Annotated in this window: 57 protein-coding genes (2 of these 57 cut by a window edge); 20 read left to right on the top strand and 37 right to left on the bottom strand. The window is 38.9% G+C overall.

The features are described 5' to 3' along the window. Positions 1-270 carry the 3' portion of a hypothetical protein gene (locus J0A69_RS11480; RefSeq protein WP_206586690.1) on the top strand. 231 nt of this gene lie to the left of the window's left edge, so 270 of the gene's 501 nt are visible here — the last part of the coding sequence; its start codon lies off the left edge, out of view; it ends in the stop codon at positions 268-270. Between the two features lie 169 nt (positions 271-439). Next, complete coding sequence (locus J0A69_RS11485) at positions 440-775, top strand: hypothetical protein (protein WP_206586691.1); 336 nt, start codon at positions 440-442, stop codon at positions 773-775. Between the two features lie 60 nt (positions 776-835). Here the strand turns inward: J0A69_RS11485 and accC are convergent, their stop codons facing one another. The 7 genes from accC to pdxA form a co-directional block, all read right to left on the bottom strand. After that, the gene (gene accC / locus J0A69_RS11490; RefSeq protein ID WP_206586692.1) at positions 836-2,185 is read right to left on the bottom strand and encodes an acetyl-CoA carboxylase biotin carboxylase subunit; all 1,350 of its coding nucleotides are present in this window, start codon (positions 2,183-2,185) and stop codon (positions 836-838) included. 24 nt (positions 2,186-2,209) lie between these two features. Then, on the bottom strand, positions 2,210-2,689 hold the full coding sequence (gene accB / locus J0A69_RS11495; protein WP_206586945.1) for an acetyl-CoA carboxylase biotin carboxyl carrier protein: 480 nt from the start codon (positions 2,687-2,689) through the stop codon (positions 2,210-2,212). 92 nt (positions 2,690-2,781) lie between these two features. Further along, entirely contained in the window at positions 2,782-3,345 is a 564-nt protein-coding gene (gene efp, locus J0A69_RS11500) for an elongation factor P (RefSeq protein WP_206586693.1), read from the bottom strand. 21 nt (positions 3,346-3,366) lie between these two features. Continuing rightward, entirely contained in the window at positions 3,367-4,365 is a 999-nt protein-coding gene (locus tag J0A69_RS11505; RefSeq protein ID WP_206586694.1) for a beta-ketoacyl-ACP synthase III, read from the bottom strand. Between the two features lie 229 nt (positions 4,366-4,594). Next, positions 4,595-4,786 (bottom strand): 50S ribosomal protein L32, encoded by a 192-nt coding sequence (rpmF, locus tag J0A69_RS11510; RefSeq protein ID WP_206586695.1) that lies wholly within the window; start codon positions 4,784-4,786, stop codon positions 4,595-4,597. 18 nt (positions 4,787-4,804) lie between these two features. Further along, positions 4,805-5,374 carry a YceD family protein gene (locus J0A69_RS11515; protein ID WP_206586696.1) on the bottom strand — a complete coding sequence of 190 codons (570 nt, stop codon included), beginning with the start codon at positions 5,372-5,374 and terminating at the stop codon, positions 4,805-4,807. A gap of 115 nt (positions 5,375-5,489) precedes the next feature. Continuing rightward, on the bottom strand, positions 5,490-6,506 hold the full coding sequence (gene pdxA, locus J0A69_RS11520; protein ID WP_206586697.1) for a 4-hydroxythreonine-4-phosphate dehydrogenase PdxA: 1,017 nt from the start codon (positions 6,504-6,506) through the stop codon (positions 5,490-5,492). A 118-nt stretch (positions 6,507-6,624) separates the two neighbouring features. Here pdxA and rsmA point away from each other — a divergent pair, with 118 nt between their 5' ends. The 5 genes from rsmA (at position 6,625) to J0A69_RS11545 (ending at position 10,769) form a co-directional block, all read left to right on the top strand. Further along, a complete protein-coding gene (rsmA, locus tag J0A69_RS11525; protein WP_206586698.1) occupies positions 6,625-7,410 on the top strand; it encodes a 16S rRNA (adenine(1518)-N(6)/adenine(1519)-N(6))-dimethyltransferase RsmA in 786 nt (261 codons plus the stop codon). Then, the gene (gene mgtE / locus J0A69_RS11530; RefSeq protein ID WP_206586699.1) at positions 7,397-8,764 is read left to right on the top strand and encodes a magnesium transporter; all 1,368 of its coding nucleotides are present in this window, start codon (positions 7,397-7,399) and stop codon (positions 8,762-8,764) included. The genes rsmA and mgtE overlap by 14 nt, the downstream gene beginning before the upstream one ends. A 9-nt stretch (positions 8,765-8,773) precedes the next feature. Further along, a complete protein-coding gene (locus tag J0A69_RS11535; protein WP_206586700.1) occupies positions 8,774-9,703 on the top strand; it encodes an NAD(P)-dependent oxidoreductase in 930 nt (309 codons plus the stop codon). A 160-nt stretch (positions 9,704-9,863) separates the two neighbouring features. Continuing rightward, complete coding sequence (greA, locus tag J0A69_RS11540) at positions 9,864-10,337, top strand: transcription elongation factor GreA (RefSeq protein WP_206586701.1); 474 nt, start codon at positions 9,864-9,866, stop codon at positions 10,335-10,337. Positions 10,338-10,376: 39 nt separating this feature from the next. Further along, the gene (locus tag J0A69_RS11545) at positions 10,377-10,769 is read left to right on the top strand and encodes an HIT family protein (protein WP_206586702.1); all 393 of its coding nucleotides are present in this window, start codon (positions 10,377-10,379) and stop codon (positions 10,767-10,769) included. A 39-nt stretch (positions 10,770-10,808) separates the two neighbouring features. Here the strand turns inward: J0A69_RS11545 and J0A69_RS11550 are convergent, their stop codons facing one another. Both J0A69_RS11550 and J0A69_RS11555 read right to left on the bottom strand, forming a co-directional pair. Beyond that, positions 10,809-11,684, bottom strand: a complete 876-nt coding sequence (locus tag J0A69_RS11550) for a carbohydrate kinase family protein (protein WP_206586703.1) — start codon at positions 11,682-11,684, stop codon at positions 10,809-10,811. Positions 11,685-11,688: 4 nt separating this feature from the next. Next, positions 11,689-13,020: a sugar porter family MFS transporter gene (locus J0A69_RS11555; protein ID WP_206586704.1), complete on the bottom strand. Its 1,332-nt coding sequence runs from the start codon at positions 13,018-13,020 to the stop codon at positions 11,689-11,691. A 258-nt stretch (positions 13,021-13,278) separates the two neighbouring features. Here J0A69_RS11555 and J0A69_RS11560 point away from each other — a divergent pair, with 258 nt between their 5' ends. The 5 genes from J0A69_RS11560 (at position 13,279) to J0A69_RS11580 (ending at position 21,241) form a co-directional block, all read left to right on the top strand. Continuing rightward, the gene (locus J0A69_RS11560; protein ID WP_206586705.1) at positions 13,279-16,656 is read left to right on the top strand and encodes a methylmalonyl-CoA mutase family protein; all 3,378 of its coding nucleotides are present in this window, start codon (positions 13,279-13,281) and stop codon (positions 16,654-16,656) included. A 50-nt stretch (positions 16,657-16,706) separates the two neighbouring features. Further along, a complete protein-coding gene (locus J0A69_RS11565) occupies positions 16,707-17,123 on the top strand; it encodes an OsmC family protein (protein ID WP_206586706.1) in 417 nt (138 codons plus the stop codon). Further along, positions 17,120-17,359, top strand: a complete 240-nt coding sequence (locus J0A69_RS11570) for a hypothetical protein (protein WP_206586707.1) — start codon at positions 17,120-17,122, stop codon at positions 17,357-17,359. Before J0A69_RS11565 ends, J0A69_RS11570 begins: the two co-directional genes overlap by 4 nt. Before the next feature lie 92 nt (positions 17,360-17,451). Then, complete coding sequence (locus J0A69_RS11575) at positions 17,452-18,399, top strand: cache domain-containing protein (RefSeq protein WP_206586708.1); 948 nt, start codon at positions 17,452-17,454, stop codon at positions 18,397-18,399. Beyond that, positions 18,389-21,241: a PAS domain-containing hybrid sensor histidine kinase/response regulator gene (locus J0A69_RS11580; protein ID WP_206586709.1), complete on the top strand. Its 2,853-nt coding sequence runs from the start codon at positions 18,389-18,391 to the stop codon at positions 21,239-21,241. The genes J0A69_RS11575 and J0A69_RS11580 overlap by 11 nt, the downstream gene beginning before the upstream one ends. A gap of 31 nt (positions 21,242-21,272) precedes the next feature. Here J0A69_RS11580 and J0A69_RS11585 read toward each other — a convergent pair whose 3' ends face one another. From J0A69_RS11585 to J0A69_RS11615, 7 genes are all read right to left on the bottom strand, one after another. Beyond that, entirely contained in the window at positions 21,273-22,571 is a 1,299-nt protein-coding gene (locus J0A69_RS11585) for a dihydrolipoamide acetyltransferase family protein (RefSeq protein ID WP_206586710.1), read from the bottom strand. Between the two features lie 94 nt (positions 22,572-22,665). Further along, the gene (locus J0A69_RS11590) at positions 22,666-23,916 is read right to left on the bottom strand and encodes a competence/damage-inducible protein A (RefSeq protein ID WP_206586711.1); all 1,251 of its coding nucleotides are present in this window, start codon (positions 23,914-23,916) and stop codon (positions 22,666-22,668) included. Positions 23,917-23,936: 20 nt separating this feature from the next. Beyond that, positions 23,937-24,722, bottom strand: a complete 786-nt coding sequence (locus J0A69_RS11595; protein WP_206586712.1) for an SDR family oxidoreductase — start codon at positions 24,720-24,722, stop codon at positions 23,937-23,939. A 3-nt stretch (positions 24,723-24,725) separates the two neighbouring features. Continuing rightward, on the bottom strand, positions 24,726-25,226 hold the full coding sequence (locus tag J0A69_RS11600; RefSeq protein ID WP_206586713.1) for a dihydrofolate reductase: 501 nt from the start codon (positions 25,224-25,226) through the stop codon (positions 24,726-24,728). A 68-nt stretch (positions 25,227-25,294) separates the two neighbouring features. Then, positions 25,295-26,230: a DUF4412 domain-containing protein gene (locus J0A69_RS11605; protein ID WP_206586714.1), complete on the bottom strand. Its 936-nt coding sequence runs from the start codon at positions 26,228-26,230 to the stop codon at positions 25,295-25,297. 84 nt (positions 26,231-26,314) lie between these two features. Beyond that, positions 26,315-27,238, bottom strand: a complete 924-nt coding sequence (gene fmt, locus J0A69_RS11610; RefSeq protein ID WP_206586715.1) for a methionyl-tRNA formyltransferase — start codon at positions 27,236-27,238, stop codon at positions 26,315-26,317. 34 nt (positions 27,239-27,272) lie between these two features. Then, positions 27,273-28,463, bottom strand: coding sequence for an exo-beta-N-acetylmuramidase NamZ family protein (locus J0A69_RS11615; RefSeq protein WP_206586716.1), 1,191 nt, complete (start codon positions 28,461-28,463; stop codon positions 27,273-27,275). Between the two features lie 39 nt (positions 28,464-28,502). On the opposite strand from J0A69_RS11615, the gene J0A69_RS11620 reads away from it, so the two are divergent. After that, positions 28,503-29,720, top strand: a complete 1,218-nt coding sequence (locus J0A69_RS11620; RefSeq protein WP_206586717.1) for an ABC transporter permease — start codon at positions 28,503-28,505, stop codon at positions 29,718-29,720. Here the strand turns inward: J0A69_RS11620 and J0A69_RS11625 are convergent. Continuing rightward, complete coding sequence (locus J0A69_RS11625) at positions 29,698-30,450, bottom strand: polyprenol monophosphomannose synthase (protein ID WP_206586718.1); 753 nt, start codon at positions 30,448-30,450, stop codon at positions 29,698-29,700. The two genes, J0A69_RS11620 and J0A69_RS11625, sit on opposite strands and share 23 nt — an antisense overlap. 103 nt (positions 30,451-30,553) lie before the next feature. Between J0A69_RS11625 and J0A69_RS11630 the strand changes: the two genes are divergently transcribed. After that, complete coding sequence (locus tag J0A69_RS11630; protein WP_206586719.1) at positions 30,554-31,423, top strand: ATP-grasp domain-containing protein; 870 nt, start codon at positions 30,554-30,556, stop codon at positions 31,421-31,423. On the opposite strand, the gene J0A69_RS11635 is transcribed toward J0A69_RS11630, so the two are convergent. The 5 genes from J0A69_RS11635 to hisG form a co-directional block, all read right to left on the bottom strand. Then, on the bottom strand, positions 31,420-32,217 hold the full coding sequence (locus tag J0A69_RS11635; RefSeq protein ID WP_206586720.1) for a tetratricopeptide repeat protein: 798 nt from the start codon (positions 32,215-32,217) through the stop codon (positions 31,420-31,422). The two genes, J0A69_RS11630 and J0A69_RS11635, sit on opposite strands and share 4 nt — an antisense overlap. Before the next feature lie 93 nt (positions 32,218-32,310). Further along, positions 32,311-33,408 (bottom strand): bifunctional histidinol-phosphatase/imidazoleglycerol-phosphate dehydratase HisB, encoded by a 1,098-nt coding sequence (hisB, locus tag J0A69_RS11640; RefSeq protein ID WP_206586721.1) that lies wholly within the window; start codon positions 33,406-33,408, stop codon positions 32,311-32,313. A gap of 18 nt (positions 33,409-33,426) precedes the next feature. Continuing rightward, on the bottom strand, positions 33,427-34,488 hold the full coding sequence (gene hisC, locus J0A69_RS11645; protein WP_206586722.1) for a histidinol-phosphate transaminase: 1,062 nt from the start codon (positions 34,486-34,488) through the stop codon (positions 33,427-33,429). After that, positions 34,485-35,780 (bottom strand): histidinol dehydrogenase, encoded by a 1,296-nt coding sequence (gene hisD, locus J0A69_RS11650; protein WP_206586723.1) that lies wholly within the window; start codon positions 35,778-35,780, stop codon positions 34,485-34,487. The genes hisC and hisD overlap by 4 nt, the downstream gene beginning before the upstream one ends. Positions 35,781-35,819: 39 nt before the next feature. Beyond that, positions 35,820-36,680, bottom strand: coding sequence for an ATP phosphoribosyltransferase (hisG, locus tag J0A69_RS11655; RefSeq protein ID WP_206586724.1), 861 nt, complete (start codon positions 36,678-36,680; stop codon positions 35,820-35,822). Positions 36,681-37,059: 379 nt separating this feature from the next. On the opposite strand from hisG, the gene J0A69_RS11660 reads away from it, so the two are divergent. Next, complete coding sequence (locus J0A69_RS11660; protein ID WP_206586725.1) at positions 37,060-37,482, top strand: hypothetical protein; 423 nt, start codon at positions 37,060-37,062, stop codon at positions 37,480-37,482. Positions 37,483-37,516: 34 nt separating this feature from the next. On the opposite strand, the gene J0A69_RS11665 is transcribed toward J0A69_RS11660, so the two are convergent. The 7 genes from J0A69_RS11665 to J0A69_RS11695 form a co-directional block, all read right to left on the bottom strand. Continuing rightward, on the bottom strand, positions 37,517-37,870 hold the full coding sequence (locus tag J0A69_RS11665) for a translation initiation factor (protein WP_206586726.1): 354 nt from the start codon (positions 37,868-37,870) through the stop codon (positions 37,517-37,519). Positions 37,871-37,924: 54 nt separating this feature from the next. Then, a complete protein-coding gene (locus tag J0A69_RS11670; protein WP_206586727.1) occupies positions 37,925-38,776 on the bottom strand; it encodes a universal stress protein in 852 nt (283 codons plus the stop codon). A gap of 70 nt (positions 38,777-38,846) precedes the next feature. Then, entirely contained in the window at positions 38,847-39,758 is a 912-nt protein-coding gene (locus J0A69_RS11675; protein ID WP_206586728.1) for a 1,4-dihydroxy-2-naphthoate polyprenyltransferase, read from the bottom strand. A 15-nt stretch (positions 39,759-39,773) separates the two neighbouring features. Continuing rightward, positions 39,774-40,364: a glutathione peroxidase gene (locus tag J0A69_RS11680; protein ID WP_206586729.1), complete on the bottom strand. Its 591-nt coding sequence runs from the start codon at positions 40,362-40,364 to the stop codon at positions 39,774-39,776. A 2-nt stretch (positions 40,365-40,366) separates the two neighbouring features. Continuing rightward, positions 40,367-42,157: an arginine--tRNA ligase gene (gene argS / locus J0A69_RS11685; protein WP_206586730.1), complete on the bottom strand. Its 1,791-nt coding sequence runs from the start codon at positions 42,155-42,157 to the stop codon at positions 40,367-40,369. Positions 42,158-42,217: 60 nt separating this feature from the next. Continuing rightward, positions 42,218-42,616: a GxxExxY protein gene (locus J0A69_RS11690; protein ID WP_206586731.1), complete on the bottom strand. Its 399-nt coding sequence runs from the start codon at positions 42,614-42,616 to the stop codon at positions 42,218-42,220. A gap of 59 nt (positions 42,617-42,675) precedes the next feature. Beyond that, positions 42,676-43,626 carry an arginase gene (locus J0A69_RS11695; RefSeq protein WP_206586732.1) on the bottom strand — a complete coding sequence of 317 codons (951 nt, stop codon included), beginning with the start codon at positions 43,624-43,626 and terminating at the stop codon, positions 42,676-42,678. Positions 43,627-43,824: 198 nt separating this feature from the next. Between J0A69_RS11695 and J0A69_RS11700 the strand changes: the two genes are divergently transcribed. The 4 genes from J0A69_RS11700 to J0A69_RS11715 all read left to right on the top strand — a co-directional run bounded on the left by J0A69_RS11700 (position 43,825) and on the right by J0A69_RS11715 (position 49,918). Then, positions 43,825-44,973 (top strand): methionine aminotransferase, encoded by a 1,149-nt coding sequence (locus tag J0A69_RS11700; protein WP_206586733.1) that lies wholly within the window; start codon positions 43,825-43,827, stop codon positions 44,971-44,973. Between the two features lie 119 nt (positions 44,974-45,092). Then, complete coding sequence (locus tag J0A69_RS11705) at positions 45,093-45,527, top strand: hypothetical protein (RefSeq protein WP_206586734.1); 435 nt, start codon at positions 45,093-45,095, stop codon at positions 45,525-45,527. Positions 45,528-45,655: 128 nt separating this feature from the next. Then, positions 45,656-47,044, top strand: coding sequence for an arginine decarboxylase (locus tag J0A69_RS11710; protein WP_206586735.1), 1,389 nt, complete (start codon positions 45,656-45,658; stop codon positions 47,042-47,044). Between the two features lie 90 nt (positions 47,045-47,134). Further along, positions 47,135-49,918 (top strand): carboxypeptidase-like regulatory domain-containing protein, encoded by a 2,784-nt coding sequence (locus J0A69_RS11715; protein ID WP_206586736.1) that lies wholly within the window; start codon positions 47,135-47,137, stop codon positions 49,916-49,918. Between the two features lie 7 nt (positions 49,919-49,925). On the opposite strand, the gene J0A69_RS11720 is transcribed toward J0A69_RS11715, so the two are convergent. From J0A69_RS11720 to J0A69_RS11755, 8 genes are all read right to left on the bottom strand, one after another. After that, positions 49,926-50,696 (bottom strand): 3-ketoacyl-ACP reductase, encoded by a 771-nt coding sequence (locus tag J0A69_RS11720; RefSeq protein ID WP_206586737.1) that lies wholly within the window; start codon positions 50,694-50,696, stop codon positions 49,926-49,928. Then, positions 50,693-52,138 carry an oxidoreductase gene (locus J0A69_RS11725; protein WP_206586738.1) on the bottom strand — a complete coding sequence of 482 codons (1,446 nt, stop codon included), beginning with the start codon at positions 52,136-52,138 and terminating at the stop codon, positions 50,693-50,695. Before J0A69_RS11725 ends, J0A69_RS11720 begins: the two co-directional genes overlap by 4 nt. After that, positions 52,135-53,520 (bottom strand): glycoside hydrolase family 88 protein, encoded by a 1,386-nt coding sequence (locus J0A69_RS11730; protein ID WP_206586739.1) that lies wholly within the window; start codon positions 53,518-53,520, stop codon positions 52,135-52,137. Before J0A69_RS11730 ends, J0A69_RS11725 begins: the two co-directional genes overlap by 4 nt. Continuing rightward, a complete protein-coding gene (locus tag J0A69_RS11735; RefSeq protein WP_206586740.1) occupies positions 53,504-54,916 on the bottom strand; it encodes a sodium:solute symporter family protein in 1,413 nt (470 codons plus the stop codon). The genes J0A69_RS11730 and J0A69_RS11735 overlap by 17 nt, the downstream gene beginning before the upstream one ends. Then, entirely contained in the window at positions 54,913-55,125 is a 213-nt protein-coding gene (locus J0A69_RS11740) for a hypothetical protein (protein WP_206586741.1), read from the bottom strand. Before J0A69_RS11740 ends, J0A69_RS11735 begins: the two co-directional genes overlap by 4 nt. 175 nt (positions 55,126-55,300) lie before the next feature. Continuing rightward, a complete protein-coding gene (locus J0A69_RS11745; RefSeq protein WP_317194870.1) occupies positions 55,301-55,705 on the bottom strand; it encodes a DUF418 domain-containing protein in 405 nt (134 codons plus the stop codon). A gap of 3 nt (positions 55,706-55,708) precedes the next feature. Continuing rightward, on the bottom strand, positions 55,709-56,263 hold the full coding sequence (locus J0A69_RS11750) for a DUF418 domain-containing protein (RefSeq protein ID WP_206586743.1): 555 nt from the start codon (positions 56,261-56,263) through the stop codon (positions 55,709-55,711). A gap of 354 nt (positions 56,264-56,617) precedes the next feature. Next, positions 56,618-57,103 carry a hypothetical protein gene (locus tag J0A69_RS11755; protein WP_206586744.1) on the bottom strand — a complete coding sequence of 162 codons (486 nt, stop codon included), beginning with the start codon at positions 57,101-57,103 and terminating at the stop codon, positions 56,618-56,620. Between the two features lie 144 nt (positions 57,104-57,247). Here J0A69_RS11755 and J0A69_RS11760 point away from each other — a divergent pair, with 144 nt between their 5' ends. Beyond that, on the top strand, positions 57,248-57,671 hold the 5' portion of the coding sequence (locus J0A69_RS11760; RefSeq protein WP_206586745.1) for a S9 family peptidase. It continues 1,652 nt past the right edge of the window; 424 of the gene's 2,076 nt are visible here — the first part of the coding sequence; the start codon lies at positions 57,248-57,250; its stop codon lies off the right edge, out of view.

Below are 57,671 nucleotides of genomic sequence, written 5' to 3' on the forward strand. Positions count from 1 at the left end.
GGTCATCTTCCACTGGTTTTAGGTATTTCAGGTTTTGTTGCTGGGGCCACAATCGCAGGCATTAATTATAATGAAGATGCGATATTATTTGGAAGAGGCTTCGAAATGATTGGTACCGGATTTATTGGAGCATTAGGGACATCTTCTATAGGTGCGATAATTTCTGGTGCTAGGAAAGAGGAAGTTTTTATTGTCGATGGCGACATTGAAAAAGTGAATAAGATGATTTCTGAATTAGGAATAAATCAAAGTTCTAATCAGAAGGAGTAATTCAAGTTCGGACTTACGAATTATCATTTTCGCAATCCTAGATTTTGATTTTAATAAACAGAAAAATATGATGGCAACTCGTACCCAACTATTAATGACCTCCTTGATTTTTTGTTTGATTTTATCTTCCTGCAAAGTCTATCAAAAAGTGGATTGGGTTGAACCCAAAATGCCTGCTGAATCAAGGAATAAATATTTCGAACCAAGGCAACTTTCCAAAATATCAGAAGGAGATTACTTAGATGTATTGACAATAGATAGTATCAGTTATGAAATAACCTTTTCAATGGTTAGAAATGATTCTATTCAAGGTTTATTTACACAGAAAAACAATAGAAGAATAAAATTCCCTATTCAATCTGGTATTCCTATTTCTGAAATCAAAATGATAAAAGTAAAGAAGTTTAATTATGTGGCAACAATGCTAACTGTAGTCTCCATTCCAATTGGACTATGGCTTATGGTTAAGTCTATTACATTCAGTCCGGGTTTTTTTGGTATTTAATCCAAGAAATAAAAAAAAGCTGCCCTTTTGGAGCAGCTTTTAAATTGGTAAAAGGTTGGATTATTTTTTAATAACTGAGAAGTCAAATGTTTCAAGAAACTTCGTGGTGAAATTCCCTGCTTTGAATTCAGGATCATCCAGTAATGCAATATGGAAAGGAATGGTTGTTTTGATGCCATCAATTACAAACTCTTCCAAAGCTCTCTTCATTCTGACGATAACTTCTTCTCGAGACTGACCGCTTACAATCAGCTTTGCTATCATAGAATCATAGTTTGGCGGGATCACATAGCCTGCATAAACGTGTGAATCCACACGAACTCCTCGTCCACCTGGGATATGCAGATTGTTGATTTTTCCTGGGCTAGGTCTGAAACCATTAGCAGGATCTTCAGCATTGATTCTACACTCCATTGCATAAAGCTTAGGGAAGTAGTTTTTGCCGCTGATCACATCTCCTGCTGCAACTTTGATTTGCTCTTTGATCAGGTCAAAATCAGTTACCTCTTCAGTGATTGGATGCTCTACTTGGATACGGGTATTCATTTCCATGAAGTAGAAATTCCGGTTTTTGTCCACCAAAAATTCAATAGTACCAGCACCTTCATATCCAATCGCTTCAGCTCCTTTGATAGCAGCTGCTCCCATTGCTTCACGAAGTTCATCCGTAATAAATGGGGAAGGAGTTTCCTCTACCAGTTTTTGGTGACGTCTCTGGATTGAGCAGTCTCTTTCTGACAAATGGCAAGCTCTTCCGTTTTTATCACCGATTACTTGAATTTCAATATGTCTTGGCTCTTCTACAAATTTTTCAAGGTAAAGACCGTCGTTTCCAAAAGCTGCTCCGGATTCCATTCTGGCATCATCCCATGCTTTTTTGAATCCGCTTTCTTCTTTGACGATTCGCATACCACGACCACCACCACCGGCTGTAGCTTTCAAAATTACAGGATAACCCATTTCATTGGCTAGCTTGATTCCCTGCTCGATTGATTCCAATAATCCATCGGAACCAGGAACAGTAGGAACGCCAGCTTCACGCATGGTAGCTTTTGCGGTAGCTTTATCACCCATTTTGCCAATCATATCTGGACTGGCTCCAATGAATTTGATTCCGTATTCTTCGCAGATTCTTGAAAATTCAGCATTTTCAGAAAGGAAGCCATATCCAGGATGGATGGCATCTGCGTTGGTGATTTCTGCTGCCGCAATAATTCTAGGGATATTCAAATAGGACTCTCTACTAGGAGCTGGACCTATGCAAACAGCCTCATCGGCAAACCTTACATGAAGGCTGTCCTTGTCAGCTGTTGAATAAACGGCAACAGTTTTGATTCCCATCTCTTTGCATGTTCTGATGACACGCAAAGCGATTTCTCCTCTATTGGCAATAAGTATTTTTTTAAACACGGTCGTATCTTTTGGTGAAAAAAATTACCCTGCAGGATCTACAAGGAATAATGGCTGGTCGTATTCTACAGGAGTAGAATTAGAAACCAGGATTTTCACGATTTTTCCAGAGATTTCAGATTCGATCTCATTGAAAAGCTTCATAGCTTCAATGATACAAACAGTTTGTCCTGGCTTGATAGTATCTCCCTCGGTGACGAAAGCAGGAGAGTCCGGATTTGGAGTCATGTAGAAAGTACCAATCATTGGAGATTTGATCTCTACTAGATTGGAAGCTGCAGGAGCCGGAGCTGCTGGTTGAGCTGGGGCCGGAGCTGGAGCTGCTGGTTGAGCAGGTGCAGGAGCTGCCGGTGCTGGAGCAGGAGCTGCTTCGACCATTCTTACATTTGAAGAATCTGCATATTTTTTAATGGACAACTCAAATTCTTCAGTCTTGATTTTTACTTCAGCCAATCCTGAATTTGAGATATAATCGATTAACTCTTGAATCTCTTTAGGTTTCATAGTCATGTTTTTTATAAAATGTCCTCGGACAATTCAATTGGGTTTAAACAAAAAAAGCTGTTCCAATTATTTATTGAGGACAGCTAAGTTAATTATTTTACTCTTTCGGAATAAGAACCATCTCTGGTATCCACCTTAATCATAATATCCTGCTCAACGAAAAGAGGAACCATTACAGTGGCACCGGTTTCTACTGTTGCTGGCTTTAATGCATTTGTAGCAGTATCGCCTTTGATTCCCGGCTCTGTATAAGTAATCATCAATTCAACGAATGGTGGAAGTTCCACAGAAAGTGGTGTTTCAGTTTCGTCGTGGATCAGGATATCTACTAATTGACCATCTTTTAAAAGGTTAGATCTTTCGATCAGTTTTTCCTCCAAAGAAATCTGCTCAAAGGTATTGGTGTCCATAAAATGGTATCCCAAATCGTCTTTGTACAAAAATTGGTGAGGTCTCTTTTCAACTCTCGCGGTTTCTACTTTCTCGCCTGCGTTGAAAGTCTTTTCAAGTGTTTTACCACTTGTCAAACCCTTTAATTTTGTTCTTACAAAAGCTGCTCCTTTACCAGGTTTGACATGCTGGAATTCAACAATGCTGAAAATATCATTGTTCATTACCAGGCAAAGGCCATTTTTAAAATCTGCAGTACTTGCCATATGTTCAAATATATAATTTACTTATTTCGGATCGTATCCCCACTTCAAATAAATAGCACCCCAGGTAAATCCACCTCCAAATGCAGCCAATACTAGATTGTCGCCTTTTTTAAGTTGGTTTTCATAGTCCCAAAGACAAAGAGGCAAAGTGGCAGCAGTAGTGTTTCCGTAATTCTCAATGTTCATCATCACTTTATCAGATCCGATTCCCATTCTACTTGCTGTTGCATCGATGATACGCTTATTAGCCTGATGAGGAACTAGCCAAGCAACATCTTCACTGGTTAAATTATTTCTTTCCATGACAGCTGCACTTACATCCGCCATGTTGGTCACAGCAAATTTGAAAACGGTAGATCCTTCCTGAGCTGCAAAGTGCTCACGAGCATCAACTGTTTCATGCGTAGCAGGCTTCATGCTTCCCCCAGCTTTCATATTTAGATAGGGTGCTCCTGTTCCATCAGCATGTAACAATGCATCCATGATACCAAATTCCTCAGTAGTTGGCTCAAGCATAACTGCTCCAGCACCATCTCCAAATAAGATACAGGTGGTTCTATCTTCGTAATTGACGATGGAAGACATCTTGTCTGCCCCAACAACAATTACTTTCTTATGTAATCCTGTCTGAATAAACTGACTTCCAATTTGCAAGGCATATAAAAATCCAGAGCAAGCTGCAGCAATATCAAAGCTATAGCTTTTCTTGGCTCCAACTTTATCCGCTATAATATTGGCAGTTGCAGGAAATGGCATATCAGGAGTCACAGTGGCGCAAATGATCAAATCCACATCCATAGGATCTGTGTTGGTTTTGGCTAGCAATCCTTTGATTGCTTCTACGGCCATTACAGAAGTTCCTTGATTTTCTCCTTTAAGGATTCTTCTTTCCCTGATTCCTGTTCTTGTGTAAATCCACTCGTCGTTGGTATCTACCAGAGTTTCAAGTTCTTTGTTGGTTAATCGGTATTCAGGAACATATCCTTGAACCCCAGTTACCATAGCTCTGATTTTGTCCATTATAGTTTGGTTATAAAAAGGAGCCCCAAATAAAAAACTCCTTAAATATGGGTTGAAAGGTAGGTATGCTTTCTTTGGGTAGGGTCAAAAATATTACAATTGTACCTGACCACCAAAATAAAAACTACCAATAGAATTCAATGTACTGAAAGCCAGCCAATTGAATTCCGTTTAAAACAAAAAATCCATTCTTAGCTAAGAATGGATTTAATATGTTTCGGTTGACTGATTAAGCCAATACCTCTTTTTCGATAATAACTTGTCCTTTATAGTACAATTTACCGTCCAACCAGAATGCTCTGTGTGGCAAGTGCATTTCGCCAGTAGTTTGGCATTTCGCCAATCCAGGAGCTTCTAACTTGTAATGAGTTCTTCTTTTATCTCTTCTGGTTTTCGAAATTTTTCGTTTAGGATGTGCCATTTTATATGTGGTTTATGATTATTCCTTGTTTTTTAAATTTTTTAATGATGCCCAGCGGGGATCAATTTCTTTTGGTTCTTCTTTTGAGTTGTCCTCAAGTTCGTCATCTTCGAAGTTTTCATCATCTAGATAAACTATGCCTCCTTCTCCTTCAAAATCTTCATCATCCAGTTCATTACGGTAGTCTGGGTGAATCTTTTTTGCCGGAAGATTGAGCAATATGAATTCATAGATCAATTGAGCCACATTGACAGAAGGGGTGTCCCTAGTGATCATCATGACATCTTCGTTGATTTCTTTTTCCTCGGAGCCGAATTTGTAGATCATCTTTTCATGGATGTCCAAAGGCTGCTCAAACTCTTCCAGACTTCTGTCACAGATAAGATTTACAGTTCCTTGGATATGAAAATCCATTTCTATCAAATGTGCTCCTTTGTCCATGATGATCCGTACGATCATCTGACCTTTTTCGACAAGATTGTTGTCTTCGAAGTGTTGGAAGAAAGAATCTCCGATTTCGAATTCGATTTCGTGTCTTCCTTCAACGAACTTAATTACCTCAATATCAAAGGTTCTCCAGAATTTCACGATTCCTCCTCTCGATTTAAGACCGCAAATTTAGGGAATTATTTAAATAGGATAAAATAGATTGTAAAATATTCTTTGGTCAATTGCGGATTTCTTGACAAGAATTTGAATAAATCTATTCTTCCTCTGGTGTGTGCTGGGAAATAATGTCTGCTGCAAGGAAAATCGCAGCTCGCATGGATCCTTCATCTGCCAGGTTTTTGCCTGCAATGTTATAGGCTGTGCCATGATCAGGTGAAGTTCTGATTACTGGCAAACCAGCAGTATAATTCACACCAGAACTGAATGCGATTGACTTAAAGGGAATCAAGCCTTGGTCATGATACATCGCCAATATTCCATCAAACTTCGTCTGGTGCATCATTCCAAAGAAGCCATCAGAAGGGTAGGGACCAAAAACCATTTTATTTTGATCTTTTAATTCCCGAATTGCCGGTTTGATGATTTCCTCCTCTTCTTTACCCAGCAACCCATCTTCTCCAGCATGGGGATTCAGACCCAGAATAGCGATTTTTGGCTTGTTGATTCCAAAGTCCTTTTCCAAGCTATCCAATAACAACTTGGCTTTTTTAAGAATTCTTTCCTTTGTAACTGCTTCTGGGACTTTTGCCAAAGGGATATGCCCAGTTACCAAACCAACTCTCAATTGGTCTGAAACCATCAGCATCAAACTGTCTTTTGCTCCCACAGCTTCTGTGATGAATTCAGTATGTCCTACGAAATGAAGCTCCTCGGAATTTATATTGTTTTTGTTGACTGGAGCAGTAACCAGCGCTTGAATCTGACCTGATTTAAGGTCTTCTACAGCTTGAGATAATGCTGCCAAAGCCATTTTACCTGCTTCTTGAGTTTCTACCCCGGGAATCACATCAGGACATTCCTCCATAACATTGATGACATTCACACGCTTGTGTTGCACTTCATCCAGACTTTTGATCTGTACGAAATTAAAATCGTCGATAGACAAAGCTTTCTTATAAAATGAGATTGCTTTTCCATGCCCATAGATCAAAGGAGTGAATGATTTAAAGATCCTGTTGTCAGTTAAGGCTTTGATAACCACTTCTATGGCTACACCATTTATATCTCCAATACTGATCCCGATAATGGGCCTGCTCTTTCTTATGTTCATATTATTTTGGGCATTGCGAAAATTGAACCTTACTTGCCAAGCAATTCGCAGTGTTTCCTTTTAGAATATTCTCTTAATTTTAAGGCTGCAATTTATAAAAATTTATCAGAGCTTACCGATGGAAAAAGTCAGAGCCAAAAAACATCTTGGCCAACACTTTTTGACCGATTTGAGTATTGCGGAGCAAATTGCTCTAGCGGTCAAAGGGCATGGAGGTGTGAAGAAAGTCCTTGAAATAGGGCCTGGCATGGGTGTGCTCACAGATTATTTGCTGAAAAGCGACTTGGAGCTATATCTAATCGATATAGATTCCGAATCGATTACTTATTTAAATAAGAAATATCCTGCTTTGAAGGATAGAATTATTGAAGGAGATTACCTTAAATATAATTTCAAAGAGGTGATTCCTGATCAATATGCCATTGCAGGGAATTTCCCATACAATATATCATCCCAGATTTTCTTCAAAGTACTAGAGGTAAGAGATCAAGTCACAGAGGTGGTTTGCATGCTCCAAAAGGAGGTTGCTCAGCGAATTGCTTCTCCAAAAGGAAATAAAGATTATGGGATTTTGTCTGTTTTACTTCAGGCATTTTATGACATAGAATATTTGTTTTCTGTTCCTCCAGAGGTATTTGATCCACCGCCGAAAGTGAACTCAGGCGTGATCAGGCTGGTTAAGAATGAAGTAAAAAGTCTGGACTGTAACGAAAAATTGTTTTTTCAGGTAGTGAAAGGTGGATTTGGAAACCGAAGAAAAACACTGAGGAATTCATTGAAATCTTTTCAACTATCGGAAGACTTGAAAAATAATCCTTTATTGGATAAGCGTGCCGAGCAATTGGATGTCGCCGATTTTGTTTTTATCGCACAACAAATAGAAGCTTCTCGTGGAAATCATTAAGCAATTTGAACTTTCGAAGGAGTACCTTGAAAGCCTCAGACTGGGGATAGAAGAGGAGAATAATGACTTTATCCGGGAATCTCTCGATGGAGCCAATGTGGCTGACGTTGCTGCGATTCTCGATGAGCTTTCTATGGCTGAGTCGATTTATGTACTTCGACTTTTAGAAAATCAATTCTCTGCAGATATTCTTATCGAGCTCGACGAGGATACTTTGACGCGGGTGCTGAAGGAAATGGAAATTCCAGAAATCGCCGGTCTCATCGAATGTATGGACTCCGATGATGGAGCGGATATTTTGAACCTTCTTTCCCTTAGAGAGCGGGAAGAGGTAATCGGGTATTTTACGGATCGGCAGAAATCTGAGCAGATTCTTGAACTCTTACGCTACGAAGAAGACACTGCCGGTGGTATCATGGCCAAGGAATACATTCGAGCAAATAAAAACTGGAATGTTGTTCAGACCATCAACGAAATCAGAAGACAAGCGGAAAACGTAGACAAGATTTTTTCTATTTACGTGGTTGACAATAAACAGCAATTGCTGGGAAGGGTCTCATTGAAGAAAATCGTTTTGGCATCTGAGCACACCAAAATCGAGGATATTTACGAAGATGAGGTGATTTCCGTGCCTACCTACATGGACCAGGAAGAAGTGGCTGAAATCATGAGAAGATATGATTTGGAAACTGTTCCTGTGGTCAATGTTAAAAACAAATTAGTGGGCAGGATTACAGTCGATGATATTTTGGATGTAATCCGGGAAGAGGCGGAAGAAGATATTCAGGCGATGACCGGTATATCGGATACAGTTGATGAATACGATAGTGTTTATCGATTGACTAAAGCGAGATTGCCTTGGTTGCTTATTGGAATTGTAGGTGGATTACTTGGAGCTGGTTTTATCGGCTTCTTTGAGGAAGGCTTGAATAAGGTTACTGCACTTGCGTTTTTCATTCCTCTGATCACTGCAACAGGAGGGAATGTAGGAATTCAGTCATCTTCTTTGGTTGTACAATCCCTTGCAAGTAGATCGGCCTTTGACGATTCTTTTGGAAAGCGATTTATCAAAGTGCTCCTGGTTGCGATTATCAATGGATTAATACTGGCCACCTTCGTCTTTGGTGTGGTGGTGTTTATTTATAAGAATGATATCTCATTCGGGATGGTCGTAGCGATTGCCTTGTTTTCAGTGGTTTTGCTTTCTTCATTTATGGGCACTATTACTCCCATTTTATTGGATAAAATCGGAATTAATCCCGCTTTGGCATCGGGTCCGTTTATTACCACTGCAAATGATTTATTAGGATTGGCTGTATACTTTTTAGTAGCCATTTCCCTTTTACACATTTAAATAGAACCAATGAGGATCTTAATAATTGACGAGATGCATTTGAGCATAGTTCCTATGCTTGAGGCAAAAGGACATGCGGTTACCTATTCTCCAAAAATTACGCGTGCAGAAATCTTGGATCAGGTTGGAGATTATGAAGGCTTGATCATCCGATCCAAAACCCCGATGGATCGTGAATTATTAGAGAAGGCAGTTAATCTGAAGTTTATTGGACGTGCTGGAGCTGGCCTAGATCAAATCGATTTGGAATACCTGGTCAATCGAGGAATCAAATTATTTCATGCTGCCAAAGGAAATCGTGATGCAGTAGCAGAACACGCAGTGGGGATGTTACTGGCGCTTTTCAACAATATAAAAAAAGCTGATTCTGAAGTTCGAAAAGGAATTTGGGATAGGGAAGGCAATCGCGGTCATGAACTGATGGGTAAGACTGTAGGGATCATGGGTTATGGAAATATGGGTAAAGCTTTTGCGAAAAGGCTTCAGGGCTTTGGAGTTGAGATTTATGCATACGATAAGTACAAAATGAATTATGCGGATGATTTGGTGCATGAAGTCATCTGGGCCAAAGTAAAAGCGGAGTCAGAAATTTTAAGTATTCATGTTCCGCTGACTACCGAAACCCGTAATTTTTTGACCTTGGAGGAACTGGAAAGCTTCGCGAATCCGATTTGGCTAATAAATACAGCACGTGGAGAGGTGATCAGTTTCAAGACTTTAAATGAAGCATTGGATCGTGGAATTTTGCTCGGAGCGGTTTTGGATGTGCTGGAAAATGAAAAATTCGCAAGATTTTCAGAAGAGCAAAAGGCTGAATTTGAAAAGCTTGCCCAGCGTGAAAATGTATTGTTTACACCGCATGTAGCAGGCTGGACTTATGAGTCTTATGTGAAAATTAATAAAGTCCTCGTAAAGAAAATCAGCAAGGCATTTAGCTAAAGAATTTGAAAAGAAATTACAGTTTTCAGACGCTTTGTGAAATTGTTTTGTAGCATTTGGTTTATTATCTTTGGACATCAAATAAAGACATCTGGCTAAGTAACGGTCCCCAAACGCGACCGTTACTTTGTTTTTGGTGCCTTTCTAATTGAGAATAATTATGGGAAAAGTACAATACTACACTGAAGAAGGACTGAAGAAGTTAAAGGACGAACTTCAAGAATTAAAGACCAAAGGCCGTACAGATATTGCAAAGCAAATTGCTGAGGCAAGGGATAAAGGGGATTTGAGTGAAAATGCTGAATACGATGCAGCAAAGGATGCTCAAGGTCATTTGGAGCTGAAAATTGCGAAACTCGAGGCAGTAGTAGGTAATGCTCGAATTTTCGATAATTCCCAAATGGATACTTCCAGAGTTGGAATCCTTAGTACTGTAAAAATCAAAAATGTTAAGAACGGAATGACAGTTTCTTATACGTTGGTTTCTGAAGAAGAAGCAGATCTGAAGGCAGGAAAGATTTCTTTGGGTTCTCCTTTTGGAAAAGGACTTGTTGGTAAAAAGGTAGGAGAAGTAGCAGATATCAACGCGCCTGCTGGCGTACTTCAATTCGAAATTCTAGACATTTCATATTAAACTATTTCCCGGTCATGCCGGGATTTTTTATTTCAAATTATGGCTTCAATTTTCACTAAAATCATCAATCGAGAAATTCCCGCTCAGATCGTCGCTGAAGATGAAAATTACATAGCATTTCTGGACATTATGCCTTTAGTCAAGGGCCATGTGTTGGTGGTGCCTAAACAGGAAGTAGATTATATTTTTGACTTAGAGCCAGAGGTTTTAGCTGGTCTACATGTCTTTTCACAAAAGGTGGCCAAAGCGATGGACAAAACCATCAAATGTACTCGAATCGGTGTCGCAGTGATTGGCTTGGAAGTGCCACATGTACATGTCCATTTGGTTCCACTCCGAACGATGGATGATATAAATTTCAGCAGACCAAAATTGAAATTGACTCCAGAAGAACTTGCAGAAACCGCAGAATTAATTAAAAGCGGGTTTTAGCAAAAAAAGAGCGGTAAGAAATTTCTTACCGCTCTTTTTTTATTGGATTTGCTCTACTTCTGCTTGGGTATATTTTGGAGTTCCTCCTTTTTTTGTCGCCACAAAAGCTCCTAGTTTGCTGGCAAAATCCAAGGTTTTTTCAGGCGGGTTGTCTTCCAGATACATTTTGATAAATCCACTCAGAAAAGCATCTCCAGCCCCAATGCTGTCTTCAACTTTTACCTTATAACCTGGATGTTCAATGATATGTCCTTTTTCATAGACCAAAGCACCTTTTGAACCTTTAGTCACACAAATCAAATCCATGGGGAAATGCTGGTCTAGATATTCACAGACAGCATTGACAGATGGTTCCAAATCGAAATAATCAGCGAAAATTTCCAATTCATCCTCGTTGATTTTCAGAATATCTGCAAAACCCAAAAGCGTCTCGATTATTTCAAAATCATAAAATGGAGGTCTTAGGTTGGCATCAAAAATCCGTAAAGTCTGATGATGCAATAGCTTAATGAGTGTATTGAGACTTTCGGTATTTCGCACACCTAGGGTTCCAAAAACAAAAGCATCTGCACTTGAGACAGCTTCATCCATGGTGGGGTTCCAAGTGATAAAATCCCAAGCAACAGGAGAGACGATCGTGTACTTCATGTTTTCAGGGTCGGAATCATCTACCAAAACCTTGGAAGTTTCATGTTCTTCTTTTTGTTGAATCAAATTGGTAGGTAATTGGAATCCTTTCAAAAATTCCAAAAGTTTCTCCCCATCCTCATCTTTTCCTACTGCTGAAATGAGTATTGAATTCAAGCCTAATTGATGAAGATTCAAAGCTACATTCATGGGAGCTCCGCCTGCTACTGGGCCACTGGGAAGGCAATCCCACAGCATTTCTCCAAAAACAACTACCTTATTTTCCATTGAATTAATGAATGTTTTGATGTATTTCCTCTAAGGTTCTTCCTTTGGTTTCCGGCATTCTGAATCGTACCCATAAGAGTTGAAATAGCATCATCACTGCAAAGAATGAAAAGATATAACCGGGCCCAAATTGGTTTGCAAAGAAAGGAAAGATATTAGCAATAATAGCTGCTAAAATCCAATGGGTGAAAGAACCAATAGATTGGCCATAGGCACGCAAGTCGTTTGGAAACATCTCAGAAATGAAAACCCATATCACTGCTCCCTGGCCGATTGCATGAGAGGCAATAAAACCGAAAACAAAAATAGGAAGCCAGAAAGTTGGGATTCCTGGACCTAGAAAATTGTAAGCCATAAGTGATAGTGAAATGATATAACCTACCGAACCCATATACATTAATTTTTTTCTTCCGATCCTGTCAATCAGGTAAAGTCCTAAGAAAGTTGCCAGTAAGTTTACTACTCCAATACCGATGGTGGAGATCAAGGCACTTTCGGTTGAAATCCCCGCCATTTCAAATACTCTGGGAGCAAAATAGATAATGGCGTTGATCCCAGAAACTTGGTTGAAAAAGGCAAATATGATAGCCATGATTGTCGTAGGGAAGAATCGCTTTTCAAAAAGTGCGGAAAAGCTTCCTTTTTTCTTGATTTTCTGTTCTTCTTCAATGGCCATTTTTATGGCTTCGTCCACTCCATCTGGGTCTGTTCTTGTTAATATTGCCCGAGCTTGAATCTGATCGTTGAATTTACCGATAAGCCATCTTGGGCTTTCTGGAATTCTAAAAATCATGACCGAATAAATCAAAGCTGGAACTCCTTCTGCAGCAAGCATCCATCTCCAATCTTGGTCTAATTCTGCGGTTCCAATTAGGTAATTGGATACATAGGCCATCACTATCCCGAATACAATGTTGAATTGGTATAATGCGACAAGTAAACCTCTGTTTTTCGCAGGAGCAATTTCTGAAATATACATGGGGGCAACCACAGAGGAAGCACCTACGCCCAATCCACCAAGAAATCTGAATAAGGTAAATGAAGTGACATCCCAAGCTAAGCCGGATCCGACTGCTGAGATTAAATAAAATAGACCTATCCAAAGGAGACTTTTCTTTCTTCCGAATTTATCAGCTGGAACTCCTCCAAATAAAGCACCTATTACTGTTCCGTATAAAGCCGATGCAATCGCAAGTCCATGCATCCAGTCGCTTAATTCCCATACTTCTTGAATTGCTCTTTCAGCTCCCGAAATGACAGCTGTATCAAAACCGAATAAAAATCCACCGAGGGCGGCAGTGATCGAAACGAAGAATGCATAGTTTTTTGAAGACATGGATATTTTGGGCTATTAAGTTTGCTAAACTAAAGAGAAGCCTAATAATTCAAAACAGAAATGTCTTTTTCAGCAAATTATTATCAGAGGTGGATCTGTGTCTATTTAATTAAAACCAAAGAAAATTTTGTTTTGGAACAAGGAATTCAAGGTCAACTCGTGCGATTTTACGTATATTCGCAAGCAGGTAAAATTTGATATTTCTACAGTTTGCGAACCTGAAAAATCAACAAGCTATCATCATTATAAACCCAATTCATGACTGTCACAACAGAGATTTATAAGCCAAAAAACCACATTAGAATTGTAACTGCCGCCTCACTTTTTGATGGGCATGATGCTGCTATCAATATCATGCGGAGAATCATCCAATCGACTGGTTGTGAGGTAATCCATCTTGGACATAATAGATCGGTACAAGAGATTGTTTCCTGTGCAATCCAAGAGGATGTGCAGGCTATTGCTATTACTTCCTATCAAGGAGGTCACGTAGAATTTTTTAAATACATGTATGATTTGCTCCATGAAAAGGGAGCTGGGCATATCAAGATTTTCGGCGGGGGAGGAGGAACCATCCTTCAAGAAGAAATCAAAGAACTGCATGAATATGGAATAGCCAGAATTTACGCTCCAGATGATGGAAGGGCTATGGGATTGCAAGGCATGATCAACGATCTGGTTTCACAGGCTGATTTTCCAATAGGAGATAAACTTCAAGAGGGTTTTAAACTTGATCGCGAAAACAAAGCATTTATTGGAAGAGCTATTTCAGCATTTGAAAATTTTCCAGAAAAATCCACTGAATTACTAAAAGAGGTAAGAGAGGCCAGCAAAAAGTCTGTGACTCCTGTGCTTGGGATCACAGGAACAGGAGGTGCCGGTAAATCATCTCTCGTGGATGAATTGGTAAGGAGATTTTTGATGGACTTTGAGGATAAAACCCTTGCTATCATTTCGGTTGATCCATCTAAGCGGAAAACAGGAGGCGCACTTCTAGGTGATAGAATCCGCATGAATGCGATTCATCATCCCAGAGTTTTTATGCGTTCGCTCGCGACTAGACAGTCCAATTTGGCACTATCTAAATATGTCCAAGATGCTGTGGATACGGTGAAAGCTGCCGGTTTTGATATGGTTATTTTGGAAACTTCTGGCATCGGTCAATCAGATACTGAAATCATTGAGCATTCTGAACTGTCTCTCTATGTGATGACTCCGGAATACGGAGCAGCATCTCAGTTGGAAAAAATTGATATGTTGGATTTTGCTGATGTGATTGCTTTGAACAAATTCGACAAGCGAGGTGCATTGGATGCTATCCGAGATGTCAAAAAACAATACCAAAGGAACCATAATCTTTGGGAGATAGCTGACGAAGATATCCCTGTTTATGGGACAATTGCTTCTCAGTTTAATGATCCTGGCATGAACCAATTGTATCGTGCTTTGATCTCCAAGATCAACGAAAAGCATCCGGGTTGGGAAAGTACTTTTGAATTGACAGCTGGAACTTCTGAAAAGATTTATATCATTCCACCTGCTAGAACACGGTATTTGTCTGAGATTTCTGAAATCAACAGGAACTATGATACTTGGGTAGAAGAGCAAAAAGAAATTGCTCAGAAGCTTTATAGTATCCATATGTCCATGGAAACCATTAAGTCCCTGAAAGTTGACGACCAGGATCGCTTATTGAAGGAGCTTCAGGAAGTTTATAATCAAGTGGAGTTAGATCTGGATCCAAAAAACAAAAAGTGGATCGAAGAGTGGCCTACTGAAGCCGCTAAATACGGCGATGATTTTTATGTATTCAAAGTAAGGGATAAAGAAATCAAGGTAAAAACTTACTATACCTCACTTTCTGATTCAAAAATCTCTAAAATTTCCCTTCCGAAATATGAGGCTTGGGGTGATTTATTGAAGTGGGGTTTACGGGAAAATGTACCAGGTCAATTCCCTTATACTGCTGGAGTTTTTCCTTTCAAAAGAGAAGGAGAAGATCCGACTCGAATGTTTGCTGGAGAGGGAAGTCCGGAAAGAACTAACAAAAGATTCCATTACGTCTCGAAAGACATGCCTGCCAAGCGACTTTCGACGGCCTTTGATTCGGTGACACTATATGGTGAAGATCCTGATTATCGACCGGATATTTATGGCAAGATAGGCAACTCTGGAGTTAACGTTTGCTGCTTGGATGATGCTAAAAAACTCTATTCAGGGTTTAACCTGGTAGATCCAATGACCTCTGTATCCATGACTATCAATGGTCCTGCTGCAACTATGACTGCGTTTTTTATGAATGCCGCCATCGATCAGCAATGTGAGGTTTACATCAAAGCTAACGGGTTGGAAGATGAGGTACAGCAAAAAATAGATGCCTTGTACAAAGAGAAAGGACTGCCAAGACCTACCTATTTGGGTAAAATTCCAGATGGAAATGATGGTCTTGGATTGATGCTTTTAGGAGTTACAGGTGATCAGGTTTTGCCGCTCGAAACTTATGAAAAAATAAAGGCTGACACAATTTCCAGAGTTCGAGGAACTGTGCAGGCAGATATCTTAAAAGAGGATCAAGCTCAGAATACCTGTATTTTCTCAACTGAGTTTTCCTTGAGGTTGATGGGAGATGTTCAGGAATATTTTATTGATAACAGTATTCGAAATTTCTATTCAGTTTCTATTTCAGGCTATCATATTGCTGAAGCTGGAGCCAATCCAATTACCCAATTGGCGTTGACGCTTTCCAATGGATTTACTTACGTGGAATATTACGTGAGTAGAGGAATGGACATTAATAAGTTTGCTCCCAACCTTTCGTTTTTCTTTTCGAATGGAATTGATCCGGAATACGCAGTTATTGGTCGTGTTGCCAGGAGAGTTTGGGCCAAAGCCATGAAACTTAAGTATGGTGCCAATGAACGATCTCAAATGCTGAAATATCATATTCAGACTTCTGGAAGATCTCTTCATGCCCAGGAAATTGATTTCAATGACATTCGTACCACTTTGCAAGCTCTGTATGCCATTTATGATAATTGTAACTCATTGCATACAAATGCCTACGACGAAGCGATCACGACGCCAACAGAGGCTTCTGTGAGGCGTGCTATGGCTATCCAGTTGATCATCAATAAGGAATTGGGTTTAGCCAAAAACGAAAATCCAATCCAAGGTTCATTTATTATTGAAGAATTGACGGATTTGGTAGAAGAAGCGATTTATCTTGAATTTGATAGAATTACAGAGCGTGGTGGTGTTTTAGGAGCCATGGAGACAATGTATCAGCGAGGCAAAATCCAAGAGGAGAGTTTGCACTATGAAATGCTGAAACACACAGGAGAATATCCAATTATAGGTGTGAATACATTTCTTTCCTCAGACGGATCACCAACTGTGACTCCTGGGGAAGTAATCCGGGCAACTCAAGAAGAGAAGGAAGCTCAAATTCAAACTTTGAAAAATTTGAATCAATCACATCCAGAACTTGTTAATTCACACCTTCAAAACCTCAAAAAGGTAGCTATCACCAATGGTAATATTTTCGCAGAACTGATGGAAGCAGCGAAATATTGTTCTTTGGGACAGATTACACATGCCTTATATGAGGTTGGAGGTCAATACAGAAGAAATATGTAAAAATTAAGACTGGAATTTAAATTCCGGTCAAAAGGAAAATTTTCAATATCATGTCAAAAAGAAATGTGACTGTTCGCATGAAGGCGGACTACGAATACGAGGCGGTAAACCCTCAGGGCAATACGGTTCAGATCGATATGTATGATCCAGATCAGAAAAAAGCACAATCGCCAATGGAGCTTTTGCTTTCTGCATTGGGTGGTTGCTCGGCTGTCGATGCTGTATTGATGATGAAGAAAAAGAGAAGAACCATTGAGTCTTTTACTGTGGATGTGGAAGGAATCAGAAATGATGGAGTCCCAGCTTTCTATACAGATATTCATATGTCCTTTACGTTGGTTTCTCCGGATGCAAACGAGTTGGAATTTGGGAAAGTAGTAGCGCTGGCCGTAGAAAAATATTGCTCAGTTGCCTCTTCTTTGAACCCTAAAATCACCTATTCTTATTTAGTAAAGAAGCCCGAATGAGAGTAGTAAAAGAGTTTACCCAGGAGGAAATCAGAATCAGTATTTTCTCCTGGAATAATAAATACATCCTCAAATTTGAGTTTGGACCACTTGAACAAACTTTTAAAGCAAGTGAAATGGATATTTTGGAGGAGGTTGATTTAGAAGCCTTTTGGAAAGGTGAATTTTTTGAAAAAGTGAAAGAAAGATTTAAAGAAATGGGTCAAACTTTTCGTGCTGAATTGGAAAATTTATAATTTTCAAAACAAGCACCTGACTCAAAGTGAAAAAAGCAGCTTACATTTTTATACTTCCATTTCTAATTTTTTCTTGTGTAAGCAAGCCTTCCTTGGACGAGTTACCTGGAAATGATCACCTGAATGAGCTTATTCAAGAAATGGAGCAGGAAATCCTTGTTTTGAATGAGGAAATTATCTCGCTAAAAACCTATTATGAATGGATTCTAGAGAATAAAGAGGAACTTCTCAAGAAAGCCGATAAATCGAAATACACCTTGGTCGGTTCTTTCTCTAACAATGCCTTGGATGAAAATGGCGACTTGAGTAAGATTATTTTATCTACTAAAACTCCTGATTATCAGAAGTCCTACGATGAACTTTTATTTACCAATATACTTGATTCTGCATTTAAGGCTGTTTACAAAAAACATCCTATCATAGCTCAGGTCTATTCCAATTCCGCTATGCAGGTGTCCCGTGTGTATCCTCCTTATGACGCACAGAATTTGATGGATCCGGATATCGATCTGCCGACTTTCAATTTCTATTACGAAGGAGATGAAGAGCACAACCCTTCCAAAGGTCCAATTTGGATTCCTGAAGTTTATGTTGATCCTGCTGGTAAAGGTTGGATCATGTCATTGGTTCAGCCTGTTTATGAAGGTGAAAAGCTCTCGGCTGTTTTGGGAATTGATATAACTGTGGAAGAAATACTTCATCGTTTTCTGGAAGTGGAAGATGGTAATTTTTTGATAGTGAATGGAAAAGGCGATATTGTTTCCGGTAATTCATCGGCAATAGAAGCATTGAGTTTGCCTCCATTGAAAAACCATATTTACAGGGAAACGATCCGATCTGATAATTTTAGAATTTCTGATTACAATCTTTTTAATAGTAAAAGCAGACAGGTGAGAGAAATGGCAAATGCATTTTTATTGAAGAAAGAAGAGAAGTTTTTGTTTGAAGAGGAAAACAACCTTTCGGATGCGATTGCTGCTGATTTTGATTTTACAGATTGGTATTTAATTGAAATCAACCCACCAAAAGATGTCGAATAAACCCTATAAGAATCTTAGTTTTTTACTTACGACCGCTTTAGGTATATTTTTGGTTCTATTGGTTGTTGCTTTAGGGGTAAGTTTTTATTTCGCCATTTCTGATGCTCAATTGGCCTCGCGAAAGGTCTTTTTAAATAAACAAACTGAACTTGCTGCCAGGGAATTAGAAATGGAAATTGACAAATTTGAAGACGATGCAGAAAGCATGTTTTCATTTTTGGAAGATAAGGATCTTGATTTGGATGATTATAGGCAAGATCTTACTACAGTTACCAGAAAAGTAGTCAATAGTTATCCTGGTCTTATCGATACAGTTTGGGTCAATTTGGTCGATTCCGCAGTTTATTTTACGATGACTGATCGTAATGATTTTTTAAGAACACCTTACAATGGATTTGTCAGAAGTAACTACAGAGAAAATTCAAGTCTTTATCGAAGTAATCCACAAGGAATGCAGGCACTTTTTCGTCTTAACCTTTCTGAGTTTACCAAGGACTTTGTGACCAATTATTACCTCAATGCCGGTGGAGGAAAATTCTTATTGATTGGTGATCAAATCATCAACCTAAATCCCCAAAATCCAGATAGCCCGATTGAATTTGATAAAGAGGTTTTTAATACGATTAAAAGTGATGTAGCTGTTGGATTGAAGGGTATGTATAATATCCAACTGAGAGAAGGCGATAGGAAGATTGATGGGATTTTGGTTCAATATCCTTTTGATTTTGGGAATATACTTGAAAACGCCTCTTTGATATTTTTTATAGAAACTGAGCAATTGACTTCTGGAATCTATAATACCTACCTTTTGCTGTTTTCAGTACTGATTTTGCTATTAATAGGAACGATTATATTTTTTATTCTATCCCTCAGAAATAATCAAAATTATCAAAAGCAGCTTGAGAAGAATTCCAAGGAAATTTCGGAGCTATTTGATCAGCAAAACCTTTTGTTGAAGGAGCTTAAAGGATTCGTATATTTCCATAATCACAAGGGAGAGATTACAGATGTAAGTGAAGAAATGGAGAAAATCCTGGGTTCTCCAAAAGATGTCTTTTTGGAAGCATTTCGGCCCGAAAGTACGCACGAGGATGTGTTACGACTGAAACAAAAAGTCTATGATGCATTAGATGCAAAGACTACATTTTTGGATTTTGAATACGATTATGTTCGACCTGATAAAAGAAAAATAAGAGTCAAAATATTTGAAAAGCTTTTATTTGATAAGAATGGAAGGTTTAACGGAGGAATTGGAATCTGTACAGATATTACTTCTCAGTTTGAGTTTAGTCAGAAATTGATCCAAAGTGAAAATCGACTTCGAACAGTTTTGGAAAATATTCCTGATGTAATTTTCATTTATGATAACGAAGGAAATGTCATCGATTTTCATGTTAAGGATAAAATTCCTGGCTGGGACAAATCCTCTCTTGGTAAAAACATTTCTATCCTACTACCTCCAGACCAGCGTGATGAAACCTTGCAGGCCTTTGACATTGCAAGGAGAGAAGGCCAAATCCAAACTGTAAATAGAAAGCTGAATCTACCAACTGGCACTCGCTATTTTGAGATCAGATATTTCCCTCTCGATGAGGATAGAATGATGTCGTTGGCAAAAGATATCACCAATCAGAAGATTTGGGAAAAGGGATTGGTAGAAGCCATGAATGCAGCAGATGAAGCCAGTAGAGCCAAATCTGAATTTTTGGCAAATATGAGTCATGAAATACGTACGCCAATGAATGGCTTATTGGGTATTATTGACTTGTTGGAAATGACCCCACTCGACAGTGAGCAAACACAATATCTGGAAATCATCAAAAACTCTGGAAATTCCCTACTAGGGATCATCAAGGATATTTTGGATTATTCTAAAATAGAAGCCGGAAAAATGGATATCAATCCAACGGTCGGAGTGCCGGCAGAAGAGCTGGAAAAGCAAATCCAGATATTTTATGGATTGGCACAAAAGAAAAAGATCAAAATCACAACAGCTATTGGTTCTGAAGCTAGAGAATTGTTTGAAACTGATTTTGACAGGATCAACCAAGTGCTTCTCAACTTGGTTGGAAATGCAGTAAAATTCACTCCAATGGGTGGTTCAGTATCCATTTCTATGGATGTTGAGAAAATTGAAGATGATCTTTTTTACTTGAAAACCCAGATTAAGGACAGTGGAATAGGGATTCCAGAGGAATTGATTCCTATGCTGACAGAGCCTTTTTTTCAAGTGGAAAGCTCGAGTACGAGAAGTTTTCAAGGGACAGGTTTGGGACTTGCCATTGCCAAAAGAATCATCGAACTCATGGGAGGTGAGCTTGATATCACCAGTAAAGTGGGAGAGGGTTCCAAGTTCTCTTTTTCAGTTTTGATTAATAAAGCGAATGTTGAGAAAGAGGCCTTAAAGAATAAAACTTCGGATGAGCGTAAAAATTGGTTTGGAATGGGTAATGAATATCCACTTCGTCTATTGCTTGCCGAAGATAATGATCTCAACCTGCAACTAATGCAATTGATGTTAGATCAGTTGGGATATAAGTTTGATATAGCTAGAAACGGTTTGGACGCGCTGAAGATGGTCATGAAAAAAGAATACGATATGGTCTTGATGGATGTGCAAATGCCAGTAATGAATGGTTTAGAGGCCACAAGAAAAATCAGGGAAACTCCAGGCATGGATAAGCTTTTTATTGTGGGATTATCCGCAAACGTTTTTGATGAAGATCAGAAGAAAGCAATTGAAAGTGGGATGGATGATTATTTAACCAAACCAATTAGATTGATTGCTTTGGCTCAAAAACTGGAATATTACTATATGAAAAAGCAGAATGTAAAAGCATAAAAAAAGCCGGAAGAAATTCCGGCTTTTTCATTTATAGTGAGGTATTTAAATCAAACTCCTCTAAATAATCTGCTACTCTTTTAACGAACATTCCTCCCAATGAACCATCGACTACCCGATGATCATAAGAATGAGACAGGAACATTTTATGTCTAATTGCAATCACATCACCGGTAGGGGTTTCTACCACTGCAGGTTTTTTCACAATAGCTCCTACGGCCATAATGGCAACCTGAGGTTGCATGATGATTGGAGTTCCCAAGACATTTCCAAATGATCCAACATTGGAAACTGTGTAAGTTCCACCACTCAGGTCATCCGCTGTCAGCTTATTGTTTCTCGCTCTGTTAGCTAAATCATTGACTTGCTTGGAAATCCCCACTAAGTTCAATTGATCAGCTTTTTTGATCACGGGAACAATCAAATTACCACTTGGAAGGGCTACAGCCATTCCGATATTGATATCTTTTTTCTTTATGATTTTATCTCCATCAACAGAAATATTGATCATTGGAAAATCTCTGATCGCTTTGGAGATTGCCTCTATAAAGAAAGGAGTATAAGTGATTGATTCGCCGAATTTCTCTTTGTATGCCAACTTGTTTTTCTCTCTCCAAAGGACAATATTGGTCATGTCTGCTTCTACAAATGACGTCACATGTGGAGCGATTCGTTTAGAATCGACCATTCTTTGAGCGATCATTTTTCGCATCCGATCCATTTCGATGATTTCATCTGAAGCTGAAATACTCACTTGTACTTTAGGTTCAGAAATAGATGGAATGGATTTTTCCAACGAACTGCTAGAAGAATTTCTCTTTTCCAAGTAATTCAACATGTCTTGCTTCGTGACACGTCCGTCTTTTCCAGTCCCCGGAATTTTTGATAATTCAGCTTTAGAAATTCCCTCTTCTTTGGCAATGCTTTGAACCAATGGAGAGTAAAATCTATCATCTCCTACTGCTTCCTTGGAATCAGATACAGGAGAAATCAATGAAGCTGTATTTTCAGGTGCCGCAGCTAGTAATTCCTCTTTGGCTTCTGCTGCTTCTTGTGGTTTTGTTGCTGAAGGTACGTTTTCCTCTGTACCGTTTGTTTCAATCACTGCGATCGGAGAACCTACAGCTACTACATCACCTTCTTTTGCTAAAATCTTTTTTAAAACGCCGGCATGGGTAGATGGTACTTCGGTGTCCACTTTATCAGTAGCCACTTCTAAAACAGATTCATCCTGATCAATAGTCTCGCCTTCTTTTTTAAGCCAGCTCAGGATTGTTCCCTCTATGATACTTTCGCCCATTTTGGGCATTAGCATTTCTACACTTGCCATAATTGTAAGAATAATTAAATTGGGTATATATTCAACTTTTAAAATTAAATTTTATTATGAATCAACCCAAACCTTTTGGTTAAAATTTAATTTGCTATTTCTTTGAAAAACAAATTCTAAACAAGTTTAAAACTGCAACAGCCGTTAATTGGATGTTCAGCATTCTATCTTGAGTAAGTCGCAATTTTTTGGTTTCTACAAAACTATCACCGGCACAAGCAATCCAGATTGTCCCAACCGGTTTTTCCTCTGTTCCACCATCAGGTCCGGCGATTCCACTGCTAGCTAGGCCAAAATTTGACTTGAAAAGTGTTTTAACACCTGTAGCCATTTCAATGACTGTCTGCTCGCTCACCGCTCCAAATTCAAGAAGTGTTTCAGCTTTGACCCCGATAATCTCTTCTTTGAATTGATTATGATAGGGGACTACGGCTCCTTGAAAATAAGCACTGCTACCAGGAATACTTGTAATCAAATGAGAAATGTAGCCACCTGAACAGCTTTCAGCCAAAGCTAGGGTTTTATTACTTTTCTTCAAAAGCTTGCCAATAGCTGTTTCCAAGGTTTCCTCATTGTAGCCATACACATAGGATTCAATAGTCGGCAAAACGAGGTCAATTTGATTTTGGATTTCCTGTTCGATTTTCTTTCGATCAGTTCCAAAACCAGTAAGTCGTAATTTGACATGACCTAAAGAAGGCAAATATGCCAGTCTGATATGACTGGGAAGTGCATTTTCCCAATCTCTGATCAAATCTGCGAGCCAGCTTTCACCGATTCCCACAGTTTTGATCACTTGATGGGCAATCACCGGAAGTTCAAAAATTTCTGGAAGTTTTGGGATGACAAAATCCTTAATCAGCTTTTTCATCTCATGTGGCACTCCCGGCATAGACATCCAGTAGGTTCCATTTCGCTCAAACCACATTCCCGGTGCTGTTCCAACTTCATTTGGAACGTATGTACAACACTCAGGTAAATGTCCCTGCAAAATATTCAGAGGAGTCATTTCTCTCCCTCTTCTTTGGAAGAAGCTAGTCACTGCGGCCACAGCCTCTTTATTCTCGACGATGCCACAGCCAAAGTATTCTGCTAGCAAAGGTTTGGTAAGATCATCCTGAGTGGGACCTAAACCACCTGTGATCAAAATCAAATCAGCCCGCTCTTCAGCTTTTGCAAAAGACTCAAGAATATCCTCTCGATTATCTCCAACTGTCGTCCTTCTGACTACTCTGACTCCGAGGAGATCAAGTTCTTGGCTGATCCAATGGCTATTTGTATCAATGATTTGGCCATAGAGTAATTCGTCTCCAATGGCTATAATTTCGGCTTTTATGGGTTTCATAAAATTCAGAGCTGTACCTCTTATCGGACTTTAGCTTTAAGTAATATTTTTGAAAAGATTCCTGGAAAAAAACGTTTCAGATAGATGGCCATCACTTCTTTTCCTCCAATGTAAATCTCCTCTTTTTTGGATTTAATTCCTTGGTAGATTTTGGTAGCGCATTTTTCGGCACTCATGCCATTTGCTTGAGCATCATCCATTTGATTCAGAGATTTTCCATCGGCAGTCAATGCATTCACAGAAACATTGGTCTTGATGAATCCCGGGCAGATCATTGTTACAACGACATTATCAATAGCATGTTCAGCTCTTAATGAATCAAAGTAACCATGCAAAGCATGTTTAGAGGCAGCATAAGTGGAGCGATAAGGCGAGCCAATAATTCCAACTAGGGAACTTGTAACAGCAAAATGACCGGATTTTCTTTGTTGAAAATGTGGCAAAATCGCTTTGGTAAGGGCAATGGTTCCGAAGAAATTGACTTCCATTATTTTTCTATCTACTTCCATTTGGGTTTCGATAGCCAATGACCGCTGACTTATTCCTCCATTGTGAAACATGAGGTCCACATGACCAAATAAACTGATGGCTTTTGCAGCTTTGCCTTGCAAACTATCTGAATCTGCTAAATCCAGCGGCAAAATCGCACAAGCTTCAGGATGAGCACAACTGTTTTTTACAGCTTCCAAATCACCTTCATTTCGCGACGAAAGAATTACAGCAAATCCTTCTTTCGAAAACTTCTGGGCGGTGGCAGCTCCAATGCCTGATGAAGCACCGGTTATCCAGATAACGGGTTTCGTCATAGTCTAGGATTTTATTCTTTCGTAGTCAACAAAAGAAAATGGGTATTGGTTTTTCTCGTCAGCAGGGTGACTTTCTTTGCTTACTATTTTCCAGTTGTTTGGATCAATTTCGGGAAAATAAGTATCGCCTTCCGGTTCAGCATCGACTTCAGTGATTACCAGTTCATCAGCCAGAGGCATTGTCTGTTTGTAGATTTCACCTCCTCCAATTACATACAATTTCTCTATTCCCAGTTTATTGCAATAAATGAAGGCATCTTCGACGCTCTTGAAAACATGATGTCCTTCTGGAACCTGATAATCAGGATTTCTAGTAATGACAAGGTGCGTTCTATTTGGAAGTGGTTTTCCCAAAGACTCAAAAGTCTTCCTTCCCATCAAAATATAATTGTCTGATGTGAGGGCTTTGAATCTTTTGAAATCAGTTGGGATTTTCCAAACCAAGTCATTTTCCTTGCCAATTACCCCGTTTTTTGCGACAGCAGCAATCAATAGTATCCTCATAAATCAATTTATCTAACTCTTGAAGATACTAGGCTTTGGGCATGGAAAAAACTAAAATCAGTAGGTAATTACTGCTTTTCCATTTGAGACATCATATTCGGATAGTCTGCCATCGCAAATGACTTTGATTCAGAGTCATTTACCTCAATAATATTCAAATCGATTTTTGAACCGTCTTCTGCTGAGGTAAAAGTCATTTCCATAAAGTTTCCTTTTGGAAGATTTTCGAAATAATCAGCGTATTTCTGTTTGGTTTTTTCTGAAGCAAAAGGACTGTTGGTTCCCCAGAAGGAAGAGTAACCTCCGATTGGCTCTTCGGTGATCCAATAATATCCTTCTCCATCTTTACTCTTGACGTGGTACTCATCACAGGTATAGCCTAAAATATCCTTTGTATTACCGGTTTTTTCGATCAGGATATCTGGATCTTCTGCCGGATCTGGAGCATTCTCTTCGGCACTTTCCATGATCTCATCAAAATCCATTTTATAGGCAAAGCTGCTTTTTGAGTTATCATTGTCCATTAAAAGGATGGAAGCCTGATTAGGAATGTCATAAACCATAGTCATGACAGCTTCAGGCTTTTTGGGATCAACTATTTCCATTCCTGTATAATCACTGGATTTGGATAGATAGGACTTTATTTTAGTTGGATCCTCGGTCTTCCCATTTTTATTGGTGGATGTCATTTCCATCACGACATAGCCAAAAAAATCATACTGATCTGCAGTTTCAACTTCTTCTCCCATTCCCTTAAGAATCTTGTTCATATCGATTCCCACAGGATTGCTTGAATCTTCATCATCTCCAAAAATTCCTTCAAACTGCTTTTCCAGCTGTTTTTGCATCATCTTATTCGCCTCTTCTTCCACCTTTTTCTCAATGGCTTTTTCGGCTCCTCGAGAGGCTGCTTTTTTGATTTTGTTGATGAACTGAGCCTGACTAAAATTTGAGATTGAAATCAGTAGAATAGAAAATAATAGCGTTTTGAAGATTCGTTTCATGATTATTCATTTAAAAATTGTTCATTATAATTTAACCCAATTTCTTAAAAATCAAAGAGATGAAAAAATAATTGTCTCTTAAATTTATAGAAGTTTGTAGCCTCTTAAGAAATCAGCTACACTCATTCGCTTTTTGCCTTCTAGTTGTAATTCTTGAATTGACAGCACGCCATCTCCCGTCTGAAACAACAATTCTGTTTTTCCATCTGTTGTGAATTGACCGGGTTCTTTGCTAAGATTTTTAGAAAGCGCTTTTGTTTTGTAAATCTTGCAAATTTTTCCATCCAGTTCTGTCCAAGCGGCAGGATAGGGGGAAAGTCCTCTCACTAAATTATGAATGGATATTGCTGAATCTTTCCAGTTGATTTGGCCGGTTTCCTTAAAGATTTTTGGAGCATGATGTATAGCTTTGGATTCATCTTGTGGAAGTGGGTCTACAGAATCACTTGCAATCGCTTCCACGGTTTTCAAAACCAACTCAGAGCCAAGGTTCATTAGTTTTTCATACACAGTTCCTAAGTCATCTTCCTCAAGGATGGGTACTTTTTCTTGGTAAATGATACTTCCTGTGTCGATTTCATGCTTTAAAAAAAAAGTAGTCACCCCAGTTTCTTTCTCTCCGTTGATTATTGCCCAGTTGATTGGCGCAGCACCTCTATAATTTGGCAATAAAGAAGCATGAAGATTGAAGGTGCCCAAAGGTGGCATGCTCCAAACAGATTCGGGAAGCATTCGGAATGCCACCACGATTTGTAAGTCTGCATTCAGGTTTTTCAATTCAGCTTGGAATTCAGGAGATTTCAAATTAGTAGGCTGTAAGACTGGAATCTGATATTTTAGCGCTACTTCTTTGACAGGGGAAGGAATCAACTTTTGTCCCCGGCCTTTTGGTTTATCCGGAGCTGTGATGACAGCCACGACATTCCAATTATTTTCTACTAATTTTTCAAGGGCAGGAACTGCAAATTCCGGTGTCCCCATGTATATGATTCGCAAGTCTTTATTCATTCCGGCTTTCACTCTCGTAGTATTTATTAATCTTTTAATCTTTGTAAATGAGGTAATTGGATCTCAGGGTTTTATATTTTGCTAAATCAGCAGCCCAAGAACTTCTTATTTCAGTTTCACTTTTTCCTGCCAAAATCTGACTTTTCAACTGATCAGTTCCTGCCAATGTGTTAAAATAATTGGTGAAGAAAGCTGCTCCTTTCCCTGACTTTTTGAAAGCATCCAAAAGATACGATAGCGTAAACTGGTGATCCAATGGTTCATTTCTCAAATCAACTCCATAGCAAAGTTTGTCTTGCAAAGGAGGAGTTTTGGACATTCCAGGAATACTCACTGGAGTAAAGGTAAAATCTCCGAAGTTTTTGTCTGGATAGCCATAGACCTGAAAAGGAAAATAGGTGCCTCTACCCAAAGAAATAATCGTTCCTTCAAAGAAACAAGTGCTAGGATAAAGTCGGATAGATAGATCGTTAGGTAGGTTTGGAGAAGGTTTTACTGGGAGATTGTAAGCTGTTTTATGAGTCCAGTTTTTTACTGGAATCACCTCTAATTCACAGGCAATGCCATTTTTCAGCCATTTCTCCCCATTGATCATATAGGCTAATTCCCCAACTGTTAACCCATGGACAACTGGAATCGGATGCATTCCAACAAAACTTTCAAATCCTTTTTTGAGAACTGGGCCATCGACGTAATCCCCGTTTGGATTGGGACGGTCCAAAATCATTACTTTTTTACCATTTTCTGCTGCCGCCTCCATCACATAATGCATGGTGCTGATGTAGGTATAAAATCGAACTCCAACATCCTGCAAATCGAAAATGATAATATCCAGATCAGCGATCTGTTGCGCTGATGGTTTCTTATTGTTACCGTATAATGAAACGATTGGCAAACCGGTTTTGCTATCTACCGAGCTATCCACCTTTTCCCCAGCATCTGCATCTCCTCTGAAACCGTGCTCCGGGACAAATACTTTTTTTAGGTTGATTCCACTTTCCAATAGGAAATCGACCACATGTTTATTCTCACTATGTGGCATGATGCTGGTTTGATTGGCTACAATTCCAACTGACTTGCCTTTTAAAATTTCCAGATACAAATCAGGCCTTTCTGCTCCCGGAAGAATCTGGGCCTGCTGTGCAGTCAGATTTCCAATTGCCAGAAAAAATAGAAGTAGAAAGCTCAAAATGTTACTAAAGGGTGAAAGTTTCGTTTGCTTCATGCTATTTTGCGATCTGATAGAACAAATTAAAGCACTCCATTGAACCTTTCCTATTTCATTGCTAAAAGAATCAGCTTCAAAAGAGCCGGTGGTTTCTCAGCAACAATCCATAAAATAGCAGTAGGCAGCCTTGCAATGGGAATTGCTGTGTCTATCCTCTCATTTATGGTCTTGGGTGGATTCCAAAGTACTGTTTCAGATAAGGTATATGGGTTTACTGGGCATTACCAGGTGCAGCGCTTTACGATGAGCAATGCCTTTGAAGAGGCTCCATTTTCCTTGAAAAGCGATTTTGTGCAAGAATATGGCCAATTGCCTTTTGTTGAGAGAATCCAGTCTTTCGCTCATAAAGCAGCCTTGATCAAAGGCGAAAATGAGGTGGAAGGAATACTAGTAAAAGGAGTTGGGAAAGATTTTGATACGCTGGCTTTTAAGAAGTACATCAAGGAAGGAAGACTGCTTAAAATTCCAGAAACTGGAACAAGTAATGAGGTGATGCTCAGTAAAGTAATTGCTAATAAATTATTACTAAAAGTAGGAGATAAAGTCACACTTTACTTTGTGCAGGATCCACCTCGATTCAGAAGGGTAGAAGTGGTTGGCATTTTTGAAACCTATCTGGAGAACTTTGACGAAAAGATCGTCATTGGAGAACTTCAGACCATTCGGAATTTGAACGATTGGGGTGAAGATCAAGTAGGAGGACTAGAGGTCTTTGTTGAAGACAGTAAGAAAATAGCCAGCTATACTCCTCAGCTGGAGGATATCATGGATTTTGATTTGAAGCTAATCGCCAGTAAGGATAAGTTTTTGGAGATTTTTGATTGGCTGACATTATTGGACACCAATGTCTATGTGTTTGTGGGATTGATTGCGTTTGTAGCCATTTTCAACATGGGAGCTATCCTATTTATTCTCATTATGGAAAGAACTCAAATGATTGGTTTACTGAAGGCTATGGGCGCTGCCAATAAGCAAATCAGAAGAATATTCTTTTGGAATGGGATGAATATCCTGGCGAGAGGACTTTTGATCGGAAATGCCATTGGTTTTGGCTTTGGAATCCTGCAGGATAATTTCAAATTAATTCCTTTGGATCCTGCCAGCTACTACATGTCCTATGTACCGATAGAGTGGAATTGGCCAATTTTTATTTACATCAATCTAGGAATCACCTTATTGACAGCATTGGTTTTGTTTATTCCGGTAATGGTGATTTCCAGAGTGGATCCAATTAAATCGATTCGCTTCGATTAAGCTTATAAGGAGAGAAAATACTCTTGATTTTCATCCAGATCACTCCAAAAACAGCTTCTTTAAAAATTCCTTTGCTCATTTTAGAGGTGCCTCTGGTACGATCGGTAAAAATGATTGGGACCTCGATTAGTTTAAACCCTAATTTCCAAGCTGTAAATTTCATTTCGATCTGGAAAGCGTATCCGATAAACTTGACCTCTTTCAACTTTATCCCTTCCAAAACACTTCTATGGTAGCATTTAAAACCGGCAGTGGCATCCTTGATCGGTAAGCCTGTGATAAACTTGACGTACACACTGGCAAAATAAGACATCAAAACCCTTCCCATTGGCCAGTTCACCACGTTCACACCTGTAATGTATCGTGAACCTATTGCCATGTCAAAGTCCCTGTTTTCACAGGCTTCGTAGAGTCTGATCAGGTCTTTTGGATCATGCGAGAAGTCGCAGTCCATCTCAAAGATAAAATCATAATTATTTTTGAGAGCCCACTTGAATCCATCGATATAGGCAGTTCCCAGACCTAATTTCCCTTTTCTTTCCAAGAGAAAAAGTCTTTCTGGAAAATTGGCTTTTTCGGATCTGACTAGATTGGCTGTGCCATCTGGCGAACCATCATCAATGATCAATAAATTGAAATCTCCATCTAGCCCCATGACAGTCCGGATCATTTCCTGGATATTCTCAATCTCATTGTAGGTGGGAATAATGACTAATTTTCGGTGCTTCATGGGTGACTCAAAGTTCAAAAGTAATCTTTCGGGCTGATTTTAGAAGAAAGCAATTAATAATTTTTGGTTAAAGTGTATTTTCGCCCCACCTAATAACAAGCACATGATAGCTATCGTAAGTTATGTTTCTGTTGGAGCATATGATTCAAATACAGTTGATGAGGATAAAATTCTGTCTTCGATTCTGGAAGATTTGGGAATACCCCATGAAATCATGCCCTGGTCAGATTCAACTGTCAACTGGTCCAAATATTCAGGTCTTTTGATCAAATCTACTTGGGACTATTTTGATTATTATCCAGAATTTCTGGCTTGGATAGAAAAAATCAAAAAGCTTGAAATCCCTGTTTGGAATGATCTAGATACTGTCCTTTGGAATTCTTCTAAATCCTACCTGAAGGAAATTGAATCGAAAGGCTTTCCAGTAGTTTCAGGTGTAGAGTTGAAAAAAGGGGAGCAAGTCTCTTTTGAACTTTTGGAAAATAAAATAGCTACAGATTATTGGGTAGTGAAACCTTTGGTCAGTGGTGGTGCTAAAAACACATTAAAATTTCACAAAAGTGAATGGGATAAAGTCTCCCAAAAAGTGCAGGAATTAGTAGATCAAGAGGACTTTTTGATCCAACCATTCATCAAAGAAGTTCAAGAAGTAGGGGAGTATTCTCTGCTGTTTTTTAATGGGGAGTTTTCCCACGCGGTTTTAAAATCTCCAGCAAAAGAGGATTTTAGGGTTCAGCATTACTTTGGTGGAACCATTCACAACATTAATCCTAGTGAGGAAATGAAAGCTTCTGCATTGAGTCTTGTTCAGGAATTTGCCTCAAAAAGTCTGTATGCTAGAGTAGATGGAGTTGACATAAATGGAGTATTTCATCTAATGGAATTGGAACTAATCGAACCCTATCTTTTTCTTGCATTGGATGAGAAAGCAATTCCTAACTACAAAAGGGCATTGGCAAAAAGGTTGCTTTAAACGCAGATTTCCTTTTGGTTTTGGGCATAGAGACTGCCTTTTCTGGCAGCTTCCTGAATCAAATGGCAACCTTCAGTATCTCCCAAAGTTGCCATGCAATAGCCTTTCTTTGCCAAGGCTTCTACGTGATTCGGATTAAGCTTTAAAACCTCATCAAAATCTTCTAAAGCAAACTCAATGTATCCCGCTCTCATATAAGCGAAGCCTCTGTTATATCTACCCACCACTTGATTGGGCTCTCGACTTACGTAAGAGTTAAATGATGCTGCGCATCCTAGAACATCACCACGCATTGCTCTCGACATACCTTCATAAAAATAGACTTGAGCATAATCGGGATTCAATTCTTTGGCCTTCTTTAGAAAATTCTCAGCAGAGGAATATTTCTCTGTCATAAGTTGAGCTCTTCCGAGCAAATACAAAATGTCAAAATCTTCAGAATCTATCGTTGCTGCGCGCAAAAGGTAAGATTCAGCACGGCTATAATCTTCTTCCTCAAATAGAATTTTACCTAAACCTGCATATGCTTGGGCGTAATTATCATCTAAAGCAATTATTCGCTCATAGTCTTTTTTGGCTTCAGCTATCTTTCCGATTTCTTCATAGCTTCTAGCACGAAGATGCAAAGCCTTTAAATCTGTGACATGGAAAAACAAGTAGCTATCGAGCTCATCAATAGTTGCTTCGTACTTTTTATCCTCGTACAAGGCCTCGATTTTTTGAAAATTATTAGAGCAGGCGCTGACTAGAATATTTACTAATATTATAGTCAAAATATGTAAAAATCGTTTCATAACTAAATGAAGTCAAAAAAAAGGATTTGGAAAAATTTTCAATGTGAAAATTTCCAAATCCTTTAAAACTTTTTTCAGCTAATAAGCTGGCTATTAAAGTACTCCCTTCGTGCTAGGCAATTGATTGATATTTCTGGCATCTCTCATTACCGCCATTTTGATTGCTCTGGCTAGTGCTTTGAAAATAGCTTCAATTTTATGATGCTCGTTTGTGCCTTCAGCTTTGATGTTCAAATTGCATTTGGCAGTATCTGAGAAAGACTTGAAGAAATGATAAACCATTTCAGTTGGCATGTCGCCGACTTTCTCTCGTTTGAATTTTACGTCCCAAACAATCCAAGGCCTTCCACCAAAGTCAATAGCTGCCTGTGCCAAGACATCATCCATGGGTAGGAGGAAACCGTAACGATAGATTCCTTTTTTGTCTCCCAGGGCATTCAAATAGGCTTCTCCCAAGGCAAGAGCAGTATCTTCAATGGTATGATGCTCGTCAATATGCAAATCTCCTTTAACCGTGATTTCTAAATCCGTGCTGCCGTGCTTTCCCAATTGCTCAAGCATATGATCAAAGAAATGAAGACCTGTTGAAATCGCACATTTTCCAGAACCATCCAGATTCAATTTGATATGAATGTCAGTTTCGGAAGTTGTTCTTCTGATTTCAGCTGCTCTTGGAGGCATTTTCAGGAAATTGTAGATCTCATCCCAATCTTTGGTGCTTAAAGCTGCCTTTTCATTGTCTTCACCAATAAAGATTGCTTTCGCCCCAAGATTTTCTGCTAGCTGCACATCGGTCAATCTATCTCCAATCACATAGCTATTTTCTAGATCATATTCCTCTGAGAAATATTCTGTCAAAAGTCCTGTTCTCGGTTTACGGGTAGGAGCATTTTCATGCTCAAAAGTTTTGTCTACATGAATTGCTTTGAAGAAGATGTTTTCTTGCTCTAGCGTTTTCAACATTTTGTATTGAGCTGGCCAAAATGTGTTTTCAGGAAATGAATCGGTGCCCAATCCATCTTGATTGGTGACCATGACTAATTCATAATCTGTTTCTTCAGCAATTTTTCGAAGATTTGAGATCGCCTTTGGAAGGAATTCGAGTTTTTCCAAACTATCTACCTGATAATCAGTAGGTGGTTCTTTGATAATAGTTCCGTCACGATCTATAAATAATACCTTCTTTTTCATAAAAAGGGGATAATAGGTTTAAACTGATTTGGAGGTTACCTTCTTTAAATTTTCCAAAAAGGCCTCGTTTTCTGCCCTTGTGCCAACTGAGATTCTCAGACAATCTTCACAAAGAAGAACTTTTGCTCGGTTTCTGACAATGATCTTTTGCTCGATCAGGTCTTGGTAAACCTTCATGGCATTTGGGATTTTTACCAACAGGAAGTTCGCATGTGAAGGATGAATTTTTTGAACGAAAGGCAATTTTGATAATTCGTTTTTAAGAAATTCCCTTTCTTCCAAGATCTCCTGGGTCATGGATTTTACTTTGTCATAATTTTTCAAAGAAGCCAAGACAGTGTCCTGGGTCAAACCCGAAATGTTATAAGGAGGCTTTATTCTATTTAGAATTGCAATGATTTCTTTGGAACCAAAGGCCATCCCTAACCTCAAGGAAGCAAGACCCCAAGCCTTTGAGAAGGTCTGCATGACCAAAAGGTTTGGATATTGTTCTAACTGAGTCGTGAAGCTAGGCTCATCTGAGAAATCAATATAGGCTTCGTCCACAACTACTATCCCCTTAAAGTTTTCCAGAACCTGAATAATGTCATCTCGCTTCAGTTTATTAGCACTTGGATTATTAGGGGAGCAGATAAAAATGATTTTGGTCTGATCATCTACTGCTGCAAATACCTTCTCCGGCTGCATCTGAAAGTCGCTGGTCAAAGGGACTTTTCGGATTGCCACATCATTGATGGAAGCACTGACTTCATACATCCCGTAAGTGGGAGGTAGTAAAATCACATTGTCCTTTCCTGGATTGCAAAATGCCCGGAAAAGTAAATCGATAGCTTCATCGGATCCATTTCCTAAGAAAATCTGATCGGCTGGAACTTCCTTGATTTTGGAAATTTCAGTTTTCAAATCGCTTTGGTAGGGGTCAGGATATCTATTGAAATCCTGATCCGTAATAGATCCGTATGGGTTTTCATTGGCATCTAAAAAGACTCCAATCTTCCCCGTATATTCATCTCTTGCGGAAGTATAAGGCTGAAGAGTAGCAATATGAGGTCTTAATAATGAGATTAAGTAGAATTTCATATCTTTTTGCTTTTCAGATATTTAAGACGAATTGAAACTGCATTTTTGTGGGCGTCCAAAAGTTCATTAGCTGCCATTACCTCAATCGTTGGACCTAAGGATTTGATGCCTTCTTCTGTAATTTTCTGGTAAGTCATTTTCTTGACAAAGCTATCCAGTGATACACCGCTGTAGCTCCTTGCATAACCATAAGTTGGTAAGGTATGATTGGTTCCAGAGGCATAATCACCTGCCGATTCTGGAGTATAGTTTCCAATGAAAATGGAGCCTGCATTGTAGATAGCATCCACCACTTCCTCTTCATTCTCCACAGAAATGATTAAATGCTCTGGAGCATATTCATTGATCAATTCCAAAGCTTCTTCTTGATTTTCCATCACAACTGCTCTGGAATTTTTCAAGGCTTTTTGAGCGATGTCTTTGCGAGGCAAATCTTCAAGTTGGGCATCAATTTCTTTCAATACCTGTTTGGCGATTTTTTCGGTAGTTGTCACCAAAACCACTTGGCTGTCAACTCCATGCTCTGCTTGGGAAAGTAAATCGGCTGCTACAAAGGCTGGAATCGCAGTTTGATCTGCATAAACCAAAACTTCTGATGGTCCAGCAGGCATATCGATGGCTACTCCGTATTTGGTCGCCATTTGTTTTGCAGCAGTTACGTATTGGTTTCCGGGACCAAAAATCTTATCCACTTTTGGTACTGAACTCGTCCCAAAAGTCATGGCAGCCACGGCTTGAGCGCCACCAACTTTCATGATTTTGGTAATCCCCACCAAATTAGCTGTGTAAAGAATAGCAGGGTGAATTTTACCATCTCGATCAGGAGGTGTACAAAGTACTATTTCTTTACATCCTGCTATTGCAGCTGGGACGCCTAGCATCAATACCGTACTAAAAAGGGGAGCAGTACCTCCCGGTATATAAAGCCCAACGCGTTGGATGGGCATACTTTTTCTTTTACAAACCACGCCAGGCATCACTTCCTCAACCAATTCTGGGGAAATTTGAGCTTTGTGGAATCTCTCAATATTCTCTTTAGCCACCTGAATGGCCTCTTTTAATTCTGTGGGTATTGCAGCTGCAGAAGCTTTGATTTCCAGTTCACTTGCTTCCAGATTTTCCAAATGAACGTGATCATACTCCAAAGCAAATTTCAATAAGGCTTTGTCTCCATTCCTTTTTACTTTTCTAAGGATCGGTTTAACAATCTTATTGATCTGTTTAGTTTTTTGAACAGGTCTGGCCAGTTCCTTGGTCCAAGTATCCGAAGAAGGATTTATAAGAATTTTCATGAAGATGATTTCTTTTTGGATGGGTAAAATTCTGATTCTTTAGAGAATCATTTTTTCAATAGGAACTACAAGAATTCCCTCGGCACCTGCAGCTCTGAGTTCTTCGATATGCTCCCAAAATTGGTCTTCATTAAGTACTGAATGAACAGATGACCAACCTTCCTCTGCTAGTGGTAAAATGGTAGGGCTTCGCATACCCGGGATCAATTTAATGATTTTATCAATGGAGGCATTGGGAACATTCATCAGTACATACTTGCTGCTTTTACCTTTTTGAACTGCGTTCATGCGGAAAAGCAATTTATCCACGATGGCTTTTTTCCAATCATCCAATTGATTGTTGGCTATCAAAACTGCTTCAGATTTGAAGATTTCTTCCACTTCTTTCAAGCCATTCATCATCAAGGTAGAACCTGAGCTGACAATATCACAGATACCTTCTGCCAAACCGATGCTTGGTGCGATTTCGACAGAACCGCTAATTTCATGGATATCAGCATTGATTCCTTTTTCATTGAGATAATCTCCAAGAATCTTAGGGTAGGAAGTTGCTATGTTTTTTCCTTCAAAAAATGAAATGCCATTATATTCCTGGCCTTTTGGGATGGCAAGAGAAAGTCTGCATTTTGAAAATCCAAGTTTTTTAAGCGTTTGAACGTCCTTGTCTTTCTCGACTAATTCATTTTCTCCCACGATTCCAAGATCAGCAACTCCGTCAGCCACATAACCAGGGATATCATCGTCTCTTAAGAATAGAAATTCAATGGGGAAGTTGGTGGAAGTGGATTTAAGTTTTCCGGTTCCATTGTAAAATTTGATGCCACATTCCTTGATCAAGGCAAGTGAGTCATCGGATAATCTGCCGCTTTTTTGGACGGCTATTCGGATAATTTGTTCCATGAGGACAATATACGACTAGTACAAAATTGATTTGAATTAAATATGGGTGAATGGCCGAATCTCTGTTCATCAGCCCACCGGGGCGATATGTTTAAAATTATTCCTCTCAGGAGGAATGATGGAAATGATGCTGCACATGCGAATGCAGAGCAGTAGTTGAAAAAGCAATATTTGGGGTCGAGTTTTTCATTTCCGTTGGCAAATATAGAAATGGTAATTAAATAGCCAAGCAAGATGAGTTGAATTTTGAGAATTAAGCTGCAATTCATTTAGACAACTAATTTTTGCCAAAAGGGTTGACGTTTCCTCCATAAACTTCAAAGTTCTTTTATCTTTCCTCAACGAATAAACCTTGGGCGGTATTAAAACCCACAATGCTATGGAAAGTAAACGAACACCCATCTTTTTTGGAACTATCATTTCCTGGATGCTTTTTGCATTCATTGGATTTGGAATGTGGGGATGTCCCACATACAATGTTTGGCAGCAAGAAATGAGTGGAAGGGCTGAATTCGCAAAAGCTGAACAAAACAGAAGGATCTTGATCGAGGAAGCAGCTGCTAATTTGGAAGCTGAAAAACTGAATGCTCAGGCTGAAATAGAACGAGCCAAAGGTGCTGCTGAAGCAATCAAAATCGAAAACGGATCGATTTCTGAAAAATACATCCAGTATTTATGGGTAAGGCAGCAAAAGAATTTGGGAGACAAAACGGTAATTTATATTCCGACGGAAGCCAATTTGCCGATTCTAGAAGCAGGAAGATTACCCAAAATTCCAAATCAGAATCTGGACAACCAGTAACAAAAAAGCCCTGAAAAATCAGGGCTTTTATATTTTAACCTCCAGATCTTTTGGCCTTATAACCAGCTGACTGAAGCACTTGAACAACTTTGTCGCGATGGTCTCCCTGGATTAAAATCTCACCATCCTTCGCAGATCCGCCAACACCACATTTGCTTTTTAGCATTTTGCCGAGTTCTTTTAAATCATATTCGGTCCCGATAAAGCCATCCACAAGGGTAACCTGCTTTCCGGCTCGGGATTTTTTATCCAACATCACTTTAAGATTTTGTTGGGCAGGAGGTAGGGTCTCCGCAGCTTCATCACCTTGCTCTTGGTATTCAAAATCATCACTTGTGGAGTAAACTACTCCATCTCGTTTTTTCCAGTCGTTAGTTCTCTTTGCCATAAGTTCATGAAAAAGCCCGCCCCTCAGGACAGGCCATTGTTTTATCTAGGCTCTTTATTTTACTTTAAGTGTCCAAACAGGTCGTTTAGCATGGTTTACCACGTCTTCAGCAATACTTCCAGTGATCAGATGCAAAAATCCTGTTCGGCCGTGAGTAGCCATCGCAATCAGATCTGCATCGATATCCTCTGCAAATTCAATGATTCCAGATTCTTCAGATCGGGAATTGTAGATTTCTGCTTTGACTCCTTCGAAACCATATTTCTTAGCAAACATCTTTATGCGTTTGATCGATTCTCGGGTAGTTTCAAAATTTGCAGGAGTGTTAACCACTACAAAGTAAAGATCTGCATTAAAAAGAGTTTGGAGATTCTTCATTCGTCTCGCAATTTCATCTTCGTCCTCCCTGAAATCACTCGCAAAAACAATCTTTTTGAAATTTTCCGGATCCGTTTTTGACTTAACCGTAATCACAGGGCAAGTAGCTGTTCGAACGATTTTTTCTGTGTTGCTTCCGATCAAAACTTCTTCTATTCCTGAGGAACCTTTCGATCCCATCACAACCATATCAGGTTCTTCTTCTAATATTGACTCAGAAATGCTTTTGAAGGCATTTCCCAGTTTTAATTTTGCCTGAAAAGTGAAGTTTTTATTAGAATACTTTTTTTGAAGGTCTTCTATCTGCTTCTTTCTTTTCTCCATCATTTCGACGAAGAAAATTTGATTTTCTATCTCTGGCATCACTTCTCCTCCACCCATTGTCCCGACACTTGAAGAATAGGGGACTTCCAAAACATGAACCACATCTACGTGGACATTCTCTATTTTATTGGCAAGTCCAGTGGTAAAATCCAATGCATTTTGGGCTTGCTCAGAAAAATCATAAGGTACGAGTACTTTGATCATATCAGGATGAATTTTTGTTCAACCTAAATTAGCTAAATTTTAGAAGGGCAGCAGATATTTTCACTCCTTTTCACAAAAAAAGTAAGCCTATTCCAAACAGAATTACCCAAAGGAGTGTGGATAATGACATCATTTTTAAATTAGGGTCAATTTCCTCCGAAGTTTTTCCTTTGGATACATTGACTCCAACTTTAAGCATCAGTGGCAAAGCGAGAAAACCTAAAGCGGCACCCCAATTTTGAGTGATCATTATGAATATGATCAAAGTAGCATAGCCGCCTAAAATGAGTGTCCAATTATAGATAATGGCTGCTTTTCTACCGATTCGAACCGGAATGGATCTCTTTCCAGCTTGAAAATCAGATTCAATGTCACGGATATTATTGATGTTTAGAACTGTCGTGCTGAAGAATCCCAATGAAAGCCCAATCCATATCACTGAGGAGTTGAAATCTGTGCTGTGAAGAAAGAAAGTTCCAATCACTCCAAGCAGTCCAAAGAAAAGGAATACAGAAATATCACCTAAACCTATGTAACCATAGGGATTGCTTCCAGAAGTGTAGGAGACAGCTGCCCAAATAGATGCGAGTCCCAACCCCAGAAAAACGAAAAATAAGGTCCAATTTGGAACTGCAAAATAGAGAAGTATCAATCCTGAAATCAAAGATAAAGTACCGAAGAGGTACATGGCTTTTTTCATTTCAGGCAGGGAAATCAAGCCAGATTGAACAGCTCTGATTGGACCAGTTCTATCCTGATGATCGGCGCCGTTTACTGTATCTCCGTAATCGTTCGCTAGATTTGATAGAATTTGAAGAAAAATAGTGGTCAGTGACGCAAAAAGTAAGATTTCCCATTGGAAAACCTGAAGCGAATAAGCCAATAAAGAACCAGCAAAAATACTTGCCAGTGATAAGGGTAAAGTACGAAGCCTGACTGCGTGCAGCCAGGCTTCTTTCTTAGATTGTATCGTTTTTTTCACTAAATCAAATTCTTATTAAGCTCCTATTGCAGCCAGGATTTCTTCATCCAGAGGCGTTACAGAGGAAGGGTAAAATTTTAGCAATTCTCCATTTTCATCAAGAAGGTATTTGCAAAAATTCCAAGTTGGTTCCTGATTGTTCCATCCGTTCATTTTTTCGTCAGAAAGCCATCTGTAAAGCGGATGTTTATCAAAACCTTTAACAGAAATTTTCTCAAATACAGGGAAAGTCACGCCATAGTTTTCTGAGCAAAAGCTTTTGATTTCCTCGTTGGAACCCGGCTCTTGCCCCCCAAAATTATTGGCAGGAAAACCTAAAATCTGCACTTTGTCTCCAAACTTCTCATTCAGTTCCTGCAAAGCTGCATACTGAGGTGTATATCCGCATTTAGAAGCTACATTGACGATCAAGACTTTCTTTCCTTTGAACTGGTTGAAATCAATTTCTTTCCCGTCCAGATCCTTCATTTTAAAATTGTAGAAAGTACTTTCCATAGTTTTTGAATTTGAAGTGAAAAAGCCAGCCTGTAAAACTTCTGGTCTCTCTAAGGTTCTTTGGCATGAGAAAAGTATCGCCAAAACACATACGAATACAAGGTTTTTCATAGTTACATTCTTTCTGGTACATCAATACCTAGCAAACTCATTCCTTTCTTGATTGTTTCTGCTGTCAATGCTGAAAGCGCAACTCGAAAGGCTAGGATAGAACTGTTGTTTTCATGAAATATAGGAAGGTCTGCATAAAAACGATTATACTCCTTCGCCAAATCAAATAAATATTGCGCAATGATCGCTGGAGAATACTCATCTCCGGCCAATTTGATTTTCTTATTGAAGTCTCCCAAAAGGAAAATCAAACTGGATTCAGATTCCTCGATGCCAGTTATTCCTGATAGATCGGGATTTTTATATTCTACACCGATTTGTTCTGCCTTTCTCAAAATGGATTTAATTCGGGCATGGGAATACTGGATGAATGGACCTGTATTTCCTTGGAATTCGATGGATTCCTGTGGGTTGAAAAGCATTCGCTTCTTAGGATCAACTTTCAATAGGAAATATTTCAAAGCACCCAAGCCTAAAGTCTCATAAAGTTCGGCTGCTTGTTCTTCATTGAAGCCGTCGATTTTACCTAATTCTTCGGTGTGATGCGCAGCAGTATCTACCATTTCTTGCATCAAATCATCAGCATCTACGACAGTTCCTTCTCTGGATTTCATTTTACCGGAAGGCAAATCTACCATACCGTAAGAAAGGTGATACAATCCTGGACCATATGGACGACCTAGTTTCCGCATAATCTTAAACAAGACATCAAAATGGTAATCTTGCTCATTTCCAACGACATATACAGATTTATCGATTTTAAAATCATCGTATTTTAAATCTGCTGTCCCCATATCCTGAGTGATGTAAACAGACGTTCCGTCGCCTCGAAGAACCAACTTTTCATCAAGTCCTTCGTCAGTCAAATCAACCCAAACAGAGCCATTATCCTTTTTGAAGAAAACACCTTTTTTAAGCCCTTCTTCCACAATGTCTTTTCCTAATAAATAGGTGTCTGACTCGTAATAAAACTTGTCAAAATTGACTCCCATTTTTTCATAGGTTTTTGCAAATCCAGCATATACCCACTCATTCATCTGCTTCCAAAGCCCAACTACTTCAGCGTCATTAGCTTCCCATTTACGAAGCATTTCCTGAGCTTCTAGCAGGAGGGGAGCATTCTTTTTGGCCTCTTCCTCAGACTGGCCTTCAGCTTTTAGAGCTTCAATTTGCTTTTTGTATTCTTTGTCAAAAATCACATAGTACTTTCCAGCCAAGTGATCACCCTTCAGGTTTGCTGATTCGGGAGTTTCTCCATTTCCAAAATGTTGATAAGCAACCATGGACTTACAGATATGAATTCCCCGATCGTTGACCAAATTGGCTTTGGTTACTTCATATCCATTGGCTTTTAGGATTTCAGCCACAGAGTAACCCAAAAAATTATTTCTTAAATGACCTAAATGCAATGGCTTGTTGGTATTCGGTGAGGAATATTCCACCATTACTTTTTGGCCGTTTGCAGGCAATTGTCCTAGGTTTTTTGCAGCATAAAGTTCTTTGAATACATCCAGCCAGATCAATTCATTCAACTCCAGATTCAAAAATCCTTTGACCACATTGAATCCAGAAACGACACTGACGTTTGCTTTTAAATATTCACCAATTTGGTTTGCAGTCGCTTCAGGAGTTGTTTGACTCACTTTGAGATAAGGGAAAACCACAAAAGTGTAAGTTCCCTCAAACTCCTTTCTGGTAGGAGCCAAGCTCAATTGATCCAAGGAAACCTCGTGATTATAGATATTTTGAAAAGCCAGCTGAATGCCGGAAATAATGGATTCTTGTATGTTCATGATTTTACCACAGAGGTCACAGAGAGTAACACAGAGAACTCAATGTATTTATCAGTGTCCTTATTTAGTATTAATAATTCTTTTTATGCCGTATTTGAGTTTGGGTACATTAAAATTAATCAATAGTCCCAGTTTGAATTTCCCTAATCTGAGATAATTTAAAGTTTGTGCGAAATGAATTTCCGAAATTGATTCCACTGATTTTAATTCTAATACAAGTGCTTTCTCAACTAATATATCAATGTTAAATCCGCCGTCAATTTTAATCCCATCAATCATCAAAGGTATTTTTTTTTCAATCTCAATAAAAAGCCCTTCTTGTTGCAGTTTATAAGCTAGAGCTTTTTTATATGCGCTTTCTAATAACCCTGGTCCTAATTGAGAATGAACATTCATAGCTATTCCAATCACTTTAGTAGCTAATTCATTTTCTAAACTTACATCAGGCTGCTCATTCATAATTGATTTCGATTCAACCTTTGTGCTCTTTGTGTAATACTCTGTGAGCTTTGTGGTTTTTAAAAATTGTCCACCAAAGACTTGGTAGTGACTTCCAAAACTTCGAAAGCATTTTCGGCCATTCTGTTTTCTGAATCAAGCGTCGGGTTTACTTCTACGATTTCCCAGCAACAAACCCGCTTATCTTTAATCAATTCGGCATTTAATTGAATTGCTTCTTCTACCGTCAGACCATCGGCTACCGGTGTTCCAGTCCCTACCGAAATCGAGCTATCTAAACTATCCACATCAAAAGAAATATAGATTTGATCGCAATCTTTCAATACTTCCAAAGCCATTTTCGCAATGGTCTCTACTCCATTTTCTCTTACATCCTTTGTTTTGAAGTTTTTGATACCATGCTTTTTCATCAAGAAATCTTCAGGTCCTTCTGTATCTCTTACGGTGATGAAAACAATGTCATTTAGGTCAATTTTCGGGAATTCTCCCCCGATGTTTTTGATTTTGTCCCAATAGATCAGCGTTTCTTCGGAAGGTTCATTCACTTTGCAATCCAGGTTGTCAATCCTTGCCGACATTGCTAAAGGCATTCCATGCATGTTGCCGGAAGGAGTGGTAAAAGGAGTATGCAAATCAGCATGTGCATCTATCCAAATTACACCAAGTCTCTTTTTAGGGTCAGCTGCCTTGATCCCCATGATGGTTCCGGCTGCAGTACTATGATCTCCTGCTAAAACGATTGGGAATTTTTTCTCCATCCTAAGAGACTCAATCGTTCCATACACATTCTTCAACACCTGGTAAACTCCATCTATGTATTTGGCATGCTCAAACTTATTACCCTTCCAAAGGTAATTGTTGGCATCTGGCACATTGATAGGATCAAATTGAGTGAAGAAGTTTGATTTTTTATCCAAGCTGGCAATTTTCAATGCATCGACTCCTAAACTTGCACCTCGGGTTCCGGCGGCTAGTTCGGAGCGAACTTCGACTAATTTGATATCACGCATTTTGGTTAGTTTTAAGTTAGATTTGGGCGTATTGGTCGCGCAAAAGTAGGCAAATTTGACCGGAAATTCAGTTTCTTTTCAAAGCTGATTAGATGTCATATTGTTGGAAAAGCTTCAATTTTTTTCAAAAATCAAGGAATTGTAGGAAATCGAACTATTTTTAAAAAGTCCTTTTCAAAAGCCCAAAAAATCAAACTTATGTTGATTGAATCCAAACTTCCAGATGTAGGAACCACCATTTTTACAATCATGTCAAAAATGGCAGCAGATCATCAGGCCATTAATCTTTCACAAGGCTATCCTGGATTTAATGCTCCTCAAGGTTTGTTGGATTTGGTGACCAAGCATATGAACTTGGGAAACAATCAATATGCTCCCATGAGCGGGATTCCTCTGCTCAGAGAAAGAATCCGAGAAAAGGTTCGACTAGAGACTGGTTTTTCTTATGATGCAGAATCTGAAATAACAGTAGTTTCTGGTGCGACGGAAGCTATTTATTCAGCTATTACCACTGTCATCCAACCAGACGATGAGGTGATAGTTCTAGAGCCTGCTTATGATCTATATGTTCCAGTGATCAAACTTTGCGGAGGCATTCCAGTTTTTGTTTCGTTGAATATGCCTGATTTCTCTGTTGACTGGGAAAAGGTAAATGCTGCAGTTACTGAAAAAACCAGGTTGATCATGGTCAATACTCCTCATAATCCAGGAGGTTATGTTTGGACACAGGATGATCTGAACCAGTTGGGGGCTTTGGTTGAATCAAGAAATCTATTGGTGATCTCAGATGAGGTGTATGAACACATCACTTTTGATGGGAGAGCTCATTTATCTTTGATGACTCATCCGGTTTTAAGGGAAAAGACATTTGTTTGCTGTTCTTTTGGTAAGACTTTTCATGTAACTGGTTGGAAAGTGGGCTATTGCTTGGCACCGAAAGAACTTACAGCTGAATTCAGAAAAGTACATCAATTCGTTACTTTCAGTACTCCCACGCCTTTCCAATTTGCTTTAGCTGAGTACATTCAGGATCCAAAAGCCTATCAAACCCTTTCTGATTTCTATCAGAAAAAAAGAGACCTTTTTTGTCAAGGACTAAAATCTACCCAGTTTGAATTTACCCCAGCTCAAGGAAGTTTTTTTCAATTGGTTTCTTATGGTCATTTAAGTCAGGAACCGGATCTGGAATTGGCAAAGAGAATGACAATTGATTATGGGGTTGCTTGTATTCCGATTTCGGTATTTTTTCATGACAAGAAAGACCACCACATCCTTCGTTTTTGTTTTGCCAAATCTGATGAAGATCTAACTAAGGCTCTAAACAAAATCCAGAGTCTGGTGTTTTAAAACTATCCTTCTTAACCGGAGGAAAAATATTTTAATTAAAACCCTACAAAAAGAATAGGGAATATAGGATATTAAAAATATTGCCTTTACATTTGACCAATTATAAAACTCAAAAGAACATGAGCGCATTATCTTATCAATCCGCATCCTCTACTAGTCTATTCAATTTGACAGTAGGAAGAAACTCCAAGGTTTCCCAGATTTCTGCTAATCAGCAGGATTTGGTTAAGTTTTTCAACCAAAAAACAGGGGATATGATGCAGGGAATGTGCCGTTTGGAACAAAATTTTCAAACTTTGTATCCATTATTCAGAGGTCTGATCAGCCTAGGCAAGCCTAGTTCGTTGATTTTGACTTTTTCACCAGAAGAGAAATCGATATTCTATTCTTTTAGAGCCGAATCACTTCCAGAGGTTGAGCAATTTTTTACCCGAATTTTAACATTGCTCCAAAAAGAGGTGAAATTCAAAAAAGTTTTGAAAGAAATTATTGAAAACAGATTACAGTTTAAAGCTGAGCAAAGATTGCTTCATTCGGCTCTTTTGGTCGATTAAGAAGAGATCAATCCAAGAATTTTAAAATTGAGAAGGACATTTCCGGCGGGATTTGTCCTTTTTCATTTGAATTCCCCTCAGAAAGAACAATTTTTGTATCCGACTATTACGCAATAAAACAAGTCACAATGAACAGATACATTGATCTTATTCAACAGACCTTTGATTTTCCAACCAAAGAATTCCATGTTGAAAACAATGAATTATTTTTTAATGGTGTAAATATGATGGAGATCATAGATACTTATGGTACTCCACTCAAACTCACTTACCTGCCTAAGATTTCAGAGAATATCCAAAAGGCAAAAACCTATTTTAACAATGCTATTCAAACGCACGATTACAAGGGGAAATATACCTACTGTTATTGTACCAAGTCCTCGCATTTCAGCTTTGTCTTAGATGAAGCATTGAAGAATGACATTCATATCGAGACTTCCTCGACTTTTGATATTCCTTTGGTAAGAAGTCTTTATGCAAAAGGTAAAATCACCAAAGAGACATTTATCATCTGTAATGGCTTTAAGCGTGAGCTGTACAAGCAATATATCAGCGAATTGCTAAACGATGGTTTTGTCAATTGTGTGCCTATTCTGGATAACCTTAGCGAAATCGATTATTACCTAGAGCATGTGAAAGTTCCTTTTCAGGTAGGGATTCGAATTGCAGCTGATGAGGAGCCAAAGTTTGGATTTTATACTTCCAGATTGGGAGTGAGGTACAATGACATCATCAAACTTTACGAAGAAAAAATCAAGGATCATCCCTTGGTGAGTTTGAAAATGCTTCATTTTTTCATCAACTCTGGCATCAAGGATACTGCTTATTATTGGTCAGAATTGACTCGTTTTATCCAGAAATACGTGGATCTTAAGAAAGTAGCTCCTTCTTTGGATACCATGGATATTGGTGGAGGTTGGCCGATTAAGACCAATGTGTTTTTTGATTACGATTACCAGTACATGGCTGAGCAAATTGTGAAAAACATCAAATGGATGTGTGCCAAAAACAACACCACCGAACCGAATATTTTCACAGAATTCGGATCATTTACAGTGGGTGAAAGTGGGGCTGTACTTTATTCTGTATTAGATGAAAAGCTTCAGAATGATAAAGAGCTTTGGTACATGATCGATGGATCGTTTATTACGCAATTGCCTGATAGCTGGGGTCTGAATCAGAAATATATCATGCTTGCCATCAATAACTGGGATGAAACCTACCATAACATCAACTTGGGTGGATTGACTTGCGATAGCATGGATTATTACAATTCAGAAGCTCACCAGTTCAATATCTATCTTCCAAAACCGGATAATGGTAAAAAACAATACCTAGGATTTTTCCATACCGGAGCTTATCAAGAATCTTTGGGTGGCTATGGTGGAATCCAACATTGCCTGATTCCTGCACCGAAACATGTGCTTATCGATCGGGATGAAAATGGGAATGTTGTTCATCGACTTTTCAGAGAAGATCAAACTGAAGAAAGCATGTTGAAGACATTGGGATACTAAACTTGAAACCGCCTTGAAAGAGGCGGTTTTTTTTACTTTAAAATTTAATTTGAATTGGTATATTGGATTTAGTTTAAACCCAAAATATCCATGTTTTTCAAGCCTTTACGGGTTATATTTTTCATTTTTCAGTTCCTGTTTATCCTACAGGCTAATTCACAAACAATCCGTGGAAAGGTAATTAACTCTAAGACTAAGGAGCCGCTTCAGTTTACCAATGTTTTCATCAATAATACCACCATTGGATCGACCACCAATGAAAAAGGAGTGTTTATAATCCGAAATGATTTGCCTTCAACTTTGGAGTTGGTGGCATCTTTTGTAGGATTTAAGACGAGTAGTCAGAAAGTTGAAACCAGAGGTAAGAGCCTGATAGAAATTGATTTTGCTTTGGAACCTTTGGAAAATGAGTTGACCGAAGTAGAAACCCGGAGCAAAAGAGACAAGAAGTGGGAGAGACATTTGGAACGATTCAAACGTGTTTTTTTGGCAGTTCCGGATGATCCGATCTTCAAAGAAATGGATATCCGCAATCCCTGGGTTTTGGATTTTGAATTGGTAAAGACCAAAAGAAGCCCCAATTATATTCATGCAACTGCATCACAACCCTTACTTGTAGAAAATAAAGCTTTGGGTTTTGAAATAGAATATTACTTACAGGATTACAGATTTTACAAAGGCAAATCTATGTATTATGGATTGGCATTCTTTAAAGAAGTTTTAAGCGAGGATTCCTTAGTCCAGCAATCAAAGGATGATATTAAGGAGAGTTCCTATTTAGGTTCTTCGAGACATTTATTCAGATCACTCTTGGTTCGTCAAGCGGAAGCTGAAGGATTTTTTATCTATAAAAAGAACCCCTACTTTTTTAATGAGCTTCGAACCAATGTTCTAGGAGAAGAATTAGGGAAATCCGTTGAATATGTTTCGCAGGATTCCATTCGCAGAATCCCCTTAAGAAATGGGAATTTCAGAGTTATTCTATCCGGAGACTATGAAATCCATTACCAAAAGAAACCTTGGAGAAATGAATACTATTCAGATTATTATCATCCGGTAAGTTGGATTACTGCTCCAAAAGGTTACTTCGATATTGATCGAAATGGCATCATCATCGATCCTACAGAAGTTGAGCTTTCTGGTTATATGGGGAGACAGCGATTGGGAAGGTTTTTACCTTATGATTTTGAACCAACGGAAAACTTTGTATCCAATTTGGCAGAGGTGGACAGCATAGAATCTGAAAAAGCGAAGTTTAATAACTTGCGTGAAAAGCCATGGATTACGACCAATAAATCTTTTTATTATCCCGGAGAGCCAGTCTGGTTTCATGCCAAAATGCTGTATCATAATTCCCTGATGATGGACTCTTTGAGTAAGGTTCTATATGTGGAAGTGTTGGATCCAACTTATAAGGTAATTCAGAGGGAGTCTTATTACATAGCTGAAGGGGCTGTTTCTGGAGGATTTATTTTACCAGATACAATCGCTGCCAATGACTATTTCATTCGGTCCTATACCAATTGGATGAGGAATTTTCCAGACAGGGATATCACTTTATTGCCTTTGCCGATTTTGGAAAAAGACCAGCTATTGGTAAGTCAAAAAGTAGAAGAACAGGAGTTTTTCGGTGATTTGACAATTCTGATGAACCAATTCATAAAGCTCGATTCTGGGAAGCAGTTTGTAGAAATTGAGCTTGGTTTCACAGATCAAACTGATGAATATGCAGAGTCTCAATTTACTATATCTGTTACAGATCCATCTTTAGTCGGTTTTATAAGCGAAAGAAAAAATCTAGAATCAGGACTGGAATGGCTAGACGATAAATCTATCTCAACTTTTGAGTTGATGGAGGAATATCCCATTGAATATGGTATTACGATTCAGGGTAATTTTGAGCGGACCAAAAAGAGATTTCCTTACATCAATCCAATTACGATCGTCCAAGGGGATCTAGAAGATTATGGAATTGTAAAAACTGATTCTTCTGGCTACTTCAGAGCCACCGGTTTGAGTTTTACGGATTCAGCTACGATCTCTATTGCAGCGATGGATGAGAAAAACAGACCTTATGGATTGGTCAGTTTGATTGAAAATACAATTCCAGTATTCAAAGGTTCCTATCCAACCTATGCATATCAAACCGTAAAGGCCTCAGGTCAATTTTTGCGCTTTGACCAATCTGGAAAGTATATCGAATTGGAAGAGTTTGTAAAAGAAGATGGGAAATTCGAAAGATGGGAGGACTTTAATTACGGATACGGGGAACCTGATAGGAAAATTACTCCAGATGATTTGGACAATTGGGCTGGCCAGCCTCTGTGGACAGTGATCGGGATGCAATTTGGTAATGGAAGGCTTGGAAATTACAATTACGGATTGGATGTTGGTCAACCTCTTTTAATCATCGATGGACAGCGATATTTCTATCAGGAAGGCGAAACTGCTCAGGAAGTTTGCAATCGATATTTGACCACAGAGGTTAAATCCATATCCATTTATACGACCAATACCCACATTTTTGGATTAGCGGGATTTGCTGGTGTGATTATGTTTGATACCAAAAAAGGTCAAATGGATGGTCCATCAGTTGGGAAGCAGTTCAACTCCACTGGTTTTCAGCAGTTTGAGGTTAGAGGGTTTTCCATACCATTGGATTTTAAGACGCTGAACGAAAGTCAAAATGTGAATCAACAACGGCCAACGGTATATTGGAACCCAAAAGCTAAAACTGATAAGGGACTATTTACTTTCAGATTTACTCCTGTGGAAGGAATTAAAGAGTATGATTTAATGATAGAAGGATTGACTGATCAGGGATATCCATTCACCAAAATTTTCAGGATAGACTTAAATGAAAAAAGGGAATAAATCCCTTTTACATTCTTGCGATGGTCAAGCCGCCGTCAACATTAATGATTTGCCCGGTAGCGTAGGGGAGGTCTCCCTTCACTAAAGTGGCAACTACTTGGCCGATGTCTTCCGGTTTGCCGATTCTCGTTTCTAAGGTGGCTCCGGTTTTCACCAACTCCAGATAAGTAGCCCGTACTTTTTCAATCATATCAGTATCCACGAATCCCGGTCTGATTTCGAAGACAGAAATTCCATGAGGAGCCATCCGAATTGCCATGGTTTTGGAAAGCATGGATAGACTTGCTTTGGACATGCAATAGGCTGCTCTGGTTGTTGAAGCTAATTCAGCAGAAACTGAAGTAATATTGATGATATAACCCTGCATGGATGGATTTGAATCTTTTAAATCAATCATCCATTTGGCAATTTCCTGGGTCAGAAAGAAGGTGCCTTTTTCATTGATGTTCATCAAATGATCGTAATCATCCTCGCTAACTTCCAAAACATCACAGCGATTTCTGGGAGCAACTCCGGCATTGTTGACCAATACATCAATTTTACCGAAACTACTTCTCATCCCTTCAATAATGGAATGAAGATCCGATCTTTCGGCAATATTTCCTTGGAGATAGACCACTTTAGAACCCAAAGCTTTCAATTCATCAAGGTTAGCTTTTGCATCAGATTCTGGTCTTACTCCGTTGATTCCTAAATTATAGCCAGCCTCAGCCAGTTTCTTGGCGATGCCAAATCCAATTCCTCGTGATCCTCCTGTAATTAATGCGACTGGTTTCATTTGTTTTTTGCTGCTTTAAGTTGATCGTGTTCTTCCATTTTCTTGTAAAAAGGATCCAAAGGATAGCATCCCGAAATGATTCCGTTTCTTGGAGCTGTGGTGCAATCAGAAAAAGTCCGACAGATTTTGGGACGTTTCATTTCATTTCCAGCCAAAACATCCGCTGGTAAATCCGGATAGCTGAGAACCATTCTTCCCAAACCTATTGAATCTGCTTTTCCTTCATTCAAAACGTTGTGACCTACATTTGGAAGCCATTCCTGGAGATAAGAGTAGGCTGATCCCACCACATAAAATTCAGGGAATGCTTTTTTCACTTCGGCACATGCCTGTATTTGTCTGGCAACTCCATGAAGTGGATCCTCTGGTGGATTATAGCCATCGGAAGGAGGGAAGAGTGCTGGTCTCTGAATATGTGGGTTATAATAAGGGCTTCCCGCTGTGGTACAGAGTAATTCGATGTCTAGCTTTTTCAGTTCATTTAGAAATTCGAAAGACTCAGAGAGTTTTTCTTGTGTTCCGGTTTCATCCCCTCCAAATGCATACTTGTATCCATCAGTCATGGAGGGAATTCCCTTTCCGTCTGGACCTTCCTTGAAAGGAACCCAGTCAAAAATGCTCATTCTTACCCCAATTTCCAGCCCTGGAGCTTCCGCGCGTATTCCTGCTACAATCTCTCTTAAAAACCGGGTTCGATTTTCCAGAGACTTTCCATACTTCCCATCTCTGTCGTATGCGCTTAGGAACTCATGGCCCAAATACCCATGACAATGTTTGATATCCACAAACTTATAACCCGCTTTTTGAGCTCTTACCGAAGCAATCACATAATCATCGATAAGTTCTGAAATCTCAAAATCACTCATAATGGGATAATCCTCGGCCAATCCAAATTTCTTATTTAAAACCGGATGGGAATAGAGGATCTTAGGCTCCATTTTGGTTTTGCTATTAGGCTTGCAAAACCTTCCACTATGCGTCAATTGAAGTCCGGTCAACAAATCACTCGTATTCCCAAAAGCTTCTTGATGCTCCTTCTCAACCATTTGATAAAGCCCTTCAAATTCTGAAAGATTGGCTTCATTCATCACCAATTGATTGGGATTGGCTCGTCCTTCATGTCTGACGGCTACTGCCTCACATCCCCAAAGTAATTTTGCTCCGCTGATCGCAAAGTTTTTCCAACGTCTTTTTGTCATTTCAGATGGTCTCCCATCTGTCGTTCCATCCCATCCTTCCATTGGGAGGATGCAAAATGAGTTTCCGATTTGATTTCCGGCTCTCGTAGTATAGGATTTTGCAAAAGGAGAGTCCGTGCCTTTTGTCAGCTCTTCATCAAAGCCCAAATCAATATTTTCCTTCGCAAGATATTCCCGGAAGATCTCAGCTGTTTTCAGCTGAGCAACTCGGGGATATTCCGGTTTGTATTTTCCGCTACTCATGAGATAGGTTGGATGCAGTTAAAGTAACTATAATAGGTTTCCTGATTGAGCATACGCTGAAGTACCAAAGCCAATTCACGCGCATGATAATCTCCCCACATGGAAGATTCTCCATAAGGAGCTTTATCAGGTTCAGGTTGGTAATCCCAACCATTTGGCTGATGGTAAATGCTGTGTAAAATTAATCCTTGATGGGATTTGTCAGTTGATAGGTAAGGCTCACTGAAAAGTGATTTGGCAACAGATAATGCTGCTTTTATGTATTTTTCAGATGTTTCTGGCTCACTTTTTTGAAGGAAATTCCCAATTCTCAAAAGACCTTGAGCTGCGATGCAAGCTGCAGAACTGTCGACTGGTTCGAAGCTATTGAATGGATCTGATTCCCGGTTTAAATAATCTCCCATTTTTGATAAGCCAGGAGCTCCGGTATCCCAGTAAGGAATTCCGTCAGTGGGCGTGTTTTGAATATAAAACTCGGCGGTCGCTTTCGCTGCAGTGAGCAGTTCTTCTATTAAAGCATTTTTGGAAATCAGGATAGCATAGTCTCGCTCGTCAATCTGATCTAAAACTTCTAAGGTTTCACCCAATCCACAGATTGCCCAAGCCAATCCTCTGGTCCAAGTGCTAAAACCTGTATATCCCTGCTGGGAATTTGGACAGCGGTAATTTCCGTCATTGGTATTGAAAATGATTTCATGGGCTGTCCTCCCGGCAATGTCATAGGAATCTCTTCCATTACCATAATAGATTGAGTATTTCACTGTACTCAGGATATGCTGGATTGCTCGCTGGATCAAAGAAATACGCTTGTCATTTTCTCCCTGAAGCACATGTCCCAAAGCATGAGAAACTACCAAGGCACGGCAAGAACGGATGGTGTCCACAAACAAAGAATGAGGTCCGTTAAAGGAGTAAATAAAACCACCTCCTTGGATTGTTGTCCAACGCATAGCCTGAACCGCACCACTTACTTTTAAGGCAATTTTATAGAAATTCTTCTCCCATTCGTTTTCTGAGATTTTACCCTCCTTCATTAATCTTAGAAGGTTTCCGTAGGTGCTCACATTGTTAAATCCATGATCATGAACTCCAGTATGAGTCAAATGAAGAGCCATTTTGTTAAGGGTATTATCCCGCCCGATTTTCAGGAATTTTTCGTCTCCTGTAGCATCAAATTGTAGTAGGGCAGATCCATACTGAAAACCTTGGGTCCATTCAGTCCAGCCTCGGGTTACATAAACACCCTTTTCCGTAAAAACCGGAGCTCCTTTGGCAGGGTCAAAAGACTTTTCAATCAATTCAATTTTTTGACCGGAAAGCTTCCAAAACTGCTCTAATGGGCCTTTTAATTCATTTATATTTATTTCAGGATGAAGCTTCATTTTTTTTGGTTTTTGAATGGGTAATCATGATAGCGCTCGTGAATACAAATAGTATGATATACATCACAAAATCCAGAGGTAATCCAAAATACTTATCTGGCACAACCCCCACTATAGATAGGATAAAAAAGGACAATGCAAAAGCTGAAAGACCGATCAATGCTTTAGGAGGTTTGCTGAAAATCACTGCTCCCAAAACCACCGGCGCAATCATGGATGTGCCAGCAAAACTCACTCTTGCCAAGAGCACCAATTCATCGCTCATGTAAGTAGAAAAGACCAAAACGATCAATGAAAATACAAGGATAGAAATTTTGGTCACCCTCATATTTGATTTGTCTGATCCTCCTAATAAGCTTCGCAACTCAGTTCCTAAAGCAAAAATCTGTGCATTGGTGGTCGAAAGACAGGCTGCAAATAAACCAACTACTGCCAAAGCTGCTACAGGAACTGCCTGATCAAAAAGCAAAGCTTGGCTAAGAAAGTCTGCAGTACTGGCTTCTGGATATTGGATTGCCCCATATAAGCCAATAAAGGCAGTTGGTAGGATTACTAAAATGGCGAAAATCCCAACTGCATAGGCCATTCGATGCACTGATTTCAGATTTTTCATCACCACCAAACGAGTGGTAAACTGCGGTTGAGAAACAGGAATCAAAACAATAGCAATGGCAGAAGCAATCAGAAATGGACTGCTGAAAAGTCCATTTGGTCCAGGAAGAGAAAGTAAATCCTTATTTGTCGAGGCAACCTGAGCGATACCGTCTTCTAAGCCACCAGCCATTTTCAGACAGGTAAGACCAATTATCCAAATCACGGCAAGCATGATAACTCCTTGGATGGCATCACTGTAAACAATGGCCTTAAGCCCGCCGATTTCAGAATAGATCAACATGATGAAAACCAACAAAGCCGACCAAGACCAATAGGGGAGCATGTCGGGAAATGCTGCATCTAAGAAGATAGAAATACCTCTGATTTGGATGGCTACATAAGGAATCAAGAACAGGAAGGCGCTGGCAAAAACAAGATAACCAGCAAATGAATTTTCGTAGCAGGATTTCACTAGTCCGGCTATGCCTTTATAACCTTTGATGGTTGCTCTTTTTCGAAGCGCATAACCAAACCAGATCAGAAAGAATACCATTAATGCATCCGAGAGTGCCAAGAAAATCCAGGCCCCAACTCCGTGGGTTCGGAAGAAATCCGGCATTCCCATAAATGTAAATGCACTAAAAAGGGCTGCAGAGAATGTCAGGAAACCTAAAATGGTTCCAATATTTGATCCTGCGAAAATGAAATCATCTGAGGTCCTGTCTTTTCGATAAGATCGATAAGAGGCATAGCCTAGCATGGCTAGGAAAATACCAAAGAAGAATACTAACCAACCGATCATGGCTTCTTAGGATCTTCGTATGGAAAAAGTTTGGAGCCGAGGAATGTTGCGAACACAACTACAACAGTCACTATAAATCCCGTCCAAAATATATAAGGTACAGAACCTAATTCGGGATCAATTTTTTGTTCGCTGAATAAAAAGAGGTAGGCTACTACTGTCAATAGGATCACTGATAGAACCAATAAGTTCCAGGATTTGGATTTCATAATTTTGGGTTTGATTAATTTGGTGATCAACCTTAAAATCCTAAGGAACGATCAAGAAAGGCTTAAAATAGCAATTATAGTTTTAATAGCTAGCCTGAACAGTCTGACAATTACCAGAAGGGAATTGATAATTCACGGAATCGATTTCTATTTTAATGAATCTGGATTAAGGCAATTACTTTCCTTCTATTTGGTTCTTTTTTATTGGAAAAAATTTCTGATAAGTAAAACATCTCCATAACCATTCTAAAGGTCCATATTGGAAGTAGGATAACCAGAGTTTACTGTAGAACCATTGGAAAATAAATACTCCAATTGCTAAGAGAAATGTCTGAACTGGAGATAGTTTTTCATACCAACCCAAACCAATTGATGAAAAAAGAAAAAGACCAATCACACTTTGCAAAATGTAATTAGTCAGTGCCATTTTTCCAGGATATTTGAATGGTTTGATGAGTTTTTTCCAAGAAGTGAAATAGTAGAGGTAGGCCAATAGCCAAAGGTAAAATAGTCCGAAAGCTAAGTCGGATAAATACATGATTTTGAAAAAAATGGGTCGGGCAATTTCATTTCTATAAATTTCCTAGTTTGGTAAATAAAAGATGAATATTATTCTATAAGCATTGGTCAGTATCATTATCCAGATGACTGATTTTTGAGTTTTTTTCACCAATAAATCCAGTTGCCTCTCAAACTGATTCTTTCCAAAATAAACCTCTAAAAGGAACATTGATAAAGCCAGTGGAGCTAAGTAAACGAAAAGGATTGGGACGTTTGATAAGTATTCCTGGACTCGAAAATTAACCGTTTCCAAGTAGGGACCATTTCTGAGGAGTTCAGTGATTTTTTCAGAAGGATAGGCTTCCAGAAAAGATTCAGGTGAAAAACCAATGTGTTCAAAAAACCAAAAGGCAAACTGATCATAAAAAGGAAAAATCAACAAGAAAATTGAACCTCCAAGAATCCACTTATCAGGAAGATAAATGATATAAATAATTCCTAAACCCAATAAAGCATACAAATGGATTACATCTCCATTCCACAAAAACAGAATATGCATGACTCCAATCACAAAAAGGAAAAACATTCTGCGGAAATAAAATGAAATCCTATTTTGACTTAGTTTGAACAATTTCATGGTTTGCATTGAAATGCCAAGTCCAAATAAAAATGAGAAAATCGGAAAAAATTTGCTGTAGAATAAGAGTTGTAGAACCCTAAAAACGACAAGATTTATGTCTCCTTGAAATTGCTTAGCAAAAATTCCTTGGTTTGAAATTGCGCAATTCATGATCTCAATATTGACCACAAAAATCCCAAAAACAGCAAACCCTCTAAAAATGTCTAGTAATTCAATTCTATCACTTTGTGATATCGGTAAACTCATTATTTAGCTTTTAATGAAAAGCTAAAATGAGGAAATTAATTGAGTAGAAAGAATTAATTGAAAATCGGTAAGATTTTAGAAATGAACTCAAGTTTAAAAGTTCTATCAGGAAGCACTGGTTATAGCCACATGAAGGTTCATTGCATATCCCACATAAACCAGCAATTCATTATTATCTACCTGCGTATCTTCATATTTAAAAACAATCGTATAATCTAATTTGAGTTTTTTCCAATTGGTTGAAGCTTTCAATTCCATCAGCACTTCATCCTGCTCATTTTTTAGGCAAAAATCGGATTGCCAAAAACCTGTCCTTTCCAATGTGAACTTTAAGAGTTTACCTTCCTCATTTGTGTATTGGATATGCATTTTACCATTCCAAGACATCCCAATCGTCCCGATATTTTTGCCATGTTTTCTGATTTCAGATTTGGTTTGAAATAGACCTTTTGGCTTTATTTCAATCTTTTGTCTGTCCAAAAAAGCTTCCGCTTTGCCCAAAAACCAATTGGTATAATTCAGTTTGAAGATTTCTTGATGACCTTCCAAAACTTTGAAACTACCGTTGCCAGATGTTGAAATGAGATTCATGATATTTGGGGTTTATTCTTAAAGCTTCTAAAAACAATACGCTTTCCTTAATCATAGAGTTATTCCATCCGTATATTTTAGACTTAAAATTTAAAAGAAAAGTACTATCATCGGGACTTAGAATAGTTAAAACCCTTGAATCATATGAAGAATAAGTTCATCCTCACGATCGCGGCAACTTTGGCCTCCGTCGTGATGACACAAGCACAGGATAAGTTGAAAAACATGCCTGGCTATGAACAATACCAAAAAATGGCTCCGCAGATTTACAGCTCTGTGAAATCAGGAGCAATCAATGCCACTTGGAACGAAGAAGGAACAAGCTTTGAGTATGTTCAATCTGGAAAACTTTATAAATACGACCTCAAGTCTAAGACTACAACTGAGATTGGTGAGGCTCCAAGGATGGAACGAAGAAGATATAACGGCCCGGCAAGAGGTCGCCAATTTGATTCTGCAGTTTCTCCCGATGGTAAAGTAAAAGCCTTCACAAAGGATAGAAATATGTACATCAGTAATCCTGACGGATCAGGAGTCGTGGCTATTACTACTGATGGCAATGAAGAAA

Origin of the sequence: Algoriphagus pacificus, assembly GCF_017254845.1 — a bacterium.
Taxonomy (GTDB): Bacteria; Bacteroidota; Bacteroidia; order Cytophagales; family Cyclobacteriaceae; genus Algoriphagus; species Algoriphagus pacificus.

Bases quoted from the DNA above. Each gene is read 5' to 3' on its own strand.
- J0A69_RS11605 (WP_206586714.1), bottom strand. From the start codon at position 26,230: ATGAAACGAATCTTCAAAACGCTATTATTTTCTATTCTACTGATTTCA.
- J0A69_RS11670 (WP_206586727.1), bottom strand. From the start codon at position 38,776: ATGATCAAAGTACTCGTACCTTATGATTTTTCTGAGCAAGCCCAAAAT.
- rsmA (WP_206586698.1), top strand. From the start codon at position 6,625: ATGGAAAAAGTCAGAGCCAAAAAACATCTTGGCCAACACTTTTTGACC.
- hisC (WP_206586722.1), bottom strand. From the start codon at position 34,488: ATGAAATTCTACTTAATCTCATTATTAAGACCTCATATTGCTACTCTT.
- J0A69_RS11580 (WP_206586709.1), top strand. From the start codon at position 18,389: ATGTCGAATAAACCCTATAAGAATCTTAGTTTTTTACTTACGACCGCT.
- hisD (WP_206586723.1), bottom strand. From the start codon at position 35,780: ATGAAAATTCTTATAAATCCTTCTTCGGATACTTGGACCAAGGAACTG.
- J0A69_RS11710 (WP_206586735.1), top strand. From the start codon at position 45,656: ATGAACAGATACATTGATCTTATTCAACAGACCTTTGATTTTCCAACC.
- J0A69_RS11715 (WP_206586736.1), top strand. From the start codon at position 47,135: ATGTTTTTCAAGCCTTTACGGGTTATATTTTTCATTTTTCAGTTCCTG.
- fmt (WP_206586715.1), bottom strand. From the start codon at position 27,238: ATGAATAAAGACTTGCGAATCATATACATGGGGACACCGGAATTTGCA.
- J0A69_RS11555 (WP_206586704.1), bottom strand. From the start codon at position 13,020: ATGTCTTCAAAAAACTATGCATTCTTCGTTTCGATCACTGCCGCCCTC.
- J0A69_RS11755 (WP_206586744.1), bottom strand. From the start codon at position 57,103: ATGAATCTCATTTCAACATCTGGCAACGGTAGTTTCAAAGTTTTGGAA.
- J0A69_RS11630 (WP_206586719.1), top strand. From the start codon at position 30,554: ATGATAGCTATCGTAAGTTATGTTTCTGTTGGAGCATATGATTCAAAT.
- J0A69_RS11690 (WP_206586731.1), bottom strand. From the start codon at position 42,616: ATGAATGAGCAGCCTGATGTAAGTTTAGAAAATGAATTAGCTACTAAA.
- J0A69_RS11550 (WP_206586703.1), bottom strand. From the start codon at position 11,684: ATGGAAAATAAGGTAGTTGTTTTTGGAGAAATGCTGTGGGATTGCCTT.
- J0A69_RS11680 (WP_206586729.1), bottom strand. From the start codon at position 40,364: ATGAAAAACCTTGTATTCGTATGTGTTTTGGCGATACTTTTCTCATGC.
- J0A69_RS11600 (WP_206586713.1), bottom strand. From the start codon at position 25,226: ATGAGGATACTATTGATTGCTGCTGTCGCAAAAAACGGGGTAATTGGC.
- J0A69_RS11635 (WP_206586720.1), bottom strand. From the start codon at position 32,217: ATGAAACGATTTTTACATATTTTGACTATAATATTAGTAAATATTCTA.
- hisB (WP_206586721.1), bottom strand. From the start codon at position 33,408: ATGAAAAAGAAGGTATTATTTATAGATCGTGACGGAACTATTATCAAA.
- efp (WP_206586693.1), bottom strand. From the start codon at position 3,345: ATGGCAAGTACTGCAGATTTTAAAAATGGCCTTTGCCTGGTAATGAAC.
- J0A69_RS11735 (WP_206586740.1), bottom strand. From the start codon at position 54,916: ATGATCGGTTGGTTAGTATTCTTCTTTGGTATTTTCCTAGCCATGCTA.
- J0A69_RS11750 (WP_206586743.1), bottom strand. From the start codon at position 56,263: ATGAAATTGTTCAAACTAAGTCAAAATAGGATTTCATTTTATTTCCGC.
- J0A69_RS11625 (WP_206586718.1), bottom strand. From the start codon at position 30,450: ATGAAGCACCGAAAATTAGTCATTATTCCCACCTACAATGAGATTGAG.
- J0A69_RS11720 (WP_206586737.1), bottom strand. From the start codon at position 50,696: ATGAAACCAGTCGCATTAATTACAGGAGGATCACGAGGAATTGGATTT.
- J0A69_RS11665 (WP_206586726.1), bottom strand. From the start codon at position 37,870: ATGGCAAAGAGAACTAACGACTGGAAAAAACGAGATGGAGTAGTTTAC.
- J0A69_RS11585 (WP_206586710.1), bottom strand. From the start codon at position 22,571: ATGGCAAGTGTAGAAATGCTAATGCCCAAAATGGGCGAAAGTATCATA.
- J0A69_RS11590 (WP_206586711.1), bottom strand. From the start codon at position 23,916: ATGAAACCCATAAAAGCCGAAATTATAGCCATTGGAGACGAATTACTC.
- greA (WP_206586701.1), top strand. From the start codon at position 9,864: ATGGGAAAAGTACAATACTACACTGAAGAAGGACTGAAGAAGTTAAAG.
- J0A69_RS11595 (WP_206586712.1), bottom strand. From the start codon at position 24,722: ATGACGAAACCCGTTATCTGGATAACCGGTGCTTCATCAGGCATTGGA.
- J0A69_RS11485 (WP_206586691.1), top strand. From the start codon at position 440: ATGCCTGCTGAATCAAGGAATAAATATTTCGAACCAAGGCAACTTTCC.
- J0A69_RS11660 (WP_206586725.1), top strand. From the start codon at position 37,060: ATGGAAAGTAAACGAACACCCATCTTTTTTGGAACTATCATTTCCTGG.
- J0A69_RS11615 (WP_206586716.1), bottom strand. From the start codon at position 28,463: ATGAAGCAAACGAAACTTTCACCCTTTAGTAACATTTTGAGCTTTCTA.
- hisG (WP_206586724.1), bottom strand. From the start codon at position 36,680: ATGGAACAAATTATCCGAATAGCCGTCCAAAAAAGCGGCAGATTATCC.
- J0A69_RS11740 (WP_206586741.1), bottom strand. From the start codon at position 55,125: ATGAAATCCAAATCCTGGAACTTATTGGTTCTATCAGTGATCCTATTG.
- J0A69_RS11705 (WP_206586734.1), top strand. From the start codon at position 45,093: ATGAGCGCATTATCTTATCAATCCGCATCCTCTACTAGTCTATTCAAT.
- J0A69_RS11545 (WP_206586702.1), top strand. From the start codon at position 10,377: ATGGCTTCAATTTTCACTAAAATCATCAATCGAGAAATTCCCGCTCAG.
- accB (WP_206586945.1), bottom strand. From the start codon at position 2,689: ATGAAACCTAAAGAGATTCAAGAGTTAATCGATTATATCTCAAATTCA.
- pdxA (WP_206586697.1), bottom strand. From the start codon at position 6,506: ATGAACATAAGAAAGAGCAGGCCCATTATCGGGATCAGTATTGGAGAT.
- J0A69_RS11730 (WP_206586739.1), bottom strand. From the start codon at position 53,520: ATGAAGCTTCATCCTGAAATAAATATAAATGAATTAAAAGGCCCATTA.
- J0A69_RS11535 (WP_206586700.1), top strand. From the start codon at position 8,774: ATGAGGATCTTAATAATTGACGAGATGCATTTGAGCATAGTTCCTATG.
- J0A69_RS11505 (WP_206586694.1), bottom strand. From the start codon at position 4,365: ATGGACAAAATCAGAGCTATGGTAACTGGGGTTCAAGGATATGTTCCT.
- J0A69_RS11565 (WP_206586706.1), top strand. From the start codon at position 16,707: ATGTCAAAAAGAAATGTGACTGTTCGCATGAAGGCGGACTACGAATAC.
- argS (WP_206586730.1), bottom strand. From the start codon at position 42,157: ATGAACATACAAGAATCCATTATTTCCGGCATTCAGCTGGCTTTTCAA.
- J0A69_RS11570 (WP_206586707.1), top strand. From the start codon at position 17,120: ATGAGAGTAGTAAAAGAGTTTACCCAGGAGGAAATCAGAATCAGTATT.
- rpmF (WP_206586695.1), bottom strand. From the start codon at position 4,786: ATGGCACATCCTAAACGAAAAATTTCGAAAACCAGAAGAGATAAAAGA.
- J0A69_RS11725 (WP_206586738.1), bottom strand. From the start codon at position 52,138: ATGAGTAGCGGAAAATACAAACCGGAATATCCCCGAGTTGCTCAGCTG.
- J0A69_RS11695 (WP_206586732.1), bottom strand. From the start codon at position 43,626: ATGCGTGATATCAAATTAGTCGAAGTTCGCTCCGAACTAGCCGCCGGA.
- J0A69_RS11700 (WP_206586733.1), top strand. From the start codon at position 43,825: ATGTTGATTGAATCCAAACTTCCAGATGTAGGAACCACCATTTTTACA.
- J0A69_RS11560 (WP_206586705.1), top strand. From the start codon at position 13,279: ATGACTGTCACAACAGAGATTTATAAGCCAAAAAACCACATTAGAATT.